The following is a 56008-nucleotide window of genomic DNA, read 5'->3' on the forward strand; positions in this document are numbered from 1 at the left end:
AGCGAGCGCCCGAAAATGCTGATCCATGCGGATTGGCCGGAATACAATGCGGCTGATCTGGTAGATACCGAGGCAGACCGCGAGATGAACTGGGTCATCACCCTGATCGAAAGCGTCCGGTCAGTCCGCGCTCAAATGCATGTGCCTGCAGGTCTGAAAGTGCCCCTGGTGGTGTCGTCACTGGACACAAACGGCCAAGCCGCTTGGAACAACAACGAAGCGATGATCAAGCGTCTGGCACGGATCGACAGCCTGAGCATGGTCGACAGTTTCCCCAAAGGCACGGCGACCATCCCTGTCGAAGGGGCGACGTTTGGCCTGCCTTTGGCCGATATCATCGACGTGGCCGAGGAAAAGGCGCGGCTCGAAAAGACCCTGGGCAAGTTGCAGAAGGAGCTGGGCGGGCTGCGGGGCCGGTTGAACAACCCCAAATTCGCCGCCTCTGCCCCCGAAGAGGTGGTGGAAGAGGCCCGCGCCAACCTTGCCCTGCGCGAAGAGGAAGAGGCGCAGCTGACCGCCGCGCTGGCGCGTCTGGCCGAGATCGGCTGAGACACGGCACCGGCCAGTCCTTGGATTGGCCGGGCACACCCCGAAGACGACTTGCTCCTCTCCTGCGTCGGTGCGACACTTCCGATGCATTAGCGCAGGAAACGGCCCATGCCCCGGTGGCTCGACAAGATCGCGGAACGGCGGATGCTCAAGGCGCGGGCCGAGGGCAAATTGCAGGGTCTGTCGGGCGAGGGAAAGCCACTGCCCGAGCGGCCCGGTGACGCCTTTGTCGATCCGGGCGAGGCCGTCGGATTCCGGATCATGGCCGAGGCGGGCGCCCTGCCCGAGGAGATTACCATCAAGCGGCAGATCGAGGCGGTGAAGGCCCAATTGGCCGGGTTGACCGATCCGGCGGACCGCAAGGCAGTGATGGCCGAGTTATCCCGGCTTCAGACGAAACTTGCCATGGCGGAAGAGGCCCGGCGCAAATTTTTGCGGGACTGACAGGGGTGGTGGGTTGAAACCCACCTTACCCCCGGCGCCTCGTAAGGTGGGTCTTGACCCACCGCTATGGCACGACCCGGTCCACCGCCCGCATCATCCCCAATCCCTTGTCATAGACGAGCGTCAGGATGCGCCGCCCGCCGGTCCGGGCCGCGATCTGCGGCAGGGTCCGGACGCCCGCAGCGGCGGCGGCGGTCAGGATGAACCCGCGTCGGGTCAGTTTGGTCATGGGCAATCTCCCTTCTGATCCAACCTATGTGCGCCCATCCTGCCGCCAACCCCTTGCACAGGGGGGAATTTCGGCGCTTATCTTCCCCCATGACAGATGATCCCCGCCTGACCCCGCTCGCCCAGAGCCTTCCTGCCACCGTCCCCTTTGTCGGACCAGAGGCGCAGGAACGCGCGCGGGGCCGTCCCTTTGCCGCCCGTCTTGGGGCGAACGAGAGCCTGTTCGGCCCGTCGCCCCGCGCCATCGCCGCGATGGAACGGGCCGCGTCCGAGGTCTGGATGTATGGCGATCCCGAAAGCCATGAGCTTCGGGCGGCAATTTCGGCGGCGCTTGGCGTGCCGGCCCCCAATATCGCCATTGGCGAAGGGATCGACGGGCTGTTGGGCCTTGTGGTGCGCCTGTTCGTCGGGCCGGGGGATGCGGTTGTCACCTCGGCCGGGGCCTACCCGACTTTCAACTATCACGTGGCCGGGTTCGGCGGGGTGCTGCACACCGTCCCCTATACCGGCGACCATGAAGACCCCGACCGGCTGATCGCCAAGGCCCGCGAGGTGGGGGCAAAGCTGATCTATATCGCCAACCCCGACAACCCCATGGGCACATGGCACCGGGCCGAGACCATCGAAAAGATGATCCGCCAAGTGCCCGACGGCTGCCTGCTTGTGTTGGACGAGGCCTATATCGAGTTTGCCCCAGCCGAGGCTGTGCCCGCGACCGACCCGGACGACCCCCGCGTGATCCGGATGCGGACCTTTTCCAAGGCCCATGGGATGGCGGGGGCGCGGGTCGGCTATGCCATCGGCGCCGCGGATGTGATCACCGCCTTCAACAAGGTGCGCAACCATTTCGGCATGTGCCGGATCAGCCAGGCCGGGGCGCTGGCCGCCATTCAGGATGCGGACTGGTTGGCCCATATCCGGGCAACCGTCGCCGCCGCACGAGACCGGATCGCAGCGATTGCCGCCGACAACGGGCTGCGGGCTGTTCCGTCGGCCACCAATTTCGTTGCCATCGACTGCGGCTCGGATGGTGATTTCGCCCGTGCGGTCCTGTCGGGTCTGGTGGCGCGGGACATCTTCGTACGGATGCCCTTCGTCGCGCCACAGGATCGCTGCATCCGGGTCAGCGTGGGCCGCGCCGAAGACATCGACGCCTTTGCCGCCGCCCTGCCGGGCGCCTTGGCCGACGCACGGAAACGTTAACCGCGTTTTGGTGGAAACGGGCTAAACTGTGCGGAGAAAAGGACCCCGCCGATGCCAGAGCCGCATATCCCCCGCCCGGTCGAGAATTACACCAACGCCTTCCTGACCATGTGTTGGGTGATCCTGTTCATGGGGCTTTGGGTGATCCACGCGGTGGCCGGGGCGATCTGGGTGGCGATCACCGCAGCGGCGGTGGACCGGACCATCACCCTGATCGGACGGCTGCGGGGTTAGGTGGGTCAAGACCCACCTTACGGGGTCAGCGCAGGCCGTAAGGTGGGTTTCAACCCACCGTTCCGGCGATGACCCGCGTTGCGGCCTCGACCGCGCCCGATCCATGCGCAATGTCCAGCGCCTTCAGTCCCGCATCAATCGTGCCGATGACCCCAAGGATCATATGGGCGTTCACATGTCCCATATGCCCGATCCGGAACCATGCATCCTCTGGCACCCGGCCCAGCCCGATCCCAAGGGTCAGCCCGGCCTCAAACTCGCACCAATGCCGCAACCGGTCGGCATCGGGGCTGTCCATCCCGACCGAGGTGACCGCATGGGACCGGTGCGCCGGGTCCGCCACGTTCAACCGCAGCGCCCCGCCCTGCCCCCATGCATCGCAGGCGGCCCAGATGGCACGGGCGAGCGTTTCGTGCCGGGTCCAGACATTTTCCAACCCTTCCTCACCGATCATGTCCAGCGCCTCGCGCAGGCCATAAAGGTGATGGGTCGGGGCGGTTCCATCGAAATACTGGTAATACATCTCCGGCTTCGCCCGCGGCCGCCAATCCCAGTAGCGACTGGCAAGATCCGCATCTTCGCGCCAGCGATCCGCCTTGTCGTTGAACCAGGCGAACCCGATCCCCGGCGGGGTCATCAGCCCCTTTTGCGAGGCGGCGATGGTCACATCCGCGCCCCAGGCGTCCATCTCGTAGCGGTCACAGCCCATCGAGGCGATGCAATCCACCATCAAAAGCGCCCCGTGTCCGACCGCGTCCAGCAGGTCCCGCACCGCCCGCACATCGTTGCGGATCGACGACGACGTATCGACATGGCACATCAGCACCGCGCGGATCTTTTGCCCGGTGTCGGCCCGTAGCGCCGTTTCGATCTGGTCGAAATCAAATGGCGACCGCTCACCGAAATGCATCAGGTCCACGTCCAGATGCAGCCCGGTGGCCATTTCCGACCAGCCGATCCCGAACCGGCCCGAGGACAGAACCAGCACCTTGTCGCCGCGCGAACAGGTGTTGCACAGGGCCGCCTCCCACAATCCATGACCATTGGCGATATAGATCGTGGCGTTGCCATCGGTCCCGGCCACGGCCTTAAGGTCGGGGATCAGGCTGTGGGTCAGGTCGGGCAGTTCCCCGGTATAGATGTTCGGCGCGGGCCGATGCATCGCCCGCAGCACCCGGTCGGGCATCACCGACGGGCCGGGAATGGCAAGATAGGACAGACCGTTGGCCAAGGACATGGAACACCCCGCAGAACTAATATGAGTCGGCCAGACCCTAGTGCCCAAGATGCCGAAGGTGTAGGGCGAAAAACCCGCGCCCCCGAACCGCGATCAAGCCTACCCAGAAGGGTTACAACGTATTATCATTGCGGGCAAAACAGCACGCGGGCAGCATGACGGCACTTTCGCAATACGAACGTCTGGAATCGACCGGCCTGTGGCGCGCGGCGCCCGGGGAACAGCGGCGCGAGGTCACGGTGTCTTTCGGCGATGCGACGCTGGTAATTGCCGATAGCGCGGGCCGACCCCTGACCCATTGGTCGCTTGCCGCCATTGAACGGGTCAACCCGGGCCAGCGCCCGGCGGTCTTTGCCCCGGATGCGGAACGCAGCGAAACGCTTGAGGTCGAGGACGACATCATGATCGGCGCGGTGGAAACCGTGCGCAAGACCATCGCCCGGCGACGGCCCCGGCCCGGCCGGTTGCGCTGGTTGGGACTGGCGATGTCGGTTGCGGGGATGGCGGCGCTTGGGTTTCTGTGGCTGCCCGATGCGCTGCGGAACCATACGTTGGGCGTTGTTCCGCCCGCCAAGCGCAGCGAGATCGGCGCGACCCTTCTGGGCCATATGCAACGCCTGACTGGCCCAAGTTGCCGCGACGCGATGGGCACGGCGGCGCTGACGCGGCTGCGCGCCCGGGTTCTGGGGGCCGGCAGCCAGATCCAGCTTGTGGTGGTGCCCGACGGCGTGCCCACGTCGCGTAGCCTGCCCGGCGGGATTACCCTCCTGAATCGCGGGCTAGTCGAGGATTATGAGGATCCCGCCGTGGTTGCGGGCTATGTTCTGGCCGAATTGGCGCACAACCTGTCATCCGACCCGCTTGACCCCTTGCTGAAGGCGGCGGGCCTGCGGGCCACGATTACCCTGCTGACAACCGGTGACCTTCCGCCCGAGGTTCTGCGCAGCTACGCCGAAACCCTGGTCAGCACGCCGCCGGCACAGCCCGACGCCGACGCCTTGATCGCACAGTTTGCACGGGCCGAAATCGCCGCCAGCCCCTTTGCCTATGCCGTTGATATCACCGGGGAAACCACGCTTGACCTGATCGAGGCCGACCCGATGGCGGGCAGCACCGCACCGCCAATCCTGTCGGACAGGGATTGGGTCGCGCTTCAGGGGATTTGCGGGGGCTGACCGGTGCCCAAGAAAAGGCCCCGCATAACCAGCGCGAGGCCCTTTCCCGGGAGAACCGGTTAGCGACGCAGGAACGCGTCGGAATATCCCGCGCCTCGGACCACCGACAGGGCCGATCCGAGCGCGGATTGCGAGGCAAAGGGCCCCGCGACGATGACAGTCAATTCCTGCCCATTGCGGGTCACAGTGCCCCGCCGGGCGGGCAGGCCGAGCGCGATCAACCGCTGCGCGGCGGCTTCGGCGTTGGCGGGGTTGGCGAAGGTGCCGACCTGAACATAGCGGTGGCTGGCCGCGACCTGCGGTTGCTGCTGGTCCGGCGCGGTCTGGGTCGGGGCCACGGCCCGGGCAGAGCTGTGCACGTTCCGCACCAGCTGCGGGCCGCGGTTCGGGTTCAGACGCCCATCATCCCACGCGGGTTCATAGCCTTCCGGCGGGGTGGCCCGGTGCGGCGTAGCGACTGGCGGGTTTGACAGCGGCGGCGGAGCGAACCATCCGCCGACTTGCGTGCGGTTAGACTGATGGGTCTGCGGGGTCGTCATCGGCGCAGCGCGGCTGACAGTGCCCGACGGCGATTGCGTTTGCGGGCCGCAGCGAACGCCCTGCCCTGACAGATAGCGCGCGCTGACCGGGCTGAGATCCGGGCAGGACGTCGCCACCGGGGCGGCAACCGGCGCAACGGGCGCAGAGGCAACCGCGACGGGGGCCGACGGGGCGGCGGGTGACGCCGGGGACATCGGGGCCGTGGGCCGGGCAATGGCCGCGGGAACCGTCGCGGCCACGGTCGCGCTGACCGGCTGGGTCTGCGGGCCGCAACGGACGGGCAGCCCGGTCCGGGCATTGATATAGCGGCGGCCAGTTGCGCTGATGTCCGTGCAGATCTCTGCGATGGTCATGCGGCGCGGTTCCGTGCTGGCCGCAGGGGCAGCCGGGGCGGCTGTCGGGATCGGCGCGGCGCTGGCCAGAACCGGGGCCGGACCACAATCGATCGGCTGCCCCGTCCGGGCACTGATATAGCGCGGTTGCACCCCGAATTTGCCGTCGCAGGCTTCGGCGCGACTAATCCGGCGCGGTTCGGGCTGCTCTACCACTGCCGGGCTGGGCGTTGGCGCAGGGGCCGTTGCCCGGACCGGGGTCGGGGTTCCGGGCGGCGGCGCAATCTGCGGGGTGGTGGCCCGGACGGTCGGCGGCGTTGTCACGGAGGCCACTGTTTCCATCGGCGCCGGACCTTCAGGGCGCGACGGCGCCGCGGCGACGTTTTCGGGTTGTGCCATCTGGATGATCGGGGCGGCGGGCGCGGCGGCGGCCGGGGCACCGGCCACCTGCGTCGGTGAATAGCCGCACAGCTGCTGGCGGTTCCGGTCGACGCGCGGCACCCAGGTGGTCACACCACCGATACCTGCGCGAATGAAAATACAGCCGTTGCTGTCTACATATTGTGTGCCGGTGTAGCTGGCCGGGGGAAGCTCAGCAGGCGCGCCCTGCGCAAATGCGGGCCCATTCACCAAAACCGCAATCATGGCAGCAGATGCGACGCGAGACAGCACAATCATTCCCCCGAACAGAATTTGTCGAAGAATGCATGACAATCAGGCGTGTGTAAAGGAGATTACCCCCCTATTTCGTACCAAACATGCGGTCGCCCGCATCACCTAGTCCGGGGACAATATATCCATGGTCGTTCAGGTGATCGTCTACAGATGCTGTGACGATCGGCACGTCGGGATGGGCCTCTTTCATGCGGGCGATGCCCTCGGGCGCGGCCAGCAGGCACAGGAAAATCAGGTTCTTCGCCCCGGCCTCCTTCAACATATCGATGGCGGCGGCAGAGGAATTCCCGGTGGCCAGCATCGGGTCCACCACGATGGTCAGACGGTCCTCCAACTCGGCCGGAACCTTGAAGTAATACTTCACCGGCTGAAGCGTTTCCTCGTCCCGGTAAAGACCCACAAAACCGACCCGCGCATTGGGGATCAGGTCCAGAATACCGTCAAGCAGCCCGTTGCCCGCCCGCAGGATCGACACCAGCGCCAGTTTTTTCCCGTCAATCGTCGGCGCATCCATCTGGCACAATGGTGTATCGATCGTCTTGGTCGTCATCGGCAGATTGCGCGTGACCTCATAGGCCAGCAGGTGGCTGATTTCGTGCAGCAGTTGGCGGAACGACTTGGTCGACGTATCGACCTCGCGCATCAGGGTCAGCTTGTGCTGGACCAGCGGGTGGTCGACGACGGTCAGTTGTTGGGTCATTGGGCGGCCTCCAGACGTTTCGCGATCTTGTCCTTGGTTGCGTCATCGCAGAAGGCCGCGTCAAGCGCGGTCTGGTTCAGGGCGCGCAATTCCTCTTCCTCCCAGCCGAAAACCTTGGCCAGCATGTTGAATTCGTCGGTCATCGTGGTCTTGAAGAAGGGTGGATCGTCAGTCGACACGGTGACATTCACTCCCCGTTCGCGCAGGCGGGCGATGGGATGGTCCTTCCACGATTTCACCGCGCCAAGGAACACATTGGACCCCGGGCAAACCTCAAGCGTGATGCCCGCCTCGGCGATCTGATCGACAAGGGCAAGGTCGTGGATCGCGTTGATCCCATGGCCGATCCGCTCCACCCGCAGGTCGCGGATCGTGTCGGCCACCATGTCCGGCCCACCCCATTCCCCGGCGTGACAGGTCAGGCGCAGCCCGGCCTCGCGCGCCATGTCGAAACTATAGGTGAAATCACCGGGGCGGCCCATCATCTCGGCCCCGGCCATGCCGAAGCCGGTAATGAAATCGCCCTTGGTCTCGGCGGCACAGAGGGCGGCGGTCTTCGCCTGCTCCGGCCCGAAATGGCGGATGCAGGTGATGATGCCCTTGAGCGTGATGCCCATTCTCGCTTCGGCCTCGGCGGCGGCATCCTCCATCGCGGAAAGATAGTCGCGCCAGGCGGCCAGATCACCGCCGCCGCAGAAATCCGGCGACAGGAAGGTTTCGGAATAGACCACGCCGTTTGCGGCGCTTTCCTCCAGCACGGCAAGGGTCAGACGGCGGAAATCCTCGGGGCCTTGCAGGGTCGTGCAGGCGGCCTCGTAGACCTGAAGGAAATGGTCGAAATCACGGTAGGCATAGCTGCCGTCTTCATTGAATATCTTGCTGATATCAATGTTCTTTTCCTTTGCGAGCCCGCGAATGAAGGTGGGCGGTGCGCCCCCTTCGAGGTGCAGGTGCAATTCGACCTTGGGCAGGGATCTGTAACTCATAGAAAACTCCGTCCGGGGCCTTGGGCGGGCACGCCCAGATGGGCGGCCACGCTTGCGGCGATGTCTGTAAAGGCCAATGTGCCAAGGGCGCGCGCGCCGATCCCGTGAACCAGAACAGGCACCTGTTCGCGGGTGTGGTCGGTGCCCACCCAGGTCGGGTCGTTGCCATGATCGGCGGTGACGATCAGCAGGTCACCGTCCCGCAGGCGGGGCAGGATTTCAGATAGTTCAGCATTAAACCATTCAAGATGCCGGGCGTAGCCGGACACGTCGCGCCGGTGCCCGTATTCGCTGTCGAACTCGACGAAATTGGCAAAGACCAGCGCGCCATCGGCGGCCTCTTCCACCAGATCGGACAGGTGACCCATCAGCTCGGCATCGCGACCCTTGCGGACCTCGTCGATCCCGCGCATGGAAAAGATGTCGCCGATCTTGCCGATCGCATAGACCGGGTGACCGGCCCCCTGCACCCAATCACAAAGCGTCGGCGCGGGCGGCGCGATGGCGATGTCCTTGCGGTTGGCGGTGCGGGTAAACCCCTCTTCCACAGAGCCGACAAAGGGGCGGGCAATGACCCGCCCGACCTTCATTCTGTGTAGAAGCGGCGCAACGGACTTGCACAAATCATACAATTTTTGCAGCCCAAAGGCCGTTTCATGGGCCGCAATTTGCACAACACTGTCAGCAGAGGTGTAACAGATGGGCCAGCCAGTGCGCAGATGTTCAGCCCCGAAATCGGCGATAACCTTGGTGCCGGACGCGTGGCAATTGGCAAGAATGCCTTCGGTGCCGGCGGCCTTGCACAGGGCCTCGGTCACCTTTTCGGGGAAGGCCGGTTGGGTGTCGGGGAAGGTGTGCCAATCCCACGGCACCGGCACGCCGGCCAGTTCCCAGTGACCCGAGGGCGTGTCCTTGCCACGTGATGCTTCCCGGGCGACGCCCCAGGCGCCGGTTGGCACCGCGTCCAGCCCCGGCGTCGCAATCCCGGTCGAGGCGCGGAGGGCCGCGCCCAACCCCAATGTGTCCAACGTGCCAACAGACAACGGGCCGCTGCGCCCCTCAACTGCACGCCCGTCGGCGCAGGCCTGCGCGATATGGCCAACGGTATTGGCGCCGGTATCCGGCACATCGCCGTTGAAATAGCTGTCGGCATCCGGCGCGCCGCCGATCCCGACGCTGTCGATCACCAGAAGAAACGCGCGCGGCATCAGTCGATCCTTTCGTGAACCAGGGGGAAGGGCTCTGGCGCGTCACCGATCCTGATCGCGGCGATGACGGCCTTTGCCGCAGCCTCGGCCCCGGCCTCGGTCCGGGCATGGATCGTGCACAGGGGATCGCCCTTCGCCACCTTCACGCCGCGCCCCACCACGTCGGTCAGGCCAACCGCCGGGTCGATCCGGTCGGTTTCAACCCGACGCCCGCCGCCAAGGTCGACCACCGCCAACCCCAAAGCTTCACCATTGATTTCATTGATATATCCATCCAGTGGCGCGGGCACGTCGCCGATCACTGGCGCCTTGGGCAGATGGGTCATCCAGTCCTTTTCCATGTCCGGCGGGCCGCCCAATTCGGCCACCATAGCCGCGAAATGGGCCATGGCGCGGCCCGAGGATATCGCCTCGGCCATCTTCTCTTCCGCCTCGCCTTCCTCTTCGCCCACAAGCGCCAGAAGCCGCCCGCCCAGCGACACGGTCAGGTCGTGCAGGCGCGGGGCGGCGGCGCGGTTTCCAGCCATCACCTCCATGCAGATCGCGACCTCGAGCGCGTTGCCAAGGACCGGGGCCAGTGGTTCGTTCATGTCTGTGATCAGCGCGGCGGTCGCACAGCCCGCCCCGTTGGCAGTGTCCACAATCGACCGGGCCAGCGCGCGGGCGTCATCGGCGGTCTTCATGAAGGCGCCGGTGCCAACCTTGACGTCCATGACCAGGGCCTCCAGCCCGGCGGAGAGTTTCTTGGACAGAATCGATGCGGTGATCAGGTCGATGGATTCGACGGTCGCGGTCACGTCGCGAATGGCATAGAGCCGACGGTCCGCCGGGGCGATCCGCCCGGTCGCCCCGACCACGGCGCAGCCGACCTTGCGGACGAGCGGCCGCAGCTTGTCTTCCTCGATCTGGGCCACGACGCCCGGGATCGCTTCCATCTTGTCGAGCGTTCCGCCCGTATGGCCCAGCCCCCGGCCCGAAATCATCGGCACGAAGGCACCGCAGGCCGCCAGCGCGGGCGCAAGGATCAGCGACACGCAATCGCCCACCCCGCCGGTCGAATGTTTGTCGACCACCGGGCCGGGCATGTCCCAGCGCAGCACATCACCGCTGTCGCGCATGGCACGGGTCAGGTTGACCCTGCCCTCGGCCCCGATCCCGTTCAGAAGAACCGCCATGGCAAAGGCCCCGGCCTGCGCGTCTGACACGGCTCCGCTGGCCAACCCATTGGCGAACCACTGCAATTCCTCGGCGGTCGGGATGTCGCGGTTGCGTAGTTTGGCGATGATCGCGCGGGCGTCCATCGTCAACTCCGCACCATGTAGTCTTCGGTGAAGACGCCGGGCAGCAGGTCGCCGATGGTGGTTTCCAGCGTTTTGCCATCCGTTGTGGCCAGCGTCACCTTGACCCCGGGTTTCCCGAATTCGGCCAGCTTCTGTCGGCAGCCGCCACAGGGCGACACCGGGATCGGGCTGTCGGCGATCACTGCCACCTCGGCGATCTCGGTTTCGCCTGCAGCGATCATCGCGGCAATCGCACCCGCCTCGGCACAGGTGCCTTCGGGATAGGCCACGTTTTCCACGTTGCACCCCTGATGCACCGCACCGCCCGTACCAAGGATGGCCGCGCCGACCTTGAAATTCGAATAGGGCGCATAAGCCCGTTCGCGCACATCGCGCGCCGCATCGACAAGGGACATCTGGCACCTCTTTTTTGACCAAGTATTCAAAAAACCACAAGGCCCGTCCGGGCGCAAGGGTTTATGCAGCTTCCTGCCCCGCGATACCATTTGCAAGTTTCACCTTAAGCTGTGTATTGGAAAGGCCCCCTTCCCCGGCGGAAGGCAAAATGGTTTAAAGTTAAACCATACAAGATACAGGAGGCCCCCGCATGTCCGACGACAATCGCGAAGCCCTGCGCCGCGCCGCGCTGGAATACCATCAGTTCCCGAAACCCGGCAAACTGGAGATCCGCGCGACCAAGCCACTGGCCAACGGCCGCGACCTGTCCCGCGCCTATTCGCCAGGCGTGGCCGAGGCCTGCCTGGAGATCAAGGCAAACCCCGACACTGCCCGCGATTATACCGCACGCGGCAACCTTGTGGCGGTCGTGTCAAACGGCACCGCGGTTCTGGGTCTGGGCAATATCGGCGGGCTGGCGTCGAAGCCGGTGATGGAAGGCAAGGCCGTCCTGTTCAAGAAATTCGCCAATATCGACTGTTTCGATATCGAGGTGAACGAACCGGACCCGGAGAAGCTGGCCGATATCGTCTGCGCGCTGGAGCCGACCTTTGGCGCGATCAACCTTGAGGACATCAAGGCACCCGACTGTTTCATCGTCGAGAAGATCTGCCGCGAACGGATGAACATCCCCGTCTTTCATGACGATCAGCACGGCACCGCCATCGTTGTCGGCGCGGCGGCGACCAACGCGCTTCAGGTCGCGGGCAAACGGTTCGAGGACGTGAAGGTCGTCAGCACCGGCGGCGGGGCAGCGGGCATTGCCTGTCTGAATATGCTGCTGAAACTGGGTGTGAAGCGCGAAAACGTCTGGCTGTGCGATATCGAAGGGCTGGTCTATCACGGTCGCGAAAAGGAAATGACCCCGCAGAAGGCGGCCTTTGCCCAAGGCGACAGCCCGGCCACGCTGGCCGATGTAATCGACGGCGCGGACCTGTTTCTTGGCCTGTCCGGCCCCGGCGTTCTAAAGCCCGAGATGGTTGCGAAGATGGCCAAGGGCCCGATCATCTTTGCCCTTGCCAACCCGACCCCGGAAATTCAGCCGGACGAGGCCCGCGCTGTTGCCCCCGATGCCATCATCGCAACGGGCCGCAGCGACTACCCCAATCAGGTCAACAACGTGCTGTGCTTCCCCTTTATCTTCCGGGGGGCGCTGGACGTGGGCGCGACCGAGATCAACGACGAAATGCAGGTGGCCTGTGTCGAAGGTATCGCCGCCCTTGCCCGCGCCACCACCAGCGCCGAGGCCGCAGCCGCCTACCGCGGGGAAAAGCTGACCTTTGGGGCCGACTATCTGATCCCCAAACCGTTCGACCCGCGCCTGATGGGGGTCGTCGCGAGCGCCGTGGCCAAGGCCGCGATGGAAACCGGCGTCGCCCAGCGCCCGCTGGACGATCTGGCCGCCTACAAGCGCAAGCTGGACGCCTCGGTCTTCAAGTCCGCCTTTATCATGCGCCCGGTGTTCGAAGCTGCCCGCAGCGCCGAACGCAAGATCGTCTATGCCGAGGGCGAGGACGAACGGGTGCTGCGCGCCGCGCAGGCGGTGATGGAGGAAACCACCGACACCCCGATCCTGATCGGTCGCCCCGAGGTGATCGAACGGCGGTGCGAACGGGCGGGCCTGAAGATCCGGCCGCTGACCGATTTCGAGATCGTGAACCCCGAAAACGACCCGCGCTACCGCGACTACTGGGGCACCTACCACGAGTTGATGGCCCGTCAGGGCGTGACCCCGGACCTTGCCAAGGCGATCATGCGCACGAATACCACCGCGATTGCCGCCGTCATGGTCCATCGTGGAGAGGCCGACAGCATGATCTGCGGCACCTTCGGCCAGTTCCTGTGGCACCTGAACTATGTCCAGCAGATCCTTGGGCGGGGCGGGCTGCACCCGGTCGGGGCGCTGTCGCTGATGATCCTTGAAGATGGGCCGCTGTTCGTGGCCGATACGCAGGTGCACCCGAACCCGACCCCGGAACAGATCGCCGAGACAGTGATCGGCTGCGCCCGCCATGTGCGCCGCTTTGGCGTGACCCCAAATATCGCGCTCTGCTCTCATTCTCAGTTCGGCAACCTGGATTGCGATACCGGCAACCGAATGCGGGCCGCCATCGACATCCTGGACAGCCAGCCCCGCGATTTCTGCTACGAGGGGGAAATGCATGTCGATGCCGCGCTGGACATGGACCTGCGCGACCGCATCTTCCCCGGCAGCCGGATGAAGGGCGCGGCCAATGTGCTGGTCTTCGCCAATACCGATGCGGCCTCGGGCGTGCGCAATATCCTGAAGATGAAAGGCGGCGGGCTGGAGGTCGGGCCGATCCTGATGGGCATGGGCAACCGGGCGCATATCGTCACCCCGTCGATCACGCCGCGCGGGCTGTTGAACATGTCCGCGCTCGCCGGGACACCGGTGACGCTCTACAGCTAGGCGCGACTCGGGTTTCGCAAATTAGATTTGCAGATTTGCAGAACGCGCGTCGCGGGCTGCAAATCCCGCCCGTCCGCTACGGGTTTGCAAAAGTTTGCAGTCCCGAACGGCGATATCTGCAAATTTTCTGCGCCAATCTGCCGCTGCCCCTGCCATGGCGCTTGCCCGCGTCGCACCCCCCCGCGTAACACATTTCCAACGCTGAGGAGGAGACAGCACATGGGTTACAAGGACGTCTATGACAGCTGGAAGGCCGACCCCGAGGGGTTCTGGATGGAACAGGCCAAGGCGATTGACTGGGACACCCCGCCGACCAAGGCGCTGAACGATACGAATGCGCCGCTGTATGAATGGTTCACCGACGCCCGCGTGAACACCTGCTATAACGCGGTCGACCGCCACGTCGAAAACGGCCGCGCCGATCAGGCGGCGATCATCTATGACAGCCCGATCACCGGGGTGAAGGACCAGATCACCTATGCCCAGCTGAAGGACAAGGTTGCGGGCCTGGCCGGAGCGCTGACCGCGCGCGGTGTAACCAAGGGCGACCGGGTCATCATCTACATGCCGATGGTGCCAGAGGCGCTGGTGGCCATGCTGGCCTGCGCCCGGATCGGGGCGATACATTCGGTCGTCTTCGGCGGGTTCGCGGCCAACGAACTGGCCGTTCGGATCGACGACGCCAAGCCCAAGGCGATCATCGCCGCCTCTTGCGGGATCGAGCCGGGCCGCGTGGTCGATTACAAACCGCTTCTGGACGGCGCGATCGAGGCCGCCAACCACAAGCCGGAGTTCTGCGTCATCTTCCAGCGCGAGCAAAGCCCGTCCGAGCTGGTCGAGGGCCGCGATGTGGACTGGTTCGCCGCGCAAGAGGGCGTCGCCCCGGCGGACTGCGTCCCGGTCGAAGGCGACCACCCGGCCTATATCCTTTATACGTCGGGCACCACGGGCGCGCCCAAAGGCGTTGTTCGTCCGACTGCGGGCCATCTGGTCGCGCTGAACTGGACCATGAAGGCGATCTACAATGTCGATCCGGGCGATGTGTTCTGGGCCGCGTCCGACGTGGGCTGGGTCGTGGGTCATTCCTACATCTGCTACGGGCCGCTGATCCACGGCAACACGACGGTTGTCTTCGAAGGCAAACCCGTGGGCACCCCCGACGCCTCGACCTTCTGGCGGGTCATCTCGGAACACAACGTGCGCAGCTTCTTTACCGCGCCGACCGCCTTCCGCGCGATCAAGCGGGACGATCCCAAAGGCGAGATGATCAAGGATTTCGACATCTCCTGCCTGCGGGCGCTCTATCTGGCGGGCGAACGGGCCGACCCCGACACCATCGAATGGGCGCAGAAAGTGATGAACGTTCCCGTCTATGACCATTGGTGGCAGACCGAAACCGGCTGGACCATCGCCGGTAACCCCGCGGGGATCGAGGCGCTACCGGTCAAGATCGGGTCGCCCACCGTGGCGATGCCAGGCTATGACGTGCAAATCCTTGACGAAGGCGGTCATCCGATGAAACCGGGCGAGCTGGGCGCGATCGCGGTGAAACTACCCCTGCCGCCGGGCACCCTGCCGACCCTGTGGAACGCCGAAGACCGGTATCGCAAATCCTATCTGACCACCTTCCCGGGCTACTACGAGACCGGCGACGCGGGAATGATCGACGAAGACGGATACCTCTACATCATGGCCCGCACCGATGACGTCATCAACGTGGCCGGACACCGCCTGTCGACCGGCGGGATGGAGGAAGTTCTGGCCGCCCACCCCGACGTTGCCGAATGCGCTGTGATTGGCGTCAGCGACGAATTGAAAGGGCAACTGCCCATGGGGTTCCTCTGCCTGAACAAAGGCTGTGACCGCCCGCATGACGAGGTGGTCAAGGAGGTGGTGAAGCTGGTCCGCGACAAGATCGGCCCGGTTGCGGCCTTCAAACTGGCCGTGGTGGTGGACCGGCTGCCCAAGACCCGGTCGGGCAAGATCCTGCGCGGGATCATGGTCAAGATCGCGGACGGTCAGGACTACAAGATGCCCGCCACCATCGACGACCCGGCGATTCTGGATGAGATCCGCGAGGCGCTTCAGACCCTCGGCTACGCCAAGGCCTGATCCTAGACGATGGAAATGGTTCGGGCGGTCCAATGTGCCGCCCGACGCCGATTCTGGGCAAACTATTGTTCCCGTTGCCACATGGGCCCGACACGCCCTACCCTGCGGTATGGATGGGAGGGACGATCGTGGAAACAACACTTCTGACACTGCACTACCTGTCGCTGGCCGTAGGCATTGGCGGCGGGGCGGCGACTGCTGTCATGGCGGGGATGACGAAAGGCGCTGATCCGGCCATTGCCGGACATGTGGGCAAGGTCCAGTCGCGGGTCGGCGATATCGGCTTCGGCGCGATCATTCTGCTGTGGATCACCGGCATCTGGATGGTCGCGGACCACGGCGGATATGCGGCGATGCCCGCTGCATTTACCTATAAGATGGGCGGGGTTGTCACCCTGACGCTTGCCCTTCTGGCAATGCAGGTGGTCAAGCGCCGGGCCATGGCGAATGGACAGCCCCCGGCGGCGTCAACGATGGAGGGGTTGGGCCGGATCGCCCTGCTGTCTGCCATTTTCACGGTGGTCATGGCCGTTATCAGCTTCGGCTGATCCCTGTTCGCCGGGTCAGCCTGCCTTTACTGGCCCCCGGGCCATTCGAATGCTTGCGCTATCGGCCATGTCGCCCAATACTGCGGCCACGTATTTATCGCACCATAGGAGTTTCACGTGGCAGGGAAGTTTGAAATCTACAAGGACAAGGCCGGGGAATTCCGGTTTCGCCTGAAAGCGGGCAACGGCGAAATCATTCTGGCCAGCGAAGGCTACAAGGCAAAGGCCAGCTGCGAGAACGGCATCGCGTCGGTCCGCAAGAACGCCCCGGATGACAAGCGCTATGAGCGCAAGGAAACCAAATCGGGCGGCCATATGTTCAACCTCAAGGCCACGAACGGTCAGGTGATCGGCACCTCGGAAAGCTACACATCGACCTCGGGCCGGGACAACGGGATCGAGTCGGTGAAGAAGAACGCGCCCGACGCCAAGCTGGACGATCAGACCGCCTGATCCGTCAAACGAACTGCTCCGAGATCAGCCTTTCCTCCAGCCCGTGGCCGGGATCGAACAGGAGACGGTGCTGGATGCTGGGCTCGGAGCGGATTTCCACCTTTACAACATCCTTGACCGACCGGCTGTCGGCATCTGCCATGACGGGCCGTTTGTCGGGGTCGATCACGTCGAACTGGACCTCTGCCGATTTCGGCAGCAGCGCCCCGCGCCAGCGCCGGGGCCGGAAGGCCGCCATCGCTGTCAGGGCCAGCACATCCGACCCGATCGGCAGGATCGGACCGTGGGCCGAATAGTTATAGGCGGTCGACCCTGCGGGCGTCGCAACCAGCGCGCCGTCGCACACCAGTTCAGACAGGCGCAGCCGCCCGTCGATGGTGATCCGAAGTTTCGCGGCCTGCGGACCGGCCCGCAGCAGGGACACCTCGTTGATCGCCAGCGCCCGATGCACCGATCCGTCGCGGCAGGTTGCGACCATCGACAACGGGTTGATGATCTCCTCCTCTGCCGCGGCTAGCCGAAAGAACAGGTCGTCTTCGTGGTATTCATTCATCAGAAAGCCGACCGTGCCCCGGTTCATCCCATAGACCGGGGCGGGGTTGTCCTGCGTGGCGTGCAGGGTTTGCAGCATGAAGCCGTCGCCCCCCAGCGCCACGATGACCTCTGCCGTGTCCAGCGGATGGTTGCCATAACGCGCGACCAGCGCCTCGAACGCCTCTTGTGCGGGCGGGCTGTCGCTGGTGACGAATGATACTCTCGGTTTGGCGGCCATCTGTAGTCCTTGTAGGTTTCCAAAAGTGTTGGCCTTTGCGGAAAGGAAACGCAAGTCGCCTAAGAGATGCGGCAAATGGCGGCAAACCCGGAAAAGACGTCGCATTGAGGGTTTTCCTATAGGAAACTTACCCCTATTGATCCGCCAACCTCCACCCTGGGACAAGGACACCAGCGATGAACGCCACCACCCGCGACTCGGGCTTTTTCACCGAAAGCCTGTCTTCCCGTGACCCCGAACTGTTCGGCGCAATCACCGGCGAACTGGGCCGTCAGCGCCACGAGATCGAACTGATCGCCAGTGAAAACATCGTCTCCGCCGCCGTGATGGAAGCCCAGGGCTCTGTCATGACCAACAAATACGCCGAAGGCTATCCGGGCCGTCGCTACTATGGCGGGTGTGAATTTGTCGACGTGGCCGAAAACCTGGCCATCGAACGGTCCTGCCAACTGTTCGACTGCGCCTTTGCGAACGTTCAGCCGAACTCGGGCTCGCAGGCGAACCAGGGTGTGTTTCAGGCGCTGCTGACGCCGGGCGACACCATTCTGGGCATGTCGCTGGACGCGGGCGGCCACCTGACCCACGGCGCCAAGCCGAACCAGTCGGGCAAATGGTTCAACGCCGTGCAATACGGTGTGCGCCAGCAGGACAGTCAGATCGACTATGATCAGATCGCCGCGCTGGCCACCGAACACCAGCCGAAGATGATCATCGCCGGTGGCTCCGCCATTCCGCGCATCATCGACTTTGCCCGTATGCGCGAGATTGCCGACAGCGTCGGTGCCTACCTGATGGTCGACATGGCCCACTTTGCCGGTCTGGTCGCCGCGGGCCTTTACCCCTCGCCCTTCCCGCACGCCCATGTGGCCACCACCACAACCCACAAGACCCTGCGCGGCCCGCGCGGCGGCGCGATCTTCACCAATGACGAAGATATCGCCAAGAAGGTCAACTCGGCCATTTTCCCGGGCATTCAGGGCGGCCCGCTGATGCATGTGATCGCGGCCAAGGCCGTCGCCTTTGGCGAGGCGCTGCGCCCCGAGTTCAAGCTGTATCAAGAGCAGGTGGTCAAGAACGCCAAGGCGCTGGCCGACCAGCTGATGAAGGGCGGTCTGGACATCGTTACCGGCGGCACCGACAGCCACGTCATGCTTGTTGACCTGCGCCCCAAGGGCGTGAAGGGCAACGCCACCGAAAAGGCACTTGGCCGGGCCAACATCACCACCAACAAGAACGGCATCCCCTTTGACCCGGAAAAGCCGACCGTGACCTCGGGCATTCGTCTGGGCACCCCGGCGGGCACCACCCGCGGCTTTACCGAGGCCGAGTTCCGGCAGATCGCCGACTGGATCGTTGAGGTGGTCGACGGGCTGGCCGCCAATGGCGAAGAAGGCAACGCCGACATCGAAGCCAAGGTGAAAGCCGAGGTCGAAGCGCTGTGCGAGACCTTCCCGCTCTACCCGAACCTCTGATCGGCTGACGCAGGCAAATTTTGGCGGGCCGCCTCTGGCAAACAGGGGCGGCCCGTGATCTTTTCCGGCTCATGAAACAGACACGCCAGATCGAACGCTCGCTAGGCTCTGCCGTGCGCCACGCCCTGCCGGGATGGCTGGCCGAATTCGTTATGTTCGGCCTGAAGATGGGTTGGGCCGCGCTGTTCGGCGGGCTGATGCTGGGCGCGATCATCCTGTCGAAGACGGTGGATTTCGACGCGCTGCCGATCCACCGCTATGACGCGCTGTTTCTGTTCGCGCTTCTTGTGCAGGCCCTGTTTCTGTTGTTTCGGCTGGAAACCCTGACCGAGGCGAAGGTGATCCTGCTGTTCCACCTGACTGGCACCGCGATGGAGTGGTTCAAGGTGGGCGCGGGCAGTTGGGGCTATCCCGAACCGGCCCTGTTCAAGGTTCTGGGCGTGCCGCTGTTTTCAGGGTTCATGTATGCGAGCGTGGGCAGCTTCATTGCCCGCGTCATCCGCATTTTTGATATGAGTTTTGCGCCCTACCCGCGCCGCTGGGTCACCTACCTGCTCGCGGCGCTGATCTATGTGAATTTCTTCAGCCACCACTACCTGCCCGACATCCGCTGGCTGCTGATCGCGGGAACAGTGGTGATCTTCGGGCACACATGGATCGGGTTTACTGTCGGCGGGCGCTATCACATGCCAATGCCACTAGCGGCGCTTTTGTCGAGCTTTTTTCTTTGGGTTGCAGAAAACATCGGCACGCTGACCGGCACATGGGTCTATGCGGGGACGGCGGCACAGGCCTTTGCCAGCCTGTCAAAAATGGGAAGCTGGTATCTGCTTTTGTATGTGGCGTTCGTTACCGTGACGGTCGTGGTCCGGCCCCCGGCAAATCCCGGTAGGGCAGCCAACGCCGCCCTACGAACCGTCCATAACGGATTGGGATGAACCAGAGCCTTTGGCCCCGTCAATCCACCTCGGGGAAGATATGTGCCTGCGCCGGGTCAAAGCGGAAATTGGCTTCGGTCCCTTCGTTGAGGATGGCATCTTCGGACAGCGCCGCGATCAGTTGAGTTCCGTCTTTCAATGTCACGTTGACCACGGTCTCGCTTCCCAGACGTTCGGTCAGGATGACCCTGCCGTGAAGCATCCCATCCGCGCCCGCCGGGGCAAGATACTGCGGACGCACGCCCAGGGTCGCAGTCTGACCCAGCGTGAACCTGCGCCCCTTGTGGGCCACGGTCACGGGATCAAGCGCCGCGTTGGAGACGGTGACGCCATGGTCGTCGATCGCATCAACCGTCACGCGGAGAAAGTTCATCGACGGTGCCCCGAGGAAGCCCGCAACAAAGAGGTTGGCGGGTTCATGGTATAGTTCCATCGGCGCGCCGATCTGCATGACCTGCCCGTCCTTCAGAACCACGATCTTGTCGGCCAGCGTCATCGCCTCGACCTGATCGTGGGTCACATAAATCATCGAGCTGGCCAGCGATTGATGCAGCTTGCCGATCTCCATCCGCATGTCCATGCGCAGGGCGGCATCAAGGTTGGACAGCGGTTCGTCGAAAAGAAAGACCTTGGGGTCGCGCACGATGGCGCGGCCGATTGCGACGCGCTGGCGCTGGCCCCCCGACAATTCCGACGGGCGACGGTCCAGAAGATGTTCCATCTGAAGGATGCGCGCGGCCTCTGCGACCTTCCGTTCCTTCTCGGCCTTGCTGGCCTTGTTGATGGTCAATCCGAAGGCCACGTTTTCGCGCACGGTCATATGCGGAAAGATGGCATAGCTTTGAAAGACCATGGCGATCCCGCGCTTGGAGGGTTCGAGATCGTTCACGACCTGCCCGTCGATTTCAAGCGTGCCCGAGGTGATATCCTCTAGCCCTGCGATCATCCGCAACAGGGTGGATTTGCCGCAGCCGGACGGGCCGACGAACACCACGAATTCACCATCCTCAACGTCGATATCGACGCCCTTGATGACTTCGACGGGTCCATAGGATTTGCGCACATTGCGCAATTTGACATTGGCCATGTTCTACTCCGCTGCTTGCTGTTGCGACGGGATATTCAGGTGGCCGTCCTGCCCGACGATCACTTCTTCCGGGTCCATGACATGGCCGACGAAATCACCGCCATCCGGTCGGTCGGCGAAGCCAAGGATCAGAAGCCGGTCGCCATCGCGAACGATCCGCGCGGCGTAGCGGCGGCAGGGAAGCGCCCCGTCGAGGAAGTCAGGCCCAATGCGCCACGGACCGCGTGGATTGTCGGCGATCAGATAGTGGTTGCCCGTCACCGGCCCGCCGGCGGTCTTTGCCGCCTGCTCGATCGAAAAATGCTCGGCGGCGGTGCAGAACAGGCAATACCACTGCCCGCCATATTCAAACACCTGCGGCACTTCGAGTTGGCCGTAGCCACCGGTGAAGACCGGCGGTTGCAGGGTCCAGTCATAGCCGTCGGGCGAGGTGGCGAAGCCGATGCAGCCACCGGCGTTCGGCTCTGCAATGCCGCGCGACCGGGCCGTGAAATACATCAGCCACCCATCGCCATCGGGATCACGCATGACCCACGGATCGCGCATCGCCCGGTCGTGCCAGACCGAGGCATCCATGCTGACCTCATAATGGACCGCGTTCGGACCATCTAGGTCGAGGATCTTCCCATCGCCAATCCGCGACCAGTTGTGCAGGTCGGTCGAGGTTGCATGGCCAATCCGTTGGTAAAGCCCGTTTTCGGCTTTGGACGTGCCGGTATAGTAAAGATGCCAGAGGTCGTCATCGCCGCGCACCACGGATCCGGTCCAGGTTGTCAGGTCGTCCCAGGCAGGCCCTTCGGTGGGCGCAAAGGTGGTGCCCAGATGGGTCCAGTTGGTCAGATCACGGCTGGTCGCGTGCCCATAAGTCACGTTCCAATGCCGAAGGTCGGGATCGCCGATGCTGCGCGGGGCCTGAAGGAAGTACCCGTGCCACAGGTCTCCGTCATGGACATACCAGCTGTCCCAGATGAACTTGTCTTTGATTGCGATAACCATGGTTTATCCTTTGACGCCGGTGGATGCGATCGAGGCAATGAATGCCTTTTGAAGCACCAGATAGAAGGCCAGTACGGGCACGGTGATCAGGGTCAGATAGGCCATGACCTCGCCCCAGGCGATGTTGAGTTGGAAGAAGTATTGCAAGCCGACCATGACGGGGCGGTAGCTTTCCTCTTGCACCACGATCAGGGGCCAGAGGTATTGGTTATACATGACCAGGAACTTGAGGATCGCAGCCGTGGCCAGCACCGGGCCGGACAGGGGCATGACGACCTTGACATAGATCTGCCACCAGCTTGCCCCCTCGACCCGGGATGCCTCGATCAGCTCGCGCGGCAGATCTTTGAAATACTGCACGAAAAGGAAGATCGTCAGGCCATCCGCAATCCACGGAATGATCTGCACCCGATAGGAATTGAGCCACCCCCATTCCAGCCCCTCCCCGCCGATCCACGGCAGTTTCGAGACAAGCAGAAGCAGCGGAATCGCGATGGTTTCGAACGGAACGATCAACGTGGCGATGATGATCGACAGGGCAATGTTGCGGCCTGTCCAATTCAGAAAGACAAACGAAAACGCGGCGAGCGAGCAGAAGAACAGGCACAACAGGACCGTCAGCCCCGTCACCAAAACCGAGTTGAAGACAAAGGTCGCGACGGGCGCGCGATCAAAGGCCGCAGTATAGTTGTTCATGCTCAGGTCGCCCACCGGCAGGAACGCCCGGAAGCTGCCCGTATCCCGTAGCAATTGCAGGTCCGGCTTAAAGCTGGACATCACCATGAAGACCAGCGGGAAGATGAAGATAATTGCGATCAGCGTCAGCACTGCATAGCGGGTCGCCAGCCGCAGGCCGTGGTTAGAGGGATCAATGGCAGCCATGTCTATTTCTCCCGCGTTAGGTAGCGTTGGATCATGCTGATGGTCAGGACCATCAGGAAGAGGACCACACTGATGGTCGCCCCACCCGAGATATCCTGCTTGCCATAGCCGCGCTCGACCGCCTGGAAGACAAGCGTCGTGGTGCTGTCCAGCGGCCCGCCGTTGGTCATCACGTCGATCTGGGCAAAGAGGGCGAAGGCCTGCATCGTGATCACGATCAGCACAAGAATGGCGGTATTGCGCAGGCCGGGCCAGGTCACATAGCGGAAGGTTTGCCACTTGCTGGCCCCTTCGATCGACGCTGCTTCGTAGAGTGTCGGCGAAATGGTCTGAAGCCCGGCCAGCCAGATCACCATGTGAAATCCGACCGCCTGCCAGATCGACATGCCGATGATGGACCCAAGTGCCGTGTTTGGATTGCCAAGCCAATCCCGCCCTTCGAACATTCCAAAGCTGAGGGCGGAGAGGATGTTGTTCAACAGCCCGTCGTTGCCGTCATAGATGAAGCGCCACAGAAGCGAGACAACGACGATCGAGACCACCACCGGCATGAAATAGATCGCCCGGTAGATGTTGATGCCGCGCAGTCTTTGGTTGATCAGCAGGGCAAGGCAGAGCGCCAGCCCACCCTGCACCGGTGCGACGATCAGGACGAACATCAGCGTGTTGGTCAGCGATTTCCAAAAGACAACGTCCGTTGCGACGACCACCTTGGCGGTATCGCCGGAATACCAGCGGAACCACTCGCGCATCCCTTCGTAGCCTGCAAAATTTGGGTTGTTGCGGGTGAAGGTGCGGACGCGCGGATAGACCAGATCGCCATTGTCATCCCGAAGGAGATTGCCGTTGTCATCCTGTTCGGGGTCAATATCGATGACCCCGATGCTCAGCAGGCGCTCGTAATTGGACAGGCCGACGAATTCCGTCGGGTTGGGTGAAATCAGGCGTTGATTGGTCAGCGACAGCCAAAAGGCAAAGAAGAATGGCACCACGATAAACAACGTGATGAGGCCGAAACCGGGAAACGCAAACAACCACCCGGACCGGTTTGATGTCGTGAGTTTCGATGCCATCGTTCGTGACCTTTTCGCGGGGGAAGTGCCGGAGGCGCGACGATGCGCGCCCCCGGCGGGAGGTAGGCGGGACTAGTGGCCGTAGCCGTTGTTCGCCGCAATATCAGCGTTGATCTCATCAACCGCCGCATCCAGTGTGTCAGCAACGTCGGCGCCATTCGCGATGTCGGCCAGAGCCTTCTCGAAAACTTTCGCCTGAACGACGTAGCCGGGGGTCACGGGGCGAACCAGCGCCTGAGCTTCAGTCAGCCCGAAGAAGACTGCCATCGGGCCGCCGTCTGCGTAGTTCTCGGTCATCTGGGCCGCGCTTGCGGTGGCCGGGATCAGGCCGATGCCGTTGGAGAAGTCAGCCAGATACTGGTCCTGAAGCGCGAACTGGATGAAGGCGGCTGCCCCATCGGGATGCTCGGACGTGGCGGAAACCCCGAACTGCCAGCTGGCGGCACCGATGGTCGACCCGTTGCCAAAGTTCGGCGCCGGCAGGAAGAGCGTGTCGTCATGCGCATTGAGCGCACCCAGAGCAGCCCAGTTGCCGTTCCACGAGAAGGCATACTTGCCGTCGATGAAACCGCTGTCACGGTCGGCGGGGTCCTGGCTGGTGCCCGGCGCATAGCCGTTCGCAAACAGACCCTGCCACCACTCGCCAAAGGCCATGGCCGCATCACCATTCAGCGCGCCTTCGGCGGTCTGATAGGTCGACCGGTCTACGATGTCGCCACCGAAGGACTGAAGGAAGGGCGAGAAGGCATAGGGATACCATTCGCCGGTCCAAGCCATGCCCAGATCAAGCGGGTAGTCAAAATCGCCCGAAGCCTTGGCGGCATCAAGCGCGGCCATGAATTCTTCGAGGTTCCACGGCTCTTCCAGCGTCGGGGTCCGCAGGCCAAGCGCGTCGAGCGTCGACTGACGGGTCACCAGCGCAACTGCCGCGTCCCAAAGGCCGATGGAGTACAGTTCCCCATCCCAATAGCCCTTCGGGCCGGGCAGGAAGTTTTCGATGACGCTTTCGTCGATCGGCAGCGGCTGCATGTAGCCGGCCCAGGCCCAGTTGGGCATGACGGGGCCATCGACGTCGAGGATATCGGGCAGGTTCCCGGCAAGTGCGGCGGCAACGACGGAGTCGTTGTATGCGCCCTGCGGGAAGGATTCCAGCGACACGACCCAGTCGGACTGGCTGGCGTTAAAGTCGGAAACGATCTGATTGATGATGTTGCTTTCGACCTCGTTCCCTGCCCCGTGATACCACATGGTCAGTTCGGTCTGGGCCGCCGCGGCGCTGCTGAGGCAGGCGCCGAAGACCAGAGCGGTCGTTAGTTTCAGTGTCGATTTCATGTCGATTTCCTCCCGACTGTTGAAAGCTTGGTGATGGGTTTTGGTAGTTCCCTGACAGATCCCCCGGGGGTGACCGGGCCACTGACCAGGATTGGTTTCGCCGGCGCCGCCTCGCCATCCAGAAGCTTCAGCAGAAGCTGGGTGGCGCGAATGCCAATCGCCGCGTAGGGCAGCTCGGCCGAGGTCAGCGTCGGGTAGAGCGTTTCGGTGATCAGCCGGTAATTGTCATAGCCCGCAACGCTGATATCCCCCGGCAGGTCCAACCCGCGTGACCGCAGGATGCCATAGGCCCGCATTGCCATGCGGTCATTGCCGAAACAAATCACCGTCGGCGGTTCGGACAGGGTCAGGACACGGTCGATGGCGTCCCAAAGAAGCTGCACGGCCGTTTCTCGATCCGGAGATTCGATTTCCGCGGTCACCACGAGTTCCGGATCAAAGCCAATCCCCGCCTCGGTCAGCGCGTCACGGTAGCCCGCGGTGCGTTCGCGGGTGGCGTCCATATTGGGACTGAGCGACAGATAGGCGATCCGCCGGTGCCCCTTGGCGATCAACGACCGGACAAGCGCATATTGGCCCTGCCTGTCGTGCGGAAGAACCGACGGGGTGCCGCGGTCGTCGTAGCAATTCGCGAGAACCAGTTTGATATCAGAGCCGATGCGCGGCAGGCTGACCTGTTGGTGATGATCCGCCACATAGATGATGCCTTCGACCCGGTGTTCTTCGAAGGTGCGGATCAGATCGGGCACGCGCTCTGTCTTGCCGCCGGTGTCGGCGATCAGAAGGGTCTTGCCGCTGGGTTCAATCGCTTTCTGAATGCCCTGAACGATGAAAAGGTCCGGCAGGCCACTGGTGTCGACCACGTTGGCATTCATCGAGATGGCGCCGGTGATCAAGCCGATGAGCCCGGATTTATTGGACCGCATGGTGCGCGCGGCAGAACTGGGGACATAGCCAAGCTGGCTGATGGCCTGCTGCACCCGATCCAGCGTTTCCTTCTTCACGGGCGCGTCGCCATTCAGGACGCGGCTGACCGTTTTCGGCGAAACGCCCGCGGCCTTCGCAACATCATAGATGGTCGCCATGTCCAGTGCCCTCCCCCTGCCAGAACCGATGACATCGGTGTCATGACATCGGTGCCATAGCCGAGTCGCCGCAAATGAGTCAATCTTTTGATGCCGACCCCCAGGCACGGACGACCCAACTGCGGTAGACCGTTCGAGGTTTGCGGCGCCTCAAACGTTCAAATACCTTGGATCGCGTTGAAAAAGGGAGGGCCGCCCTCAGACAACCCTTTTGGCCCTACATTCGTTGGACGTGGCTATTCGTGTCAGCCGGTCGGCCTGCGTGGCGCCGCCGGTCGGGCGCCCCCTTTTATTTCCGGACGTATTGCCGGGCGGCGTCCTGATCGACCACGTAGTCCCACGCCGTTCCGTTTGCCGCCATCGCAGCATTGACGACCTGTTTCTGCGCCAGTCGGTCCCAGACATCGCGCCCGATGGCCTCAAGGTCGAAACCGTCGGTAATGACCGACAGTAGCGCCGCCTCGATCTCGGCAACCGATGGGTCCCCGGCCCGGTTGTCCCATTCACCGGGATCGGTTTCGAGATTGAACAATTGTGGCGCGGACCCGTGGCAGTAGATCATTTTCCAGGCGCCCTGACGGACCATGAAACTGGGCCGCATGATGCCTTCGCCGTGGTATTCGGAAATGACCGGAACGTCGGGTAGCGGCGCACCCCGCAGGGCAGGCAAGAGCGAGCGACCCTCCATCGGGCGCGCCAGCGTTTGACCCGCCATGTCGACGAGTGTGGCGGGCAGGTCCAATAGGGACACGGGCGTGTCGATGCTGGCCGGGGCATTGCCGGGGATGTCGATGATCAACGGGATACGCGCCGACCATTCGTAAAGGCTGCGTTTCTGAATCAGTCCCTTTTCACCCAGCATCTCGCCGTGATCAGAGGTGAAGATCACGACCGTATTGTCCCGCAGCCCCTGTTCATCGAGAACCTCCAGCAGCTCGCCCAGCTTGTCATCGACATAGTGGGTAAGCGCCGCGAACCCCCGACGCATGGCGATCAGGTCTTCGGAGTTGCGGATGCTTTTGCGGTCGAGTCCGTACCAGCGGATGAAGGCCCGATCGAATTCGGAATAATTTTCATCCATGTCATCGGGATACTGCGGCAGCGGCAGATCGGCGTCTTTGTACATCTCCCAATACTTGCGCGGCACAATGTAGGGCGGGTGCGGGTTGGTGTAGCTGACCGTCAGCATGAACGGCCCATCCGGCGCATGGCGGAGGTATTCCAGCGCGCGGAAATGCGTCTCCTCGTCATACTGTAGCTCAAGGCTCCAACCGGGGCCGATGTTCCGGGCCTGATATTGCGGCGCAAAATCAAAGGCCATCGCCTCGGGGTCGTTGGGATCGAGCAAGGGGTAGGACCAGATAAAGCCCGAAGGGTAGATGTCGGTGTTCAGACGCCGCTTGAACCCGTGCAACTGATCGGCTCCGACGAAATGCATTTTGCCGGACAGGATCGTCTCATAGCCCGCGTTGGTCAGGTAGTGGGCGAAAGTCGGGATGAAGCTGTGATAGGGGTCGCCATTGTCATAGCAGCCGGTGGTCGACGTATAGAGGCCGGTCATCAGGCAGGACCGGGCGGGCACGCAGATCGGGCTGGGCGTATAGGCGTTCGTGAACTGGACACCACGCGCGGCCAAGGCCGCCAAGTTCCGGGTCCGCGCGATGGGATAGCCGCAGGCCTCCAGCATGAAGGGCGTCATCTGGTCGGCAATGACCAACAGGATGTTCGGGGTTTACATCATGCGTCGGTTTCCATTTCATGTGGCGCCGGGCGCGACTAGTCCGCCCTGCCGAAAGATCAGGCCCAGCCCATTTTGCATTGGTGATGGTCGAAGGTCAGGTGTCGTTCTGACCCAACCAACCCTCGTTTCGTGTAGCGGTCAAGAGTCGGCCGATCGGACTGAATGGTGACGTCCACATCCTGAATCAACCGTTCGATCCCGGCCATGACCTCGCGATTTGGCCAGATCCAGACCGTCGAAGATATTGATGCACTCCGCAACGGACTCTTGCAGCATGTCGGTCTTGTCCAAGTCGATCGCCACGAGCAGGCCTGCGCCGCGTTTGACGTAGCATTCGACGCCGCGAAAATCATGTCCCACATCCGAAAGGGCACGCGAGGGGCCATTTGGCCTTTGTGCGGCCTCTGGCCCGCAAGGCGCGGGGCAATCCCCGCTTTGATGTGTGTGCCGTCCCTAGACCAGCCCGCGGGCCCAGAGCGCCCAGATGACCCCGCCCCCGGCCACGAGAACCACCAGTCCGACGAAGGCTGCCCAGTTCAGCAGGGCATCGCGCCGCCGTTGGGACGGGTCGATCTGGCGCAGGTGATCGACAACCACGCGCCGCGCCCGCGCCACATGGTCCATGTCCACCATCCGCGCCAGTTTCGGGTTCCCGATCAACTGGCTGGACTGTTCAAGAAAGGTCGCTTCACGCCGGACCGCGCGCGGCAGAAGCCGCCGGGCCTTGCGCAGCTGCACTTCGAGCGTCTTGCCGCGCACGCGCAACCGTTCGGCCAAGAGGCCGCGGATTTCATCCACTACCGGGTCAAGCGCATTCGGGTCCATGGGCCAGCCATAACCATGAGTCGGCCCTCCCGCTCAATCCCGCTGGCATCCCCGGCCCAAGGCCGCTAATCGTTGTGCCATGTTGAACACGATCCGGCATGGCGCCCCGACCGAAAAACCTACCCTGCTGATCGCCCACGGGCTGTTTGGATCGGCCCGGAATTGGGGTGTGATCTCAAAACGGCTGTCCGATGAACGCGAGGTCGTGGCGGTTGATATGCGCAACCACGGGCAAAGCCCCCGGATGGCGACCCATTCCTACCCCGAGTTGGGCGACGACCTTGCGCATGTGATCGACGGTCGCTGGGACGTTTTGGGGCATTCGATGGGCGGCAAGGCGGCGATGCTGCTGGCCCTGACCCACCCGGAAAAGGTGGGCAAGCTGGTGGTGGCCGATATTGCGCCGGTCCCCTATCAGCATACCCAGACGCACAACATCGACGCCATGCGCGCCGTGGACCTGTCCCGCGTCGGCAGCCGTGCCGATGCCCTTGGCCAGCTGGAAGGGCTGGAACCGGGACTGGCCGAATTCTTTCTGCAATCTCTGGATCTGAAGGAAGGGCGCTGGCGCCTGAACCTTGACGTGCTTGAGGCCGAGATGGCCAAGATCGTCGGGTTTCCCGACATCGACCTGCCGCCATTCGAAGGCGATACCCTGTTCCTGTCAGGGGCAAATTCGGACTACGTGCGGCGGGAATACCGGGACCGGATCAAGGAATTGTTCCCCAACGCCCGCTTTGCCAAGCTGCCCGATGCGGGTCATTGGCTCCACGCCGAAAAACCGCGCGAATTCGAAGCCGCGGTGCGGACCTTCCTGAATATGTAATCCCGCGCTACTGCGCCGCCATCGGCATCCGCGCCAGCTGGCACTGGGTCCATAGTTCGCACAGGGCGCCAACCAGATGATCGATATCGGCCTGCGTGTGCACCGGCGACGGGGTGATCCGCAGCCGCTCGGTTCCCTTGGGCACGGTCGGGTAGTTGATCGGCTGGATGTAGATGCCAAAGCGGTCCATCAGCACATCCGACAGGTATTTGCACTTCACCGGATCGCCAACCATCACCGGGATGATGTGGCTGGGGTTCGGGATATGCGGGATGCCGATCTCGTCCAGTCGGGCGCGCAAATGGGTCACGCGGTCCTGCTGGGTCTCGCGTTCCGTGCGGCTGTCCTTCAGATGCCGGATCGAGGCACAGGCCCCGGCGGCCACGGCGGGCGGCAGCGCGGTGGTAAAGATGAACCCGCTAGCGAAGGAGCGGATGAAATCACAAAGGTCGGCAGAGGCCGCGATATAGCCGCCGACCACGCCAAATGCCTTGCCCAGCGTGCCTTCGATGATCGTGACGCGGTCCATCAGCCCTTCGCGTTCGGCGATACCGCCGCCGCGCGGGCCATACATGCCAACGGCGTGCACCTCGTCCAGATAGGTCATGGCGTTGTATTTGTCGGCCAGATCGCAAATCTCGCGGATCGGGGCAATGTCGCCATCCATCGAATAGACGGATTCAAAGGCGATCATCTTGGGCTGCTCGGCGGGCAGGCTGGCAAGGTGCCGTTCAAGGTCGTCCAGGTCATTGTGTTTCCAGATGATCCGCTGCGCCTTGGAATGGCGGATGCCTTCGATCATCGAGGCATGGTTCAGCGCATCCGACAGGATCACCAGACCCGGGATTTTTGCCCCCAGCGTGCCCAGCGTCGCCCAGTTCGACACATAGCCCGAGGTGAACAGCAGCGCCGCTTCCTTGCCGTGGAGATCGGCCAGTTCCCGTTCCAGAAGCACGTGGTGATGGGTGGTTCCGGAAATATTCCGGGTACCGCCAGCGCCCGCGCCCACGGTATCCAGCGCCTCATGCATGGCGGACAGCACTGCCGGGTGCTGCCCCATGCCAAGGTAGTCGTTGGAACACCAGATCGTCACCGGCCGGACCGCCCCGTCCTTGTGGTTGACCGCCTTCGGAAAGGCCCCGCGTTCCCGTTCAAGATCGGCGAAGACGCGGTAGTTGCCTTCATCCTTCAGCCGGGTCAGCGCCGACCGGAAAAAATTCTGGTAGTCCATCAGTCTTTAGTTCCCCACTGCGTCCTGAACGATACCGTCCAGCAGGGTCTGGATGGTCTGCATGTCACCTTCGGGCATGTCGCGGAAGCCCATGGTTACGGCCCCATCCCGTTCGAACACGAAGATCGAATAGGGGCAGTGCATGATGTTCATGAAATCCGCCTCCATGACTTCACGCGACAACTGGGCCGAACAGAATTGATACACATCGGCGTTGTCGTACAGAACGACGTCCGACCCGACGTCTTCGCCGGTGCGGGCCAGCATGTCGCCGGTGTGGCTGACCCAGTCGATAACCAGCCCCCGTTCGATGATCGCGTTTTCCAGTGCAAAGCTGGCGTCATCAAAGCTGCCATCGAAGGTGTAGGTCGTGGCCGTGTCGGCAAGGGCCGGTGCGGCAAGGGCGAGGGAAACAACTGCGGCAGATGCAAAAGTCTTCATGGTTGGGATCCTCCCTTTGTCATCCTGCGATTATGTCAAGGCAACGGGGCGCCGCCTTGACATGGATCATGCTATCCGCGCCGATTACATCCCGCCTTCCGACTGGATGTAGGCCAGCACTGCGTCGATGTCGGCCTGATCGCGCAGACCGGCAAAGGACATCTTGGTGCCGGGGCGGGCCTGACGCGGGTTGGTCAGGAATTCGGCCAGCGATTCCGCTGTCCAAACCTCGCCCGCTGCAGCGGCCTCGGCGAACCCGTTCGAGTAGTTGAACCCGTCCACGCCGCCGACAACCCGCCCCATAAGGTTGTTAAGCTCGGGACCAACCCGGTTGGTCGCACCCTCGCCAACCTGGTGGCAGGCCTGACACTTGCGGAAGACGCCCGCGCCTTCCTCGACCAGCGCCGGATCAAGGGCTGCGGTTTCTTCGGCGGGTTCGGCGGCGGGTGCGGCCTCTTCGGTGGCAGCCTCTTCAACCACGGCCTCCTCGGCGGCGGGGACTTCAGCGGCGGCTTGGGTCGCATCGCTTTCGACGACGCCGGATTCCTCGGGCGTAACGTCAAGCACGGTTGCGCGCATGGTGATCTCTACTGTCTCCTTACAGTTCTCCATGCAGATTTCCGGGCGAACGAAGACTGGGAATTCGGTCTCAAGCCGGTCATCCATGAAGAACCCGCCCTCGTTCGGCAGGCGCACTTCGGTGAAGTTTTCGTGCGACAGCTCGAAGTCGTCTTCGACAAGGTTATTCACATACAGAAGATAAGCGGTGATCGCATAGGTTTCATCCGCTGACAGGCTTTCCGCCTCGCCAAAGGGCATCGCCCGGTGGACATAGTCAAAGACCGTCGACAGATAGGGCCAATACGACCCGATGGTCTTGACCGGGTCTTCGTTTTCCAGCGTGTCCCAGCCCCCGGCCAGAACCGGCCAGCGGCCCACGGCTTCGCCAAAGTCGCCGTGGCACATGGAGCATTTTTCGACAAAAACCTCCTCGCCGGTCCAGACATCGCCAGAGCCTTCGGGCAGGCCGACGCCATCGGGGCGCACGTCAAAGTCCCATGCGGCCACTTCTTCCGGCAGCGCCTCGCGGCCCAGACCATAGCCGCCTTCACGCGACGGGGCGGCGGGTTCGACGATGGCGGCGGCCAATTCAACCGGGGCCTCCATCGGCGCCTCGGCGGTTGCGGTTTCTTCGGCGGGGGCCTCCTGCGCCTGTGCCGGCTGTACCGCGATCACGGTGCGCAGCGGCGCGGGAATGTCGACGACGAACTGGTCGGCCATCACATAGGCAAGCGTCAGGATCGAGGCAGCGCCGGCCCCGGCGGGGGCGAAGATCTTAAGAAATTTCGACATTTTCGGCGATCCCTTGTTCGTTCACGTACCAGGTCTGGATACCGTTGTTGTGGTAGATCGAATTTTCGCCCCGGATGGCGCGCAACTCGTTCTTGGTGGGCTGGACATAGCCGGTGCTGTCATGCGCGCGGCTTTGCAGCAGCAGCGGTGTCCCGTCCCAATCGAATTCAAAGTAGAAACGGTGCATCGACTTGTTCAGCGAGGGACCGGACATGCGGGCCTGATGCCAGTTCTTGCCGCCGTCGATGGTCACGTCCACGCGCGGGATTGTGCCACGGCCGGACCACGCCACGCCGGTCAGGACGGTCGGCCCGGGGCCATGGGTAATCGGGGCCTGCGGGCTGGGGTTGGTGATGACCGATTTGGCATCCATTTCCCAGGTGAACCGACGGGCCGTCCCGTTTTCCAGCAGGTCGGTGTATTTCGAGGTCTCTTCGCGGGCGTGCCACGGCTGGTCGCCGACTTCGATACGGCGCAGCCATTTGACCCACATGTTGCCCTCCCAGCCGGGAACGACCAGACGGACCGGGTAGCCTTGTTCGGGGCGCAGCGCCTCGCCGTTCATCTTGAAGGCGATCAGGCAGTCGTCCATAGCCTTTTCGATCGGGATCGACCGGTTCATGCCCGCCGCATCCGCGCCTTCGACCATGATCCACTTGCCGTTGGTCTTGACTCCGGCCTCTTCCAGCAACAGGCGCAGCGGGATGCCGGTATACATGACGTTGTGGATCATGCCGTGGGTGAACTGGCAGCCGTTCAGCTGCGCGCCGGCCCATTCCATGCCCGAGTTGGCGGCGCATTCGAGGAAATAGACGTGGTTTTCGCGCGGGAACCGCTTCAGGTCATCCATGGTGAAGACCATCTGCTTGTCCACAAGCCCGTTGATCATCAGCCGGTGTTCGGCCGGGTCGACCTCGGCGATGCCGCCGTGGTGCCGCTCAAAGCACAGACCGTTGGGGGTGATGATCCCGTCCAGCTCGTGCAGCGGCGTGAAGTTGACAGAGGAGATCGGATCGGCGGTCAGCCAGGGTACGGAGCGGCGGATGACATGGGCCTCATGCTCGGACGGCATCCCGTAGGGATAGGCATCAACACCTTCGCCAAGGAAGGTTCGCCAGGGCTGCTGTTCCACGATGGCCGGGTCGGGCGCGCCCTGCCCCTTGGCAACCGTCGCAACGGCCCCTGCCCCGGCAGCCGCGGCCCCGGTCAGGAACGACCGGCGGGACGGCTTCATACCTTTGAAGATCTTGTCCATCTGTCTTCCCTCTTTGACATGATCGCCGCCCGTCGCCGGATCGGCCTGTCAGCGCAACGTATGCGCATAATTGAATGTTTTCAGATAAGGAAAGGCCCGCCCAACGCACGTCGGGCGGGCCAGACCGTGTTTACTGACGAACCGAGGGGCCTTCGACCGACAGGCCGTTGCCACGCGATGCGACATAGAGTTCAAGTGCCACGAATTCCGGGCTGCCAACCGCAAAGGTTTCTGCGCGGGTATCGCGGATACAACCACGGAAACGGTTGTGGGTCTGGACCAGCGCGGTGTTCTTCAACCGGTAGGTCGGGAACCCGTTGATCTGACCCTGGCTGAGGTGGTCCGCCCGGATATAGTTGCCGTAGTTCTGTTCGTGGCAGTTGGCGCAAGACAGTTCCAACTGGCCATACCGGGTGTAGTAGATTTCCCGGCCCTGTTCCCAAGCATCCGCGACCGGGCCGTCAATAGCCACGTTCACCGGCATCCCACGGGACTGAACAGAGATCAGCGCCTCCATGGCGGTCATGTCACCACCATCGTATTTATAGGCGTCGGCCCCCATCTGGTTGGTCCGGCAATCGTTGATCTGCATCGCAAGAGTGCGAACCTCGCCCGCGCCTTCATTCCACTTCGGATAGACTGCACGAACGCCGACCATGCTGTCCTCGACCGCACCGTGACAATCCGCACAGGATTTGCCCTCGGTGCCTTCGGCCGTGTTCCAGGTGGTCATGGCCGCTTCGACAGCCAGCATCGCCGGGTTGTCAAAATCGTCCATCTGCATTTCCTGGGTATCGTCGGACCGGAACCGCCAACCAGAGTAGATAGTCCGCAACGCCCCATCCAGATGGGCAGGCGCTGCGGTTTCGGTTACGATGTCGATCTCGCCATTGATGCTGAGGCTGTCGGCGTCCTGTGCAAGGGCGGTTTGCGCCCCCACGATCATGGCCGCCGCCGCGATTGCCCCCCGTAGCATTGTTTTTTTCATGTTGCTCCTCCCTGTGGTGGCCCGGCCTTAGCCGATCGCGATTTCCTTCGTATCGGTGTAGACCGACCCATCGTCGTCATACCAGGTGAAGGTGAAGGTCCCGGCTTCGGGCACCAACGACTGGAATTCGAAATAGGGGTTGGTCGAGATCGCGGGCTCCAGGGTCACGTCGATGACGTTCTGACCGTTGAAGTCGGCGGTGAAGCGGTTGATGATCGACCGGGGGATCGGGTTCCCGTCGCCGTCTTTCCGCTGGCCCGATTCCATCGTGTGCGAAATCAGGGTCTTGATAGTGATGGTCTCGCCTGCCGCCGCCGAGCGGGGAACGCGGACGCGGGGTGTAACGTTGTCTGCCATGTCTCTAACTCCCTCTTCTCAGCTCAGCCGCCGCAGCCGCCGATGGTGACTTTCACTTCGGCGCTTGTCCGGACAAAGCTGCCATCGGCCATTTTGGCGATAGCGACCACGTCCTGCGTGCCAGCCAGACGGATGCGGGTCGATGCCATCTGCGCCCCGGCCAGCGGGCCGAAGTTGAAGGTGGCGACCGGCGGGGTCGGGTTGCCAGCGGCCAGCACCATGATCGACACGGCGCCGGGGGCGCTGACCTCGATCGGAACGGTGTTGCCGTTCTCGGCGATTTCGGGCGCGGTCAGGGTGATGCCACCCTCGCCCACCTCTGCGCCACCGGTGAAGGCGGCAATGTTGTCTTCAACGGCAGCCGAGGCACGGAACGGCAGCATCGCCGCCGCGGTTGCGCTCATCGCCATCAGAAGCGTGTCTCTACGCGTAAAGGTCATGGTTTCTCCTCTTGCGAAACGTCTTGTCGCTTAGTCCTGAAGAGTCATCAGGTAGGCGACGACATCCTCGATCTGTTGTGCGGTCAAAAGCGGGGTGGTCGGGTCCGACCCGGCCTTGCCGGTAAAGGCGTCGCCGATACGGATGAACCCGGTCGACTTGTAGAAGCTCGGCATCACGCTGTCGGGGAAGGTGTTCTTCGCCCCGGCCACGATGCCGCGCAGCTGTGCCTCGTCCCAGCGGGACCCGGCGCCGTCCAGCGACGGGCCAACCTCGCCGTGGAACGGGTATTCTTCAAGGGCGGTCACCTGATGGCAGGCAATGCAATTGCCCAGACCGCGGCTGGTCATCACTTTTTCGCCTTCCGCCGGATCGCCCGCCACGCCGGTCAGCGATTCGGCGATCTCGCCATATTCGCCAAAGACGACATCCTCGGGGGCGGTTTCCGCCGTGACCATGCCCGCTGCGATAACCGCTGCGGCCGTAAATGGAATGATGCGCTTCATGGGCCCTCCCTGATCCTCCCTGTGTGCGTCATATCTTGCTTTTGGCATACCGTAGCGCACCGGGCTTCAGATTAGCAATCACAAATTCATTTATTTGAATATTGCTGCACTGCGGCGCACAGGCGTTTGGCCATGGTTACCCGTCAGACCCGTAGAGTCCACCACCTTCTGTCAGGATACGCGCATGATATTTCTGGAAATTCTCGTCCGTGTCATATCCGTGCTCCAGAACCCAGGTCAGCATGTTGAAGAACATCCCCTTTGACAGGGCACCGGGCACATAGGCCACGGCGACCCGGTTCGCGGGCAGCTCCTCGGTCACCTCTTCGGGGAAGAACAGAATCGTCGGGGTGAACATCAGGCCCCACTTCTGGACCGCCTCTTTCTCGGTCAGAACCTCGCCATCAAAGTCGGTGACTTCGACGTCACCGAACATGTTGATCTGGACGAAAAAGAACTCGTCGTTCAGCAGCGCGTCAATCTCGGGCGTGGGATACACCTCTTCATGCATCTTGGTGCAGTAGATGCAGCCGCGCTGTTCGATGATGATGGCAAGGCGCTTGCCCTCGGCATTGGCCTCGTCCAGATCCTCGCGCAAGTCGCGGAAGGTGTCATGCATCCAACCGGTCTTGTGCAGACCATCATCGCCCATCGTCGCCTCGGCCAGGACCGGCCCGGACAGGGCCACCGCGGCTACAGTCGCCAGGAATATCCGTCGAAACATCTTCTTCCTCCCTTCTATCCGGTTCGCCCCTGCTGACGTTAGCCAAGGGTGCGGAACACCGGGAACACCTCGATCAGCCAGTTGCTGATCACGTTGACGCTGTTGGTGGCGATCAGGATCGCGAAAACGATCAACAGGACCCCCATCACCTTTTCGACATAGCCCATCTTGGCCCTGTGGCGCGCCATGAACCCAAGAAAGGGCCGTGCAAACAGCGATGCGATGACAAACGGCAGGGTCATCCCTGCCCCGAAGACCGCCAAAAGAAGCGCGCCTTGCGTCAGATCGCCCATCCCTGAGGCCATCATCAGGATCGTGGACAACACCGGCCCGACGCAGGCCGTCCAACCAAACCCGAAAGCAAGGCCCATGACATAGGCCCCCAGAACCGTTGACGGGTCCGATTTGCTTTCCATCCGCGCCTCGCGCATCAGGAAGCCGATGCGGATGATGCCCAGAAAATGCAGGCCGAAGACAACGATGACAGCGGCCGCGACATAAGACAGCGGTTCTTTCCAGGCCGAAAACGCCTGCCCCAGCGCAGTTGCCCCCAGACCCAGCAGCATGAAGATGGTCGTCACGCCAAGGGCGAACATGACGGCAGAGACGAACAGACGCCGCTGCGCCCCCGGCGCGATGTCGCCGTCGCCACGCAACTCTGCCATGGATATCCCGGCCATGTAGGAAAAGTAGAACGGCACCATGGGCAGGATGCATGGGGTCAGAAAGGCTAAGAGCCCGGCGACGAAAGCCCCGATGAAGGTCACATCCATGATGCGGCTTGCCCCTTGAGAAATTCACATATTCAAATTATGATAAGTGAAATTGTCCGCGTCAATCGAACTTGGGGCCCCGCAATGCGAAATATGATCCGACTTCTTGGGATCGGTCTGGCGCTGGCCCTGTCGGCGGGCGCGGCATGGGCCGAGGTGCGTCTTGTCATGGCCGAACAGGTCGGCTGCGCCTATTGCGAGCGCTGGGATCACGAGATTGCAGAGATCTATCCCAAGACCAGCGAGGGACAGGCAGCCCCGCTCCTGCGCTATGACATTCATTCCGGAACGCCCGCCAGCTTCGAACTGGCCCGCCCGGTCAACTTTACCCCGACCTTCATTCTGGTGGTGGACGGGCAGGAAGTGAACCGGATCGAGGGCTACCCGGGCGAGGATTTCTTCTGGGGGCTTCTGGGGATGATGCTGGAGCGGGCAGACGTGCCCGTTGTTCCGGCCCAACCCGCAAGTGCAGAGGCCAACGGGTAACAGGCGGTCACAGATGCGCATGGATCGGAACAAAACGCTTCAATCCGGCGCAAAGCTGGGGCAAAAGCCCCGCCAACGTTCCGACCGCCGCACATTGGAGAGGATCTGACATGGGGATCCCGATCATTGATGACCGCATCTGCGAGGAAGACCTCGACAAGATGATGGAAAACGCCACCGAGGCGTCCAACTTCCTCAAGGCGATCAGCCATGAGGGGCGGCTGATGATCCTGTGCCATCTGGCAACGGGCGAAAAATCGGTGACCGAGTTGGAGGACCTGCTGTCGGCCCGTCAGGCCGCCGTGTCGCAGCAACTTGCCCGGCTGCGGCTGGAGGGGCTGGTGACGCCCCGTCGCGACGGCAAGGCGATCTACTACCGCTTGACCGACAATCGCCCCCGTCAAATAATCGACCTCGTCTACGATCTGTTCTGCGCGGCCGACTGACCATTCGGGTCCGGTGGCCGAGGGCAAGACCGCGGGGAGGACTTGATGCTCGACATGATTGGTGAAGGAAACGCCGCGGCCCTCGTGGGGCTGCTGGGCGGGATCATGCTTGGGCTGGCCGCACGGCTGGGGCGCTTCTGCACGCTGGGCGCCATCGAGGATTACTACTACGGCAACAACGACCTGCGGCTGCGAATGTGGGGCGTTGCCATAGGCGTCGCGGTTCTGGGCAGTTTTGGCCTTATGGGCGCGGGGCTTCTGGACGCGGGCGACACCATCTACCTTGGCTTTGCCTTCGCGCCGATCGGGTCCATCGTGGGCGGGTTGATGTTCGGCTATGGCATGGCGCTGGCAGGGAACTGCGGCTATGGCGCGCTGGCCCGGCTGGGCGGCGGCGATCTGCGCAACTTCGTGATCGTTCTGGTCATGGGGATCAGCGCCTATGCCACGATTTCCGGCCCGCTGGCCTGGCTGCGGGTGCAACTGTTCGACCAATCTCCGACCACGGGCGACCTGCCGGGCATCGCCCATTCGCTGGGCGGCCTGACCGGCCTGTCGCCGGTACTGGTCGGTTGCGTAATCGGGGCGGCAATCCTTGTCTTTGCCGTGGCCCCGGCCCGGATGCGGGACAAGCCCTCCTATATCGGCTGGGGCGCGGTCGTCGGGGCGTCTGTCGTGATCAGCTGGGCCGGAACCCAGTGGATCGCCCGAAACGGCTTCGACGGGCTGCCGGTGGTGTCGCACACCTTTTCCGCCCCGCTGGGCGAGGCGATCTTCTGGACGATGACCGCCAGCGCGCAGCCACTGTCCTTTGGCATCGGGTCTGTCGCCGGGGTCTGGATCGGGGCCTTTGCCGGGTCGCTGATCAAAGGGCATTTCCGCTGGGAGGCCTGCGAAGACCCGCGCGAATTGCGCCGGCAGATCTTTGGCGGCGGGATCATGGGGGTCGGTGCGGTGATCGCCCTTGGGTGTTCCATCGGACAGGGGCTCTCGGCCTTTTCTGTGCTGGCCTGGTCGGCCCCGCTGACCCTAGCGGCAATCCTTGCCGGCGCGGCCATCGGGCTTCGGCACCTGATCGCTGGATTTGCCCCAGTGGATTAAGGATGGTGGGTCAAGACCCACCTTACCCGGGGGCGCTTCGCCCCCCACCAGATAACTCATGACCCCCAGAGGATATTTGGAACCCAAAGAAGAATGGACTCTCATTTTGCCCCAAATACTCCGGGGTGAATGGCCCAAAGGGCCAGAGGGGCAGCGCCCCTCAAACGTAAGGTGGGTTTTAACCCACCACCCCCTGCCGCCTGCGCAGACGCTGCTGGAGTGATACGGTCCCAAGGGTTCCCAGTAGGATCAGGAACATTCCCCCCGCCAACGCCAGGCCAAACAGACCTAGCGCCATACCGATCCCCTGCCCCGCCAATGGCAGCAGCGCCAGAACCCATCCCCAGCCGGACTGCCCCATCAGGTAGGGCAGGATCAGGGCCACCATGAGGGCCACCGAGAGAGTCACCGCCAAGAGCGCAGGCACCCGGATTGCCCCGCGCGGCGCCCGCAGGGCCCGTCGCGCCGCCTGCCGCAGCCGTTTCACATCCTCCTGACAGGCCAACAGCAACGGCACCACCAGCAACACGATCACCATGCCAAAGCCAAGACCATAGACCAGCGTCACGACCGTGGGTTTCAGAAACTCTGCCTGACTTGAGGGCTCGAACAACAGCGGCGCCAGCCCCAGAACCGTGGTCGCGGTTGTGAGGAACACGGCGCGCAGCCGGTCCGTTGTCCCGTCGACAATGGCCTGCACCATCCCTTTCGATCGGGCATATTCGTCAATCGTCGTGACCAGCACGATGCTGTCGTTGATGATGATCCCGACCATCCCCAGCAGGCCGACAACGGAAAACAGGCTCATCGGGATACCCCAGGCCCCATGTCCATAGATCGCTCCGACAAGGCCAAAGGGGATCACGGCCATGACCACTATGGGCCGGGTCCAGCTTGCGAAGATCCAGGCCAGTACCAGGTAGATCGCGGTCAGCACGATCACCAGAGAGGATTGCGCGTCGCCAAGGAAATCCCGTTCCTGCTGTCGCAGCCCGCCAGTCGCGCTTTCGACGCCAAAGCGGGTTTCCAGCGCGGGCAGGATGTCCTGTTCCAGCGCCTCTTGCACGGCCGCCGCCCGGTCAGCGTCGTCTTCGGAGATTGACCCGTTGACGGTGATCTGCAGGATGCCGTTTTCCCGCCGGATTGTTGAAAACCCGGTTTCGCGGGTCACGGTCACGATGTCCGCAACAGGCACATAGACCCCGCTGGGCGACCGGACCATGGCGCGTTCAAGGAAGTCGGCGGTGATCTCACCCTCGGGCAGTTCCACGCGGATGGTGGCGGATCGTGTCCCATCGGGGAAGGTCGCGGCCTCGATCCCGCCCAGCATGTTGCGCAGCGTCCGGCCAAGGTCTTCTATCCCAAAGCCCAGCGCCTGACCGCGCGGCGTCAGTTCCAGCACCAGCTCGGCCTTGTCATAGGCAAGGTTGTCTTCCAGCCCCGATACCTCGGGGAAGCGGGCAAGCTCCGTCTTGAGCGCCTCTGCCGCGGCCTTGAGCGTGTGGGTGTCAGAGCCGAAGAAACTGACCTCAATCCCGTCGCCCCCCGGGCCCGCACCCCAGCTGCGGAAGCTGACCGTTTCGGCCATCGGATGCTGGACGATTTCGTCCTGCAGCGCCGCAACAAAGGCCGAAGAGGTATAGGGCCGCTGGTCCGCGTCGATCAGGTCGATGGATATGGCCCCAAGTTGATAGCTTTCCTTGGTGTCCGCGCCCGACAGCGCCCGGCCGCTGTTGCCGCCGATCTGCGTCGTGACATAGGCCAGCGGGCTGGCCCCATGTTCCGCCTCGAACCGGGCGGCGACGACCTCTGCCGCGCGCTGCAATTCGATCATCATCGCGACGCTGTCGTCGCGGGTCGCGCCGGGCAGCATGGCGAAATTGCCCGTGACCTGCCCCTGTTCGGGGGCCGAGAAGAACCGCCATTGCACATCGCCCCGGATCAATTGCGACACCTGCAGCGCCAGCACCAGAAGGACCGCCGCCAGAACCGGATACCGCGCCCGGATCGCCAGCGTCAGGAAAGGCCGGAACAGGACCCGCCGGACCCAGCCAAACCCCCGGTTCACCAACCGCGACGGCAGGTCATACCATGCCGCCTTGCCCGCCCGAACGACCGAATGTGCAAGGTGATTGGGCAGGATGACGAAGCACTCCACAAGGCTCGCGGCCAAAACCGCGATCACCGTGAAGGGGATGTCGGAAATCAGGTCGCCGAACCGCCCACCCACGAGTGCCAGCCCATAGAAGGCAATGACCGTGGTCAGCGTGGCCGACAGGACCGGGCTGAACATCCGCGCGGCGGCGGATTCGGCGGCGACCTCGGGGCTTTCCCCCAGCCGGGCGCGATGGTCCGCGTGTTCCCCCACAACGATGGCATCGTCAACCACGATCCCCAGTGTGATAATCAGCGCGAACAGAGAAATCATGTTGAAGGTCAGGCCACCCAGATACATGAGCGATACCGCGGTCATCATCGCAACGGGAATCCCTAGCGCGACCCAAAGCGCCGTGCGGGCGTTCAGAAACAGGAACAGCAACGCCAGAACCAGCGCCAGACCCTGCGCCCCGTTTTCCAAAAGGATTCGCAGCCGGGCGGAGATTTGTTCGGCCCGCGCGCTGACCAGGTCGATCGTCACCCCTTCAGGCAGGTTGGCCTGCACCTCTGCCGCGACCTTTTCAACGCTGGCCTGAATGCCAATTGCATCGCCCTGCGCCGACCGGTCGACGCGGATTGAAATGGCCGGGTTGTCGCCCACGAAAATGGCGATGTCCCGGTCCGCCCCTTCCACCCGCACCTGCGCCACGTCCCCCACCGTCAGGGTGGACCCGTCGGGATTGGTGCGCAGAACGACACCTGCGATTTCATCGGCGGATTGCTTGGCCACGCCGGTGCGCAGGCGGGCATCTGCCGAAACATCCCCCGCCGGGCTTGCGCCGGATTCGGCGGCGATGGCAGCGGCGATCTGGGCCATGGTCACATCATGTTCCATAAGGGCCAGTATCGGCACCTCGACCACGGTCGAGGGCGCGGCATAGCCGCTGATCGAGGTCCGGTTGACGCCTTCGTTGAACAGCCGGGCGATCATCTCGTCGCCAAATCGCGCCAATTGATCCAGCCCCACAGGGCCGGTAATCACCACATCTGTCACCCGGTCGCGGAACCCGCCGGACCGTTGAACCGGGTCCTCGGCATCTTCTGGCAGGGTGGACAGCCCATCGAGAACGTCCTGAACGTCCTTTGTGGCCTGATCCATGTCGTAGCCCGGCTCGAAATCAAGGCTGACGCTGGCCCGCCCTTCGGTGGCGCGGGCAGACGAGGCCGAAACCCCTTCAACGGTCAGAAGCGCGGGCTCGAGGATCTGGATGATCGCGGCGTCCACATCGCTGGCCCCGGCCCCGTCCCACGCGACGCTGACGGAAATGCTGTCGGTCACCACATCGGGAAAAAACTGCGCCCGCATCTTGGGATAGGTCAGCATCCCCGCCGCGATCAGCAGGACCATCAACAGGTTGGCCGCCGTGCCATGACGCACGAAATAGCGGAAAATGCCGCCCGCCGTGCCACCGATGATTCCCGCCGGGCCGCGCATCGGTCAGCCCCCCATCCGGGATTCGATCCGGGCCACGACCTCGGCCGGGACCTCGTCACCTTCAAGCTGGGACAGGATCCGCGCCTTGGCGTCTTCGGGCATCCGGCTGTCGGTGACAAAGGCCACGATCCGGGCCTTGCGGTCCGGGTCCAGTGTGATCATCTGAGGGGGCGCCGGTTCTTCGCGCGCGGCGCCGGGACGGTTCGGGGCAACCTTGATCCCCTCGCCCAGAAGCGGCGATAGTTCGGCCACGACCTCGCGTCCGGCAATCGCCCGTGCGTCGACGATCACATCATCACCCTGGGTGCGCAAAACGGCGGCGGGCCGCCGTTCCAACCGGTCTTCTGGACCCAGGACAAGGACGGTTCCATCGGCGGCTACGGCTGTTGCGGGCAAGAGGGCGACGCCGGACAGCGGGTCTTCGGTCACCGAAACGGTTACGAAATCGCCGGGCCGGAACCCGCGCGGTGTCTCCAGCGTGGCGAACAACAGCCGCCCGGTCTGCCCCTCGCCCACCTCGGCACTTTCGCGGGTAATGGTGCCGCTGGCCGTCAGGTCCACCCCATCGGCGTCCAGCGTTACGGTCAGGGCGGCGTTGCGCAGTTGCCCGCCTTCGTCGATCAGGCGTGCGTATTGGCGGGTCGAGACGCGAAACGCCACCTCGAGCGCGTCGGGATCGACCAGTTGCGCGATCTGTTCATTGGCATTCAACCGCCCGCCAAGGCCCACGTTCACCCCCGACAGGGTGCCGGAAAACGGTGCGAAAACCTCTGTTTCGGCAAGTGTCCGTTCGGCCTCGTCCAGTGCGATGCGGGCGCGGTCCAGTCGGGTGCGGGCAAGATCGGCGCGGCTTTCGGCCTGTGCAAGGGATTGCCTGCGCGACAGGACCGCCGCATTGGCCGAAGACACGGCCAGTTCAGCGGTTTCGACCGCTGCCGCCGTGCCGGTGCCGCGATCCAGCAGATCCCGTGACCGCACCAGCGCCTGTTGCCGCAACTCTGCCTGTTCCTCTGCCGCGGCCAGTTCATCTGCCCCCAGCGCCAGCGCGCGGTCGGCATCGCGCAGTTCGGCCTCGGCATCGGCCAGATCCGCCTGCGCCCGCAACAGGGCCGCCTGCGCATCGGTCGGGTCAATCGAAAGGATCAGATCGCCGCCGGCCACACGCCCGCCATCGGCCAATGCCGGGTGGGCGGTCGCGACCGTTCCACCAACCGCGGCCCGCAGGTCCAGCACCCGCTCGCTGCGCAGGGTGCCAAAGACCTGCATCTGCGGGGTGATCACCGAAGGCTCCACCGCGATGACATTGACGGCCACGACCCGTTCCCGCCGGGGAAAGGACCGCCCGTCATCCGCCATCCGCGCCTCGACCGCCGTGCGCACGGTATTCACCGCCACCGCAAGGATCGCGATTGTCATCGACAACAAGAAGATGCCCAGAAGGCTCCGACCCAGAAAACGCATATTGATCTCGCATGCATGCTTGGGGGCAGGTTGCGCCCCTTGGTCGGTTATATGGGCCGACAAAGGGATTCCGTCGAATTTTTTTTGCGATCAGGCGTTTGACCTGCGATCAGAAGCGCATCCGCTCGCGGATCGTGGTCTTGTCGAACGCGGCCTGCATTGCGGCCCCGTCATATTCAGTCTCGACCCACTCACGGAAGGCGATCGGCCCCTTTGCCAGACGTTCGCCATAGCAGTGCAGGATATAGTCCAGCGTCCCGGTCTTGGTCAGTTTGATGTGAAGGAACCGAAACGACAGCTGTTTGCGGGCTTCCTCGAGCGGGGCCTTCATCACATGAAGCAAGTAGACGGCGGCGGCCAGCCCGGTGCGGTCCGCCCCGGATTTGCAGTGGATCAGGGTTGGCGTGTCGAGTGTGTCGAACAGGTCGATCAGCTCCAGAAACCGCTCGCGCGTCGGTGCTCTGCGGGCGGCCATCGGCAGGTCGATCAGGCGCAGACCCAGCGCGGCACAGCTTTCGACCTCGAATTGATAGAAGGCTTTGTCGGTCCTGCCGCGCAGGTTCAGGACGGTGGTGATCCCTAGTTCGGCATAGGCGCGAAACCTGTCCTCATTGGGGTGGTTCGAGCGCCACAGAAACGGCGCGACCTGTTCGAAGTTATGCCACCGATAGCGCAGGATTCCGTGATCGACCCAATCGGCATAGAACTGGGATTTCTTCCGTTCTTCCGGGTCCGCAATGTCATGCGTGAACTTGGCCCGATAGGAGTCCTCCCACCGTTCAAGCCTGTTCCACAATTTCCGCAACATTGCCGACCGTCCATATTACCCCAGCCCCAATTGGCGGTTCAAAGGGTGGATTGCAACCGCTTTGCCTCAGGTCCAGTGCATGCCGGCCTCACCCGCGATGACGTGGCGGGCGCGAAGCGGTGTGTCATAGGGCAGTCCGGCGGCGTCGCAAAACGCAACCACCCAGGCGTCGTCCATCGTCAGGAAATCCAGAACCGACCCGAGAAACCCCGGGTCAGCGGCCTGCGCCCTAAGGTCATCCGCCGACGCCCCGGTTGAACCCAGAAAGACAGGGAAAAGATCATCATTCGTGGCGAGCCAGCCCAGGGCCTGGATCGCGATTGTCTCGGCACGTTCAGGATTCATTTGCCTTCCTTACGAAAACGGAAACCGTTTCTTAACCATTCAGCAGGACTCTTGGACAAAGGGCAAGCAAGACGCCCGTTGTGAGGATCTTAGGATGTCGGGCCGTATCCTGATAGTTGATGGTGTTGCAACCAATCGTATCGTGCTGAAGGTAAAGCTTCTTGCGGCACAATACGCGGTTGTGCCCCGGTCAGATCCCCAATCCGCGATGCAGGCGGTGCAAACCGACCGGCCCGACCTGATTCTTATCGAAACCAGCCGCCTTTCGGACGAAGTCCGTGGTTTCATCCAGTCTGTGCGCACCGCAGCGTCCACCCGCGCCATCCCGATCATCGCCATGGGGCATTTCAATGGGCCGGCGGACCGGCTGGCCGCGCTTCAGGCCGGGGCCGATGACGTTCTGGACAAGCCGCTGTCGGACACTCTCCTTCTGGCCCGCATCCGATCCCTGTTACGTGCGCATGACGCGGATGCGGAACTGCGCCTGCGCGAGGATACGGAACGGGCCCTTGGATTTTGCGAAGAGCCCGCGGCCTTCGACGGGATTGCCCCCGGCAAGATCGTCCTGATCGCCGATCCGGTGGCCCGGGCCGTGGGCCTGTCGCAGGCGCTTGGCGCAGGGGCGCGGGACCGGGTGCGCGCGCTTGACCCGGACCGGGTCCTGTCCCCCGGCGGGCTGGATGACGTTCCGGATGTCTTTGTCATCGACGCCCGCAACGGCGCCGGGCTGATCGACAGCGGGCGGGTATTCAGTCTGCTTGCGGATCTGCGCAGCCGGGTGGAAACCCGCCATTGTTCGCAATTCGTGCTGACCCCGGACGGGGACGACGAAACCGCCGCCATGGTTCTGGACCTTGGGGCCAATGATGTTGCCGGTGCCTCTGTCGGGCTTGAGGAGATTGGCTGGCGCATCGCCCAACTGGCACAGCGCAAGGCCCGCACCGATCGTCTGCGCGACACCGTCCGCAACGGTCTACAGGCGGCGGTGACGGACCCGCTGACCGGCCTTTACAACCGGCGCTATGCCCTGCCCCATATCGACCGGATGGCCGACCGCGCGCGCGAGACCGGGCAGGACATCGCGGTCATGGTTCTGGACATCGACCATTTCAAGCGGATCAACGACACCCATGGCCATGCGGTGGGCGACGCTGTCCTTGTCGGCGTCGCGGAACGGCTGCGGTCGAACCTGCGGGCGGTCGATTTGGTGGCCCGGATCGGCGGCGAGGAATTTCTGGTGGCCATGCCCGATTGCGACGAAGCCACGGCCCGGATCGCGGCAGAGCGGTTGCGTCGCGCGGTCGAGGCAGAACCCTTTCAACTGAGCAGTGGCGCGACAATCAACGTGACCCTCTCTGCTGGCGTCGCCGTGGCCCATGGCATGTCAGCCGACCTGCCCGACATGACCCGCGTGGTGAATGCCGCCGATCACGCGCTTTTTGCGGCCAAATCGGCCGGGCGCAATACGGTCAGCATCAGCCAATCGGCGGCCTGAAACCGGCCTGATCCTAGTCCCGGTCCCGATCGCCGCCCCGCATTTCCCGCAACTCATGGTCCAGCCGGTCGGCAAAGGCCGCCCGTTCCGCTGCCGTCATCGCCTGCAACTGTGCCAAGAGCGCGTCTTGTCCGGCCCGCATCCCGGCGGTGGCCCGGTCCCGCTGTCCGGCAAAAATCGCGTCAACCGCCGCCGGGTCAAACGGGTCGGCCCGCAGCGCGGCCATGAAATCGCGCATCGCTTCGGCGCGGTCGCGGCGGCTTGGCGGGCGAAGGCCCTCTTGTCCGCGCAAATGGTCCCGCAGTTCGCGGCGATGATCATCGTCCAGGGCGCGGGCGAAGGGCCCCAGCGTCATGTCAATGCCGCCAAACGGACCGGGCGCGCGGCCCTTGGCAATGCCCCCCACGATGACCCCGGCCACCATCAGGTTCAGCGCCAGTGACACGATCAGCAGAATCCGCAGGGACCGGCGGATCGGCGGCTTCGGTGTCTTGTCATCCTCGGCCATGATCAGCCCTCCAATCCCAGAATATCGTCCGCCGAAAAGATCGACACGGATACGGATTCGCCCCAGATCGCCGTGCTGAGCCCGTCCAGACCAGCGGGGGGCGCGACGCCGAACCAGACACCGACCGCCGTGGCGGTGGCAAGGCCCGACACACCGGCCACCCCACCCAACGCGGCCCAAAGCCCGGCCAGGAACCCGCTCCGCGCCGCCGCAACCGGCGCGGGGCGGGACGCCTCAAGCGCGTCTGCCGCATCGCCAAGGATCGCCTGCATAAGCGCCTCGGACGGGTCGGCCACGCGGGCAGATCGCGCCTCTGCGAAAAGCGCCTCGAGCATCTGGTCTTCGGTTTGGGAAAGGTCCTTGTCAGTCATGTCCGTACCCCAGTTCATCCTTGCGCCCGGCAAGCAATGCCGCAAGCGCCCGTTTTCCACGCGCGGTCAGGCTTTCCACGGCCTCCACGCTGATTTCCATCACCTCTGCGATCTCGGGGTTCGACAACCCTTCAAGATGGCGCAGCGCCACCGCCTGTGCCTGCCGGTCCGGCAGTGCGGCCAAGGCATCGTGAAGGGCGGTCATCCGGGCACCCTCCTGCATTTGCTCTGCCGGGCCAGGACGGTCGTCCTCGGGCTCTGCCACGCCTTCGAAATCCACAGTGCGGCGGCGGCGGCGCAGCCTGTCGGTGCAGAGGTTGGCAACGACCCGATAAAGCCATGTCGTCACCTGTGCCTCGCCCTGACGCCAGTCTGGCGCGATCTTCCATAGGCGCATCATCGCGTCCTGCGCCACATCCTCGGCCTCGGCCCGATCGCCGCCCAGCATGCGGGTGGCCTGCCCCAGTACCCGCGGCGTCAGCCGCGCGGCCAGAACCCGCGCGGCGCCCATATCGCCATTGGCAAACGCCACCAGAAGCGCCCCGTCGGGGGCGGCATCGGGGCTGTCCGTCTCTGGCAGGCGCGCAGCAAGGGTCATGGGCAAAAGTGCTATCCTGTGATTGCCCCGGCGACAATCGCCGCCGGGACAGAGGTGGGTCAGTTTCCGTGGCGGCCACGGCCCTCGCCGCGCCCACGGCCCTGACGGCGTTCGCCCATCTCGGCCATGGCGGTTTCGAATTCTTCCGCCGTCACGAGGCCATCTTCGTCGGCATCCATGTGGCTGAACATCCGCTCGAAGGGATCGCGGCCCATCCGCCCGCCCGGCTGCGGCAATTCTTCGGCCTGAAGCAGCCCGTCGCCGTTTTCATCGAATTCACCGATCATCCGGTTCACGCGGTCTTCGGCGCGGGCTGTGATTTCGGCCACCATGGCGGCGGTCAACTCGTCCGCAGACAGGGCGCCGTCTCCGTTCGTGTCCTGCGCGGCAAAGCGGTTTGCTGGGGCGGCCTGAAGCTCTTCTAGCGTCAGCGACCCGTCACCGTTGGCGTCCAGCGTGGCAAAATCCATCATCGGGCCCATCTGCGGGCCCATGCCCCGGCCCATGGCACCGCCATCGCGGCCAAACCCGGCGGCATCGGCCCCCGTTGCAACAAAACCGGCGGCAATCGCGGCCAAAAGAAGCGGAGTTTTCATTGTCTTGTTCCTTGTCTGTATCAGGTCAGTCTTGTGTTTCGCCCGGCCCTCAACTGCCGAACTTGCCCATAGAACGCGGCGCGGCGCGGGTTCCGTCGGAGATTTTGGAAGTTTTTCGGCGGGGTTTTGCGACAACCCGCCGCAACGACAGGTTTACCCCTTTTCTTTAGACGGTGGGCCTTCGACACTGCGGCAAAGCCGATGGAGCCTCCCCATGACCGATCAGGCAACGAACACGATGCAGCATGACGCCGACGAGCGTCCGACCGGCCCTGCGGTGATGCGCGGCTTTCGTCGCCGCTGCCCCAATTGCGGCGAAGGGCGGATGCTTTCCGGCTATCTCAAGGTCGCGGACCAGTGCCCCGCCTGCAAGGAAGAGCTGCACCACCATCGCGCCGACGATGGCCCGGCCTATCTGACGATCCTTGTGGTCGGGCACCTGATGGCGCCGCTGATCCATATCGTCTTTACCCGGTTCCGGCCCGAACCTCTGGTCATGGCCACGGTTTTCACAGTTGGCTGCGTGGCGCTGTCGCTCTACCTTCTGCCACGGCTGAAGGGGGTCGTCGTGGCGATCCAATGGGCCAAGCGGATGCACGGATTCGGGGCTTCACCCCGGTCCTGACAGACAGGGGACCGGATGACCGACAAGACCGCGATACGCGACGCCGCGACCATCATCCTGCTGCGGGACCGGGCGACCGTGCCGGCGGTGCTGATGGGGCAACGCGGGTCTGGCGCGGCGTTTATGCCCAACAAATTCGTCTTTCCGGGAGGGGCGATCGATCCGGTGGATGCCACTGTGCCCCTCGGCGCGCCCCTGCCCCCGGTCTGTGCCGACCGGTTGACCGAGAACAGCGCGCTGCCGCCCGGACAGATCGCCGCCGCCGCGATCCGGGAGCTGTGGGAGGAAACCGGCCATATCCTTGGCGCCCCCGGAGACTGGCCCGAGGCCGCCCCGCGCGGCTGGCGCGGATTTGCCGCGACAGGCCACTTGCCCGACGCCGCCGCCCTGCAATTCGTGTTCCGGGCCGTGACCCCGCCGGGCAACCCGCGCCGCTTCGACGCCCGGTTCTTTCTGGCCGACGCCGCCCACCTGCGCACCGATCCGGATGATTTTTCCCGGGCCGAGGACGAACTGGCGCATCTGCAATGGGTGCCGCTGGACAAGGCGCGCAGCTTTGATCTGCCCTTCATCACCGAGGTCGTTCTGGCCGAAATCACGGCCCGGCTGGATGATCCCGGCCCACCTGACCAGGTGCCCTATTTCCGGCACGAGGAAGAGCGGCATTTCATGGAACGGCTGGGCGGCAGGTCGCCTCTCGCGCGTTAGGTTCGGGGGATGGTGGGTTGAAACCCACCTTACGTTTGAGGGGCGCTGCCCCTCTGGCCCTTTCGGGCCATTCACCCCGGGATATTTATTGACCCAAAGAAGGGGCTGGACTCAGCGTCCATTCTTCTTTGGGTTGGAAATATCCTCTGGGGGTGCGGGGGGCGAAGCGCCCCCGCGTAAGGTGGGTCTTGACCCACCACTGCCTCAGGCCACCAACACAAGCCCGACGACAGACCCGCCCAGTAGGATCAGCCCGGCCCATTCCCGGCCGGTGATCGCCTCGCGGAAAACGAACAGCGAGGCAAGGGCCGAAAGCGCCACCTCCACCTGTCCGACCGCTTTGACATAGGCCACCTGTTGCAGGGCGAAGGCGGTGAACCAGCAGGCCGACCCGATCATTGAAAACACGCCGACAAACCCGGCGACCCGCCAGGCGGCAATGACCCGGCCGATCTCGGCCCGATCGCGCCAGCCAAGCCAGATCACCAGCGCCAGCGCCTGACTTGCGGTGACGAAAGACAGGGTCACCAGGGCCCGCAACACGGCGTCCCCTTCGGCCAGCGACAGGGTCGCGCCGCGATAGCCCACGGCGGAAACTGCAAAGGCCAACCCGGACAAAAGCCCGATCCCCGCCGCCGGGTTCATCACCCGCCGCCAGCCGCCCCGCCCATCGGCGCGCGGCGTGTCCGACATCAGCAGAACCCCGCAGAGACCGACAAGGATCGCCACGAAGGCCAGCGGCCCGACCCGGTCCCCCAGCCAGATCATGCCGACCGGGATCGACAGGATCACTTCGGTCTTCATGAAGGTTGTCCCGACCGCGAAATTGCGTAGCGAAAACAGCGCCACGACACAGAGCGTGCCAACGATCTGCGCCGCCCCGCCGATCAGCGCCGGTCCGAAGAACCCCGAGGGCACGTCGGGCAAGGCCTGCCCGCTTGCCGTCGCGTAGGTCAGCGCCAGCGCAGCAACCATTGGAAAGGAATAGAAGAACCGGGCGAAGGTCGCACCGACCGTCGACAGCCGCGTCGATTTCAGGTGCTTTTGCAGCATGAACCGGATGGTTTGGGCCGTCGCGGCCAGAAGGGTGATCGGGATCCATGCTGTCATGGCCCGCTCTATGACCCGAAATCAGTCCTTGGGCCAGAGCGGATGCGGAACCGGGTCTTTCGCCTTGGACAGGTAACGGCGGAAGACCTCGGCATAGGAGCGGAACCGGTAGCCTTCGTTGCGGCGCAGGTAGTGGTCCCGATTCGACCGATAAAGCGCAGGCAGGTCGTACCATGGCACCTGCGGGTGCATGTGATGGACGACGTGCAGGTTATTGTTCAGGAAAAGAAAGGCCAGCGGCCCCCGGTCTTCGATGATCACAGTCCGCGCGCGGGCCTTTTCATGCGCCTGATGTTCAAGGAACGTGCGGATCTTGATCAGCGCCAGTCCGATATAGGCCGCCAGAAGATACGCCCAGACCGGCATCGGTGACAGTGCAACCAGCCAAAGCACCAGAGCGGCTGCAGGCAGATGCGCCAGCCAGTCGCGCAGCACGCTGCGATCCCCCTTGCGGATCAGCCGCAGGTCGCCCGCCATCCACATCACCTGCCCGACCAGCGGACCGACCGTCAGCCGCCCGGCTAACGTATTGTTGAACCGCAGCAGTGCTCGCGCTGCACCGGTCAATCGCCCCCAGACCACCGGATCGAGGTAGTTGCTTTCGGGGTCGTCGTAGGGGTCGGTCAGGGTTTCATCATGGTGATGCGCAAGGTGCGTTGCCTTGAACCGCCCGTAGGGCACGCAGAGCGACAGGGCCGGAAACATCAGGGCCGCGTTCAGCCAGGCCGCCCGGAACGGGTGCCCGTGGATCGCCTCATGCGTCAGCGAACTGTGCAGCGCGATGGCCACCGCCGCCACCGGCACGGCCAACCAAAGGGACAGGGGCGCGAGCAGGGCAACCGCCCCGGCCCAGACCGCGTAACATACCGCGACCAGCCCCAGCGTCCGCCATTCGACACGCGGCAATGACCGGCCCCGCAAGATGGCTGCCTCTGGTCCCGATGCTGCGCCGCTGTCCATTTCGCCCTCTTATCCTTTGTTATCCTTTGGATAATCGGATGCCGGCGGCGCAGGTATTCTGAATCTGATTAACTTTTCTAATCAGTGGTGATAATACTCCACACTATGACGAATTCTATCGACAAACGTGATCGCGCGGCCCTGTTTCGGGAAAGGATCGCCCTTGCCATGACCCGTGCTGGCGAAAGCCAAAGCGGGCTGGCCCGCGCCTGTGGCGTGGACCGGTCGACCATTTCTCAACTGCTGAAGGGTGACGGTGCGCGGCTGCCCAATGCGCAGCTGGTGGCGGGATGTGCGGCGGCGCTTGGGGTCTCGGCCGACTGGCTGTTGGGGCTGTCGGACCGGCCGGAACTGGCCGCCGACCTTGTGGCCGCTGCAATGACCATGACCCGGGCCCCCCGCGCCCTTGTGGATGAAACGATCTTTGGCTGGCATCAAGAGGCGGCGGGATACAAGATCCGCCATGTGCCGACCGGCCTGCCTGATATGCTCAAGACCGACGCGATGCTGGGCTGGGAATACGGCCCGTCGCTGGGCAAGACGGCGGAACAGGCGATCGGGGCCAGCCGCGACCGCCTGAACTGGATGCGGGCATCGAAATCCGACTACGAGATTGCCCTGCCCCTGCACGAAATCGAAAGCTTTGCCCGCGCCGAGGGCTATTACAGCGGGCTTCCCCGCGACATTCGCGCCGCCCAGATCGCCCATCTGCGCGGCCTCTACGATCAGCTTTACCCCTCGCTTCGGGTCTATCTGTTCGACGCCCGCAGGCTGTATTCCGCACCCGTGACGGTCTTCGGGCCGCTTCTGGCGGTGATCTACCTTGGGTCGTCCTATCTGGCCTTCCGCGATACCGAACGTGTGCAGGCGATCACCCGGCATTTCGACGGGCTGATCCGCGAGGCAGAGGTGTCCAGCCGCGAATTCATGAACGAGTTGGACCGGATTGAAGCGCAGGTCGGATAGGCCATGGACCCGCGCGTAAACGCCTTAGATCTGCGGGTCCGGGTTGACCGTATGCCCGTCCACCGCGATCACCTGTCCAGACACCCGCCGCGCCCCGTCCGAGGCAAGGAAGACCGCCATATCGGCGATGTCCCGCGCCTCGACCCAGGTTTTCATCGACACGCCCGCCGCATAGCCGTTGTAGACCTGATCGCGGGTCATGCCCTTGGCCTTCGCCTCGGCCTCCAGCACCCGTTCCATGCGCGGCCCTTCGACCGCGCCGGGCAGGATCGCGTTGGAGCGGATACCAAATGGCCCCAATTCCATCGCGACAGTCTTCATTAGCCCGATGACCGCCCATTTCGCCGCCGCATAGGGGCTGCGGTTCGGATAGCCATAGATCCCGGCGGTGGAGGAGGTGAACAGGATCACCCCTTGCCCCGCCGCCTTCATCAGGGGCGCCGCGTATTTGGCAACCAGAAACGCCCCGTCCAGCGTCACCGCCGTGCAGGCCCGCCAGTCGTCCAGCGTGACCTCTTCGATCGGGGCGGTCGGGCCTTTCACGCCTGCGTTGGCACAGAGCACGTCCAGCCCGCCCGCTTTGGCGATGCCGTCGAACAAACCGCCGATCTGCGCCTCGTCCGCGGCGTCCACGACCCGGCACCGCCAGTTTCCGGGGCAGGATTGCAGCGCGTCGGTGTCCACATCCGTGACCCAGACCTCGTAGCCCGCGTCGTCAAAGGCCTCGGCCATGGCGCGGCCGATCCCGCTGGCCCCGGCGGTGATCAGGACGCGCGGCATCAGCGCACCCCGACAGCCGCACCCGCCCCTTCGGGGCGCGGCAGGGCGGCTTGAGCCTCGGCCACTCGGGACAGCGGTGCGGCGACGGTCGGCCCCGGTTCGCTGGCCTTGCGGGTCTCAAGGCTGACGTGGATCAGCATATGTTCCCCGGTGGCCAGCAGACGGTCGCCTTCAAACATCCGGTGGAACAGGTGCATCTTCTTGCCCGCGCCCAGAAGCACCTGGGTCTCGACCCGGATGCGCGCCCCGGCATGCACCTCGTCGATGTGGCGAATGTGGGTTTCAGCGGTGAAATAGCTGCCCCCGGTGGCGATGTAATCGGCATCACAGCCGACCATCGCCATGAATTTGTCGGTCGCATCGCCGAAGGCCTGAAGATAGCGGGCCTCGTTCATGTGACCGTTGTAGTCGGTCCAGTCGAGCGGCACCGCACGTGCCACGGTGACGATGGGCGCGGACAGGTCGGCCACGTCATCCAGCGTTTCGGGCAGTTGGTCGATCCTGCGGTCCTGATCGTTCAGAAGCGCGCCCGCGCCCCATTTCTGCGCCTTCAGCCCGCGCATCATGGTGACAAGGTTGTTGTCGCGGATGCGTTCCAATTCGCGAATCGTGTGCATCCCCGATTGGGCGTCGGACTGGTCGGCGATCTGGTTGGTCAACTCGTCGGTCAGTTCCGGCACATCCATCAGCTTGGTCCAGGGCCAGGACAGGCAGGGGCCGAACTGGGCGATGAAATGGCGCATTCCCGCTTCGCCCCCGGCAATGCGATAGGTTTCAAAAAGGCCCATCTGCGCCCAGCGCAGGCCAAAACCATAGCGGATCGCGTTGTCGATCTCTTCGGTGGTGGCGATGCCATCCTTGATCAGCCACAGCGCCTCGCGCCAGACCGCTTCAAGGAATCGGTCGGCGATATGGGCGTCGATCTCCTTGCGGACATGCAGCGGGTAGCAGCCGATCGCGGTCAGGACTCCCTTGGCCCGCTCCACATCCTCGGGCGCGTTGATGTCAGAGGGGACCAGTTCGATCAGCGGCAGCAGGTAGACCGGGTTGAACGGGTGGGTCACGACGATCTGGCCGGGACGGGTCGCGCAGCCCTGCAATTCGGACGGCTTGAAGCCGCTTGTCGAAGACCCGATGATCGCGTCGGGGGCGCAATGTTCCTGTAT

The 56008-nt window shown here is 63.6% G+C and carries 58 protein-coding genes (2 of these 58 only partly in view); 19 read left to right on the plus strand and 39 right to left on the minus strand.

Annotated elements, in window-relative coordinates; translation table 11 throughout:
• A protein-coding gene (locus tag U3648_RS09880; RefSeq protein WP_420859066.1) for a valine--tRNA ligase crosses the window boundary here: on the plus strand, positions 1–549 show its end. The gene continues 2499 nt to the left of window position 1, outside the view; the window shows 549 of its 3048 coding nt (coding positions 2500–3048); its start codon lies beyond the left edge, outside the window; the stop codon is at positions 547–549.
• Positions 550–657: 108 nt separating this feature from the next.
• Positions 658–993: a DnaJ family domain-containing protein gene (locus U3648_RS09885; protein ID WP_420859067.1), complete on the plus strand. Its 336-nt coding sequence runs from the start codon at positions 658–660 to the stop codon at positions 991–993.
• A gap of 64 nt (positions 994–1057) precedes the next feature.
• Here U3648_RS09885 and U3648_RS09890 read toward each other — a convergent pair whose 3' ends face one another.
• The gene (locus U3648_RS09890; RefSeq protein WP_420859068.1) at positions 1058–1222 is read right to left on the minus strand and encodes a Tat pathway signal protein; all 165 of its coding nucleotides are present in this window, start codon (positions 1220–1222) and stop codon (positions 1058–1060) included.
• 89 nt (positions 1223–1311) lie between these two features.
• Between U3648_RS09890 and U3648_RS09895 the strand changes: the two genes are divergently transcribed.
• A complete protein-coding gene (locus U3648_RS09895; RefSeq protein ID WP_420859069.1) occupies positions 1312–2424 on the plus strand; it encodes a pyridoxal phosphate-dependent aminotransferase in 1113 nt (370 codons plus the stop codon).
• A 51-nt stretch (positions 2425–2475) separates the two neighbouring features.
• Entirely contained in the window at positions 2476–2658 is a 183-nt protein-coding gene (locus U3648_RS09900; protein ID WP_420859070.1) for a hypothetical protein, read from the plus strand.
• 49 nt (positions 2659–2707) lie between these two features.
• Here U3648_RS09900 and U3648_RS09905 read toward each other — a convergent pair whose 3' ends face one another.
• Positions 2708–3895: a pyridoxal-phosphate-dependent aminotransferase family protein gene (locus U3648_RS09905; RefSeq protein WP_420859071.1), complete on the minus strand. Its 1188-nt coding sequence runs from the start codon at positions 3893–3895 to the stop codon at positions 2708–2710.
• A gap of 155 nt (positions 3896–4050) precedes the next feature.
• On the opposite strand from U3648_RS09905, the gene U3648_RS09910 reads away from it, so the two are divergent.
• Positions 4051–5070, plus strand: a complete 1020-nt coding sequence (locus U3648_RS09910; RefSeq protein WP_420859072.1) for a hypothetical protein — start codon at positions 4051–4053, stop codon at positions 5068–5070.
• Between the two features lie 59 nt (positions 5071–5129).
• On the opposite strand, the gene U3648_RS09915 is transcribed toward U3648_RS09910, so the two are convergent.
• From U3648_RS09915 to U3648_RS09940, 6 genes are all read right to left on the minus strand, one after another.
• On the minus strand, positions 5130–6572 hold the full coding sequence (locus U3648_RS09915; RefSeq protein ID WP_420859073.1) for an SPOR domain-containing protein: 1443 nt from the start codon (positions 6570–6572) through the stop codon (positions 5130–5132).
• A 112-nt stretch (positions 6573–6684) separates the two neighbouring features.
• Positions 6685–7317 (minus strand): uracil phosphoribosyltransferase, encoded by a 633-nt coding sequence (gene upp / locus U3648_RS09920; RefSeq protein ID WP_420859074.1) that lies wholly within the window; start codon positions 7315–7317, stop codon positions 6685–6687.
• Entirely contained in the window at positions 7314–8303 is a 990-nt protein-coding gene (locus tag U3648_RS09925) for an adenosine deaminase (protein WP_420859075.1), read from the minus strand. Before U3648_RS09925 ends, upp begins: the two co-directional genes overlap by 4 nt.
• Positions 8300–9511: a phosphopentomutase gene (locus U3648_RS09930; RefSeq protein ID WP_420859076.1), complete on the minus strand. Its 1212-nt coding sequence runs from the start codon at positions 9509–9511 to the stop codon at positions 8300–8302. Before U3648_RS09930 ends, U3648_RS09925 begins: the two co-directional genes overlap by 4 nt.
• Positions 9511–10812 carry a thymidine phosphorylase gene (locus tag U3648_RS09935; protein WP_420859077.1) on the minus strand — a complete coding sequence of 434 codons (1302 nt, stop codon included), beginning with the start codon at positions 10810–10812 and terminating at the stop codon, positions 9511–9513. The genes U3648_RS09930 and U3648_RS09935 overlap by 1 nt, the downstream gene beginning before the upstream one ends.
• A gap of 2 nt (positions 10813–10814) precedes the next feature.
• Positions 10815–11207, minus strand: a complete 393-nt coding sequence (locus tag U3648_RS09940) for a cytidine deaminase (protein ID WP_420859078.1) — start codon at positions 11205–11207, stop codon at positions 10815–10817.
• Positions 11208–11398: 191 nt separating this feature from the next.
• Here U3648_RS09940 and U3648_RS09945 point away from each other — a divergent pair, with 191 nt between their 5' ends.
• From U3648_RS09945 to U3648_RS09960, 4 genes are all read left to right on the plus strand, one after another.
• The gene (locus U3648_RS09945; protein ID WP_420859079.1) at positions 11399–13678 is read left to right on the plus strand and encodes an NADP-dependent malic enzyme; all 2280 of its coding nucleotides are present in this window, start codon (positions 11399–11401) and stop codon (positions 13676–13678) included.
• 219 nt (positions 13679–13897) lie between these two features.
• Positions 13898–15790, plus strand: a complete 1893-nt coding sequence (prpE, locus tag U3648_RS09950; protein ID WP_420859080.1) for a propionate-CoA ligase PrpE — start codon at positions 13898–13900, stop codon at positions 15788–15790.
• Positions 15791–15918: 128 nt separating this feature from the next.
• Complete coding sequence (locus U3648_RS09955; protein ID WP_420859081.1) at positions 15919–16338, plus strand: hypothetical protein; 420 nt, start codon at positions 15919–15921, stop codon at positions 16336–16338.
• A 117-nt stretch (positions 16339–16455) separates the two neighbouring features.
• Entirely contained in the window at positions 16456–16791 is a 336-nt protein-coding gene (locus U3648_RS09960; protein ID WP_129684716.1) for a YegP family protein, read from the plus strand.
• A 4-nt stretch (positions 16792–16795) separates the two neighbouring features.
• Here U3648_RS09960 and U3648_RS09965 read toward each other — a convergent pair whose 3' ends face one another.
• Positions 16796–17563 (minus strand): NAD kinase, encoded by a 768-nt coding sequence (locus tag U3648_RS09965; protein WP_420859082.1) that lies wholly within the window; start codon positions 17561–17563, stop codon positions 16796–16798.
• 176 nt (positions 17564–17739) lie between these two features.
• Here U3648_RS09965 and glyA point away from each other — a divergent pair, with 176 nt between their 5' ends.
• Both glyA and U3648_RS09975 read left to right on the plus strand, forming a co-directional pair.
• Positions 17740–19035, plus strand: a complete 1296-nt coding sequence (gene glyA, locus U3648_RS09970; RefSeq protein WP_420859083.1) for a serine hydroxymethyltransferase — start codon at positions 17740–17742, stop codon at positions 19033–19035.
• Positions 19036–19106: 71 nt separating this feature from the next.
• Positions 19107–19973 (plus strand): DUF817 domain-containing protein, encoded by an 867-nt coding sequence (locus U3648_RS09975; RefSeq protein ID WP_420859084.1) that lies wholly within the window; start codon positions 19107–19109, stop codon positions 19971–19973.
• Positions 19974–19992: 19 nt separating this feature from the next.
• Here U3648_RS09975 and U3648_RS09980 read toward each other — a convergent pair whose 3' ends face one another.
• From U3648_RS09980 to U3648_RS10015, 8 genes are all read right to left on the minus strand, one after another.
• Positions 19993–21060, minus strand: a complete 1068-nt coding sequence (locus U3648_RS09980) for an ABC transporter ATP-binding protein (protein ID WP_420859085.1) — start codon at positions 21058–21060, stop codon at positions 19993–19995.
• A gap of 3 nt (positions 21061–21063) precedes the next feature.
• Positions 21064–22056 carry a glycoside hydrolase family protein gene (locus tag U3648_RS09985; protein WP_420859086.1) on the minus strand — a complete coding sequence of 331 codons (993 nt, stop codon included), beginning with the start codon at positions 22054–22056 and terminating at the stop codon, positions 21064–21066.
• A gap of 3 nt (positions 22057–22059) precedes the next feature.
• Positions 22060–22938 (minus strand): carbohydrate ABC transporter permease, encoded by an 879-nt coding sequence (locus U3648_RS09990; protein WP_420859087.1) that lies wholly within the window; start codon positions 22936–22938, stop codon positions 22060–22062.
• Between the two features lie 2 nt (positions 22939–22940).
• Complete coding sequence (locus tag U3648_RS09995) at positions 22941–24011, minus strand: carbohydrate ABC transporter permease (protein WP_420859088.1); 1071 nt, start codon at positions 24009–24011, stop codon at positions 22941–22943.
• Positions 24012–24083: 72 nt separating this feature from the next.
• Complete coding sequence (locus U3648_RS10000; RefSeq protein ID WP_420859089.1) at positions 24084–25343, minus strand: sugar ABC transporter substrate-binding protein; 1260 nt, start codon at positions 25341–25343, stop codon at positions 24084–24086.
• Positions 25340–26428, minus strand: a complete 1089-nt coding sequence (locus U3648_RS10005) for a LacI family DNA-binding transcriptional regulator (protein ID WP_420859090.1) — start codon at positions 26426–26428, stop codon at positions 25340–25342. Before U3648_RS10005 ends, U3648_RS10000 begins: the two co-directional genes overlap by 4 nt.
• 289 nt (positions 26429–26717) lie before the next feature.
• Positions 26718–28145, minus strand: a complete 1428-nt coding sequence (locus U3648_RS10010) for a sulfatase-like hydrolase/transferase (protein ID WP_420859091.1) — start codon at positions 28143–28145, stop codon at positions 26718–26720.
• A gap of 477 nt (positions 28146–28622) precedes the next feature.
• Positions 28623–28994 (minus strand): hypothetical protein, encoded by a 372-nt coding sequence (locus U3648_RS10015; RefSeq protein WP_420859092.1) that lies wholly within the window; start codon positions 28992–28994, stop codon positions 28623–28625.
• 79 nt (positions 28995–29073) lie between these two features.
• On the opposite strand from U3648_RS10015, the gene U3648_RS10020 reads away from it, so the two are divergent.
• Positions 29074–29820, plus strand: a complete 747-nt coding sequence (locus U3648_RS10020; protein WP_420859093.1) for an alpha/beta fold hydrolase — start codon at positions 29074–29076, stop codon at positions 29818–29820.
• A 7-nt stretch (positions 29821–29827) separates the two neighbouring features.
• Here U3648_RS10020 and hemA read toward each other — a convergent pair whose 3' ends face one another.
• The 10 genes from hemA to U3648_RS10070 form a co-directional block, all read right to left on the minus strand.
• Positions 29828–31051 (minus strand): 5-aminolevulinate synthase, encoded by a 1224-nt coding sequence (gene hemA, locus U3648_RS10025; protein WP_420859094.1) that lies wholly within the window; start codon positions 31049–31051, stop codon positions 29828–29830.
• A gap of 6 nt (positions 31052–31057) precedes the next feature.
• Positions 31058–31492, minus strand: coding sequence for a DUF302 domain-containing protein (locus U3648_RS10030; RefSeq protein WP_420859095.1), 435 nt, complete (start codon positions 31490–31492; stop codon positions 31058–31060).
• Positions 31493–31576: 84 nt separating this feature from the next.
• A complete protein-coding gene (locus tag U3648_RS10035; RefSeq protein WP_420859096.1) occupies positions 31577–32845 on the minus strand; it encodes a c-type cytochrome in 1269 nt (422 codons plus the stop codon).
• Complete coding sequence (soxC, locus tag U3648_RS10040; RefSeq protein WP_420859097.1) at positions 32829–34100, minus strand: sulfite dehydrogenase; 1272 nt, start codon at positions 34098–34100, stop codon at positions 32829–32831. The genes U3648_RS10035 and soxC overlap by 17 nt, the downstream gene beginning before the upstream one ends.
• A gap of 130 nt (positions 34101–34230) precedes the next feature.
• Positions 34231–35088, minus strand: coding sequence for a sulfur oxidation c-type cytochrome SoxA (gene soxA / locus U3648_RS10045; protein ID WP_425474824.1), 858 nt, complete (start codon positions 35086–35088; stop codon positions 34231–34233).
• Positions 35089–35115: 27 nt separating this feature from the next.
• Entirely contained in the window at positions 35116–35445 is a 330-nt protein-coding gene (gene soxZ, locus U3648_RS10050) for a thiosulfate oxidation carrier complex protein SoxZ (protein ID WP_420859098.1), read from the minus strand.
• A gap of 23 nt (positions 35446–35468) precedes the next feature.
• Entirely contained in the window at positions 35469–35885 is a 417-nt protein-coding gene (gene soxY, locus U3648_RS10055; protein ID WP_420859099.1) for a thiosulfate oxidation carrier protein SoxY, read from the minus strand.
• Between the two features lie 30 nt (positions 35886–35915).
• Positions 35916–36389, minus strand: a complete 474-nt coding sequence (soxX, locus tag U3648_RS10060; RefSeq protein WP_420859100.1) for a sulfur oxidation c-type cytochrome SoxX — start codon at positions 36387–36389, stop codon at positions 35916–35918.
• A gap of 136 nt (positions 36390–36525) precedes the next feature.
• Positions 36526–37113, minus strand: a complete 588-nt coding sequence (locus U3648_RS10065; RefSeq protein WP_420859101.1) for a thioredoxin family protein — start codon at positions 37111–37113, stop codon at positions 36526–36528.
• Positions 37114–37151: 38 nt separating this feature from the next.
• Entirely contained in the window at positions 37152–37886 is a 735-nt protein-coding gene (locus U3648_RS10070; RefSeq protein ID WP_420859102.1) for a cytochrome c biogenesis CcdA family protein, read from the minus strand.
• 93 nt (positions 37887–37979) lie between these two features.
• Between U3648_RS10070 and U3648_RS10075 the strand changes: the two genes are divergently transcribed.
• The 3 genes from U3648_RS10075 (at position 37980) to U3648_RS10085 (ending at position 39919) form a co-directional block, all read left to right on the plus strand.
• Positions 37980–38372, plus strand: coding sequence for a hypothetical protein (locus tag U3648_RS10075; protein WP_420859103.1), 393 nt, complete (start codon positions 37980–37982; stop codon positions 38370–38372).
• 110 nt (positions 38373–38482) lie between these two features.
• Positions 38483–38818, plus strand: coding sequence for an ArsR/SmtB family transcription factor (locus U3648_RS10080; protein ID WP_129685468.1), 336 nt, complete (start codon positions 38483–38485; stop codon positions 38816–38818).
• A gap of 45 nt (positions 38819–38863) precedes the next feature.
• Complete coding sequence (locus U3648_RS10085; protein WP_420859104.1) at positions 38864–39919, plus strand: YeeE/YedE family protein; 1056 nt, start codon at positions 38864–38866, stop codon at positions 39917–39919.
• A 178-nt stretch (positions 39920–40097) separates the two neighbouring features.
• Here the strand turns inward: U3648_RS10085 and U3648_RS10090 are convergent, their stop codons facing one another.
• The 4 genes from U3648_RS10090 to U3648_RS10105 form a co-directional block, all read right to left on the minus strand.
• On the minus strand, positions 40098–43511 hold the full coding sequence (locus tag U3648_RS10090) for an efflux RND transporter permease subunit (protein ID WP_420859105.1): 3414 nt from the start codon (positions 43509–43511) through the stop codon (positions 40098–40100).
• A 3-nt stretch (positions 43512–43514) separates the two neighbouring features.
• Positions 43515–44972, minus strand: a complete 1458-nt coding sequence (locus U3648_RS10095; protein ID WP_420859106.1) for an efflux RND transporter periplasmic adaptor subunit — start codon at positions 44970–44972, stop codon at positions 43515–43517.
• A 109-nt stretch (positions 44973–45081) separates the two neighbouring features.
• Positions 45082–45780 (minus strand): phosphatase domain-containing putative toxin, encoded by a 699-nt coding sequence (locus U3648_RS10100; protein WP_420859107.1) that lies wholly within the window; start codon positions 45778–45780, stop codon positions 45082–45084.
• Positions 45781–45846: 66 nt separating this feature from the next.
• A complete protein-coding gene (locus U3648_RS10105) occupies positions 45847–46125 on the minus strand; it encodes a DUF3572 domain-containing protein (protein ID WP_420859108.1) in 279 nt (92 codons plus the stop codon).
• A 94-nt stretch (positions 46126–46219) separates the two neighbouring features.
• Here U3648_RS10105 and U3648_RS10110 point away from each other — a divergent pair, with 94 nt between their 5' ends.
• Positions 46220–47620: a diguanylate cyclase gene (locus tag U3648_RS10110; protein WP_420859109.1), complete on the plus strand. Its 1401-nt coding sequence runs from the start codon at positions 46220–46222 to the stop codon at positions 47618–47620.
• A gap of 13 nt (positions 47621–47633) precedes the next feature.
• Here U3648_RS10110 and U3648_RS10115 read toward each other — a convergent pair whose 3' ends face one another.
• The 4 genes from U3648_RS10115 to U3648_RS10130 are packed head-to-tail and all read right to left on the minus strand — an operon-like array spanning position 47634 to position 49693.
• Complete coding sequence (locus U3648_RS10115; protein ID WP_420859110.1) at positions 47634–48128, minus strand: periplasmic heavy metal sensor; 495 nt, start codon at positions 48126–48128, stop codon at positions 47634–47636.
• Between the two features lie 2 nt (positions 48129–48130).
• Positions 48131–48499: a hypothetical protein gene (locus U3648_RS10120; RefSeq protein ID WP_420859111.1), complete on the minus strand. Its 369-nt coding sequence runs from the start codon at positions 48497–48499 to the stop codon at positions 48131–48133.
• Positions 48492–49097: an RNA polymerase sigma factor gene (locus U3648_RS10125; RefSeq protein WP_420859112.1), complete on the minus strand. Its 606-nt coding sequence runs from the start codon at positions 49095–49097 to the stop codon at positions 48492–48494. The genes U3648_RS10120 and U3648_RS10125 overlap by 8 nt, the downstream gene beginning before the upstream one ends.
• Before the next feature lie 59 nt (positions 49098–49156).
• Positions 49157–49693 carry an EF-hand domain-containing protein gene (locus tag U3648_RS10130; RefSeq protein ID WP_420859113.1) on the minus strand — a complete coding sequence of 179 codons (537 nt, stop codon included), beginning with the start codon at positions 49691–49693 and terminating at the stop codon, positions 49157–49159.
• A gap of 214 nt (positions 49694–49907) precedes the next feature.
• Here U3648_RS10130 and U3648_RS10135 point away from each other — a divergent pair, with 214 nt between their 5' ends.
• Together U3648_RS10135 and U3648_RS10140 are read left to right on the plus strand one after the other, a co-directional pair.
• Positions 49908–50318 (plus strand): DUF983 domain-containing protein, encoded by a 411-nt coding sequence (locus U3648_RS10135; RefSeq protein ID WP_420859114.1) that lies wholly within the window; start codon positions 49908–49910, stop codon positions 50316–50318.
• Between the two features lie 15 nt (positions 50319–50333).
• Positions 50334–51026, plus strand: coding sequence for an NUDIX hydrolase (locus U3648_RS10140; protein WP_420859115.1), 693 nt, complete (start codon positions 50334–50336; stop codon positions 51024–51026).
• A 204-nt stretch (positions 51027–51230) separates the two neighbouring features.
• Here the strand turns inward: U3648_RS10140 and U3648_RS10145 are convergent, their stop codons facing one another.
• Both U3648_RS10145 and U3648_RS10150 read right to left on the minus strand, forming a co-directional pair.
• Entirely contained in the window at positions 51231–52136 is a 906-nt protein-coding gene (locus U3648_RS10145; protein ID WP_420859116.1) for an EamA family transporter, read from the minus strand.
• A 21-nt stretch (positions 52137–52157) separates the two neighbouring features.
• Positions 52158–53096, minus strand: a complete 939-nt coding sequence (locus tag U3648_RS10150) for a fatty acid desaturase (protein ID WP_420859117.1) — start codon at positions 53094–53096, stop codon at positions 52158–52160.
• Between the two features lie 105 nt (positions 53097–53201).
• Between U3648_RS10150 and U3648_RS10155 the strand changes: the two genes are divergently transcribed.
• Positions 53202–54062, plus strand: a complete 861-nt coding sequence (locus tag U3648_RS10155; protein WP_420859118.1) for a helix-turn-helix domain-containing protein — start codon at positions 53202–53204, stop codon at positions 54060–54062.
• Positions 54063–54086: 24 nt separating this feature from the next.
• On the opposite strand, the gene U3648_RS10160 is transcribed toward U3648_RS10155, so the two are convergent.
• Positions 54087–54842, minus strand: coding sequence for an SDR family oxidoreductase (locus tag U3648_RS10160; protein WP_420859119.1), 756 nt, complete (start codon positions 54840–54842; stop codon positions 54087–54089).
• Positions 54842–56008 carry the 3' portion of a carnitine 3-dehydrogenase gene (locus U3648_RS10165; RefSeq protein WP_420859120.1) on the minus strand. It continues 312 nt past the right edge of the window, so 1167 of the gene's 1479 nt are visible here — the last part of the coding sequence; its start codon lies beyond the right edge, outside the window; the stop codon is at positions 54842–54844. Before U3648_RS10165 ends, U3648_RS10160 begins: the two co-directional genes overlap by 1 nt.

The organism is Marivivens marinus, from assembly GCF_035969385.1.
In the GTDB taxonomy this organism is placed as follows: Bacteria; Pseudomonadota; Alphaproteobacteria; order Rhodobacterales; family Rhodobacteraceae; genus SELP01.

Coding starts and splice junctions, on each gene's coding strand:
- U3648_RS09885 (WP_420859067.1), top strand. CDS start 658: ATGCCCCGGTGGCTCGACAAGATCGCGGAACGGCGGATGCTCAAGGCG.
- U3648_RS09890 (WP_420859068.1), bottom strand. CDS start 1,222: ATGACCAAACTGACCCGACGCGGGTTCATCCTGACCGCCGCCGCCGCT.
- U3648_RS09895 (WP_420859069.1), top strand. CDS start 1,312: ATGACAGATGATCCCCGCCTGACCCCGCTCGCCCAGAGCCTTCCTGCC.
- U3648_RS09900 (WP_420859070.1), top strand. CDS start 2,476: ATGCCAGAGCCGCATATCCCCCGCCCGGTCGAGAATTACACCAACGCC.
- U3648_RS09905 (WP_420859071.1), bottom strand. CDS start 3,895: ATGTCCTTGGCCAACGGTCTGTCCTATCTTGCCATTCCCGGCCCGTCG.
- U3648_RS09910 (WP_420859072.1), top strand. CDS start 4,051: ATGACGGCACTTTCGCAATACGAACGTCTGGAATCGACCGGCCTGTGG.
- upp (WP_420859074.1), bottom strand. CDS start 7,317: ATGACCCAACAACTGACCGTCGTCGACCACCCGCTGGTCCAGCACAAG.
- U3648_RS09925 (WP_420859075.1), bottom strand. CDS start 8,303: ATGAGTTACAGATCCCTGCCCAAGGTCGAATTGCACCTGCACCTCGAA.
- U3648_RS09930 (WP_420859076.1), bottom strand. CDS start 9,511: ATGCCGCGCGCGTTTCTTCTGGTGATCGACAGCGTCGGGATCGGCGGC.
- U3648_RS09935 (WP_420859077.1), bottom strand. CDS start 10,812: ATGGACGCCCGCGCGATCATCGCCAAACTACGCAACCGCGACATCCCG.
- U3648_RS09940 (WP_420859078.1), bottom strand. CDS start 11,207: ATGTCCCTTGTCGATGCGGCGCGCGATGTGCGCGAACGGGCTTATGCG.
- U3648_RS09945 (WP_420859079.1), top strand. CDS start 11,399: ATGTCCGACGACAATCGCGAAGCCCTGCGCCGCGCCGCGCTGGAATAC.
- prpE (WP_420859080.1), top strand. CDS start 13,898: ATGGGTTACAAGGACGTCTATGACAGCTGGAAGGCCGACCCCGAGGGG.
- U3648_RS09965 (WP_420859082.1), bottom strand. CDS start 17,563: ATGGCCGCCAAACCGAGAGTATCATTCGTCACCAGCGACAGCCCGCCC.
- glyA (WP_420859083.1), top strand. CDS start 17,740: ATGAACGCCACCACCCGCGACTCGGGCTTTTTCACCGAAAGCCTGTCT.
- U3648_RS09975 (WP_420859084.1), top strand. CDS start 19,107: ATGAAACAGACACGCCAGATCGAACGCTCGCTAGGCTCTGCCGTGCGC.
- U3648_RS09980 (WP_420859085.1), bottom strand. CDS start 21,060: ATGGCCAATGTCAAATTGCGCAATGTGCGCAAATCCTATGGACCCGTC.
- U3648_RS09985 (WP_420859086.1), bottom strand. CDS start 22,056: ATGGTTATCGCAATCAAAGACAAGTTCATCTGGGACAGCTGGTATGTC.
- U3648_RS09990 (WP_420859087.1), bottom strand. CDS start 22,938: ATGGCTGCCATTGATCCCTCTAACCACGGCCTGCGGCTGGCGACCCGC.
- U3648_RS09995 (WP_420859088.1), bottom strand. CDS start 24,011: ATGGCATCGAAACTCACGACATCAAACCGGTCCGGGTGGTTGTTTGCG.
- U3648_RS10000 (WP_420859089.1), bottom strand. CDS start 25,343: ATGAAATCGACACTGAAACTAACGACCGCTCTGGTCTTCGGCGCCTGC.
- U3648_RS10005 (WP_420859090.1), bottom strand. CDS start 26,428: ATGGCGACCATCTATGATGTTGCGAAGGCCGCGGGCGTTTCGCCGAAA.
- U3648_RS10015 (WP_420859092.1), bottom strand. CDS start 28,994: ATGGACCCGAATGCGCTTGACCCGGTAGTGGATGAAATCCGCGGCCTC.
- U3648_RS10020 (WP_420859093.1), top strand. CDS start 29,074: ATGTTGAACACGATCCGGCATGGCGCCCCGACCGAAAAACCTACCCTG.
- hemA (WP_420859094.1), bottom strand. CDS start 31,051: ATGGACTACCAGAATTTTTTCCGGTCGGCGCTGACCCGGCTGAAGGAT.
- U3648_RS10030 (WP_420859095.1), bottom strand. CDS start 31,492: ATGAAGACTTTTGCATCTGCCGCAGTTGTTTCCCTCGCCCTTGCCGCA.
- U3648_RS10035 (WP_420859096.1), bottom strand. CDS start 32,845: ATGTCGAAATTTCTTAAGATCTTCGCCCCCGCCGGGGCCGGCGCTGCC.
- soxC (WP_420859097.1), bottom strand. CDS start 34,100: ATGGACAAGATCTTCAAAGGTATGAAGCCGTCCCGCCGGTCGTTCCTG.
- soxA (WP_425474824.1), bottom strand. CDS start 35,088: ATGAAAAAAACAATGCTACGGGGGGCAATCGCGGCGGCGGCCATGATC.
- soxZ (WP_420859098.1), bottom strand. CDS start 35,445: ATGGCAGACAACGTTACACCCCGCGTCCGCGTTCCCCGCTCGGCGGCG.
- soxY (WP_420859099.1), bottom strand. CDS start 35,885: ATGACCTTTACGCGTAGAGACACGCTTCTGATGGCGATGAGCGCAACC.
- soxX (WP_420859100.1), bottom strand. CDS start 36,389: ATGAAGCGCATCATTCCATTTACGGCCGCAGCGGTTATCGCAGCGGGC.
- U3648_RS10065 (WP_420859101.1), bottom strand. CDS start 37,113: ATGTTTCGACGGATATTCCTGGCGACTGTAGCCGCGGTGGCCCTGTCC.
- U3648_RS10070 (WP_420859102.1), bottom strand. CDS start 37,886: ATGGATGTGACCTTCATCGGGGCTTTCGTCGCCGGGCTCTTAGCCTTT.
- U3648_RS10075 (WP_420859103.1), top strand. CDS start 37,980: ATGATCCGACTTCTTGGGATCGGTCTGGCGCTGGCCCTGTCGGCGGGC.
- U3648_RS10080 (WP_129685468.1), top strand. CDS start 38,483: ATGGGGATCCCGATCATTGATGACCGCATCTGCGAGGAAGACCTCGAC.
- U3648_RS10085 (WP_420859104.1), top strand. CDS start 38,864: ATGCTCGACATGATTGGTGAAGGAAACGCCGCGGCCCTCGTGGGGCTG.
- U3648_RS10090 (WP_420859105.1), bottom strand. CDS start 43,511: ATGCGCGGCCCGGCGGGAATCATCGGTGGCACGGCGGGCGGCATTTTC.
- U3648_RS10095 (WP_420859106.1), bottom strand. CDS start 44,972: ATGCGTTTTCTGGGTCGGAGCCTTCTGGGCATCTTCTTGTTGTCGATG.
- U3648_RS10100 (WP_420859107.1), bottom strand. CDS start 45,780: ATGTTGCGGAAATTGTGGAACAGGCTTGAACGGTGGGAGGACTCCTAT.
- U3648_RS10105 (WP_420859108.1), bottom strand. CDS start 46,125: ATGAATCCTGAACGTGCCGAGACAATCGCGATCCAGGCCCTGGGCTGG.
- U3648_RS10110 (WP_420859109.1), top strand. CDS start 46,220: ATGTCGGGCCGTATCCTGATAGTTGATGGTGTTGCAACCAATCGTATC.
- U3648_RS10115 (WP_420859110.1), bottom strand. CDS start 48,128: ATGGCCGAGGATGACAAGACACCGAAGCCGCCGATCCGCCGGTCCCTG.
- U3648_RS10120 (WP_420859111.1), bottom strand. CDS start 48,499: ATGACTGACAAGGACCTTTCCCAAACCGAAGACCAGATGCTCGAGGCG.
- U3648_RS10125 (WP_420859112.1), bottom strand. CDS start 49,097: ATGACCCTTGCTGCGCGCCTGCCAGAGACGGACAGCCCCGATGCCGCC.
- U3648_RS10130 (WP_420859113.1), bottom strand. CDS start 49,693: ATGAAAACTCCGCTTCTTTTGGCCGCGATTGCCGCCGGTTTTGTTGCA.
- U3648_RS10135 (WP_420859114.1), top strand. CDS start 49,908: ATGACCGATCAGGCAACGAACACGATGCAGCATGACGCCGACGAGCGT.
- U3648_RS10140 (WP_420859115.1), top strand. CDS start 50,334: ATGACCGACAAGACCGCGATACGCGACGCCGCGACCATCATCCTGCTG.
- U3648_RS10145 (WP_420859116.1), bottom strand. CDS start 52,136: ATGACAGCATGGATCCCGATCACCCTTCTGGCCGCGACGGCCCAAACC.
- U3648_RS10150 (WP_420859117.1), bottom strand. CDS start 53,096: ATGGACAGCGGCGCAGCATCGGGACCAGAGGCAGCCATCTTGCGGGGC.
- U3648_RS10155 (WP_420859118.1), top strand. CDS start 53,202: ATGACGAATTCTATCGACAAACGTGATCGCGCGGCCCTGTTTCGGGAA.
- U3648_RS10160 (WP_420859119.1), bottom strand. CDS start 54,842: ATGCCGCGCGTCCTGATCACCGCCGGGGCCAGCGGGATCGGCCGCGCC.